General features: G+C 57.9%; 47 protein-coding genes (2 of these 47 cut by a window edge). 33 read left to right on the forward strand and 14 right to left on the reverse strand.

The genetic code is table 11. The annotated features are described in order from the left end of the window. Positions 1 to 177: the 5' portion of a DUF1840 domain-containing protein gene (locus M2Q46_RS17055; RefSeq protein ID WP_009463576.1), read on the reverse strand. It extends 171 nt beyond the left edge of the window; 177 of the gene's 348 nt are visible here — the first part of the coding sequence; the start codon lies at positions 175 to 177; the stop codon falls past the left edge of the window. Positions 178 to 274: 97 nt separating this feature from the next. Between M2Q46_RS17055 and M2Q46_RS17060 the strand changes: the two genes are divergently transcribed. The 4 genes from M2Q46_RS17060 to M2Q46_RS17075 all read left to right on the forward strand — a co-directional run bounded on the left by M2Q46_RS17060 (position 275) and on the right by M2Q46_RS17075 (position 7,320). Next, positions 275 to 4,024 (forward strand): DUF2235 domain-containing protein, encoded by a 3,750-nt coding sequence (locus M2Q46_RS17060; RefSeq protein WP_302357687.1) that lies wholly within the window; start codon positions 275 to 277, stop codon positions 4,022 to 4,024. A 121-nt stretch (positions 4,025 to 4,145) separates the two neighbouring features. Then, positions 4,146 to 5,831: an arginine--tRNA ligase gene (gene argS / locus M2Q46_RS17065; protein WP_026483856.1), complete on the forward strand. Its 1,686-nt coding sequence runs from the start codon at positions 4,146 to 4,148 to the stop codon at positions 5,829 to 5,831. Between the two features lie 14 nt (positions 5,832 to 5,845). Then, positions 5,846 to 6,589, forward strand: coding sequence for an SPOR domain-containing protein (locus tag M2Q46_RS17070; RefSeq protein ID WP_021447119.1), 744 nt, complete (start codon positions 5,846 to 5,848; stop codon positions 6,587 to 6,589). An 89-nt stretch (positions 6,590 to 6,678) separates the two neighbouring features. Continuing rightward, positions 6,679 to 7,320, forward strand: coding sequence for a thiol:disulfide interchange protein DsbA/DsbL (locus M2Q46_RS17075; protein ID WP_009463582.1), 642 nt, complete (start codon positions 6,679 to 6,681; stop codon positions 7,318 to 7,320). A gap of 226 nt (positions 7,321 to 7,546) precedes the next feature. On the opposite strand, the gene metC is transcribed toward M2Q46_RS17075, so the two are convergent. Continuing rightward, positions 7,547 to 8,743, reverse strand: coding sequence for a cystathionine beta-lyase (gene metC / locus M2Q46_RS17080; protein WP_060186559.1), 1,197 nt, complete (start codon positions 8,741 to 8,743; stop codon positions 7,547 to 7,549). Positions 8,744 to 8,856: 113 nt separating this feature from the next. Continuing rightward, positions 8,857 to 9,933, reverse strand: coding sequence for an MBL fold metallo-hydrolase (locus M2Q46_RS17085; RefSeq protein ID WP_035269270.1), 1,077 nt, complete (start codon positions 9,931 to 9,933; stop codon positions 8,857 to 8,859). Between the two features lie 115 nt (positions 9,934 to 10,048). Between M2Q46_RS17085 and M2Q46_RS17090 the strand changes: the two genes are divergently transcribed. The 9 genes from M2Q46_RS17090 (at position 10,049) to M2Q46_RS17130 (ending at position 20,354) form a co-directional block, all read left to right on the forward strand. Then, positions 10,049 to 10,441, forward strand: a complete 393-nt coding sequence (locus M2Q46_RS17090) for a MerR family DNA-binding transcriptional regulator (RefSeq protein ID WP_009463587.1) — start codon at positions 10,049 to 10,051, stop codon at positions 10,439 to 10,441. Between the two features lie 81 nt (positions 10,442 to 10,522). Next, positions 10,523 to 11,701 carry an isovaleryl-CoA dehydrogenase gene (locus M2Q46_RS17095; protein ID WP_302357689.1) on the forward strand — a complete coding sequence of 393 codons (1,179 nt, stop codon included), beginning with the start codon at positions 10,523 to 10,525 and terminating at the stop codon, positions 11,699 to 11,701. Between the two features lie 69 nt (positions 11,702 to 11,770). Beyond that, positions 11,771 to 13,582, forward strand: a complete 1,812-nt coding sequence (aceK, locus tag M2Q46_RS17100; protein ID WP_238399759.1) for a bifunctional isocitrate dehydrogenase kinase/phosphatase — start codon at positions 11,771 to 11,773, stop codon at positions 13,580 to 13,582. Next, positions 13,575 to 14,756 carry an acetyl-CoA C-acyltransferase gene (locus tag M2Q46_RS17105; protein ID WP_035269274.1) on the forward strand — a complete coding sequence of 394 codons (1,182 nt, stop codon included), beginning with the start codon at positions 13,575 to 13,577 and terminating at the stop codon, positions 14,754 to 14,756. Before aceK ends, M2Q46_RS17105 begins: the two co-directional genes overlap by 8 nt. A gap of 72 nt (positions 14,757 to 14,828) precedes the next feature. Then, positions 14,829 to 16,436, forward strand: a complete 1,608-nt coding sequence (locus M2Q46_RS17110) for a carboxyl transferase domain-containing protein (protein ID WP_042484787.1) — start codon at positions 14,829 to 14,831, stop codon at positions 16,434 to 16,436. Positions 16,437 to 16,450: 14 nt separating this feature from the next. Beyond that, positions 16,451 to 18,463 carry an acetyl/propionyl/methylcrotonyl-CoA carboxylase subunit alpha gene (locus M2Q46_RS17115; RefSeq protein ID WP_302357692.1) on the forward strand — a complete coding sequence of 671 codons (2,013 nt, stop codon included), beginning with the start codon at positions 16,451 to 16,453 and terminating at the stop codon, positions 18,461 to 18,463. A 110-nt stretch (positions 18,464 to 18,573) separates the two neighbouring features. Then, entirely contained in the window at positions 18,574 to 19,482 is a 909-nt protein-coding gene (gene gluQRS / locus M2Q46_RS17120; protein ID WP_302357694.1) for a tRNA glutamyl-Q(34) synthetase GluQRS, read from the forward strand. Continuing rightward, positions 19,434 to 19,613, forward strand: coding sequence for a hypothetical protein (locus M2Q46_RS17125; RefSeq protein WP_302357695.1), 180 nt, complete (start codon positions 19,434 to 19,436; stop codon positions 19,611 to 19,613). Before gluQRS ends, M2Q46_RS17125 begins: the two co-directional genes overlap by 49 nt. 282 nt (positions 19,614 to 19,895) lie before the next feature. Next, the gene (locus tag M2Q46_RS17130; protein ID WP_009463598.1) at positions 19,896 to 20,354 is read left to right on the forward strand and encodes a DUF494 family protein; all 459 of its coding nucleotides are present in this window, start codon (positions 19,896 to 19,898) and stop codon (positions 20,352 to 20,354) included. Between the two features lie 245 nt (positions 20,355 to 20,599). Here M2Q46_RS17130 and M2Q46_RS17135 read toward each other — a convergent pair whose 3' ends face one another. Next, complete coding sequence (locus tag M2Q46_RS17135; protein WP_302357697.1) at positions 20,600 to 23,107, reverse strand: GDYXXLXY domain-containing protein; 2,508 nt, start codon at positions 23,105 to 23,107, stop codon at positions 20,600 to 20,602. Positions 23,108 to 23,220: 113 nt separating this feature from the next. Between M2Q46_RS17135 and M2Q46_RS17140 the strand changes: the two genes are divergently transcribed. The 5 genes from M2Q46_RS17140 to M2Q46_RS17160 all read left to right on the forward strand — a co-directional run bounded on the left by M2Q46_RS17140 (position 23,221) and on the right by M2Q46_RS17160 (position 31,201). Further along, a complete protein-coding gene (locus tag M2Q46_RS17140; RefSeq protein WP_060186565.1) occupies positions 23,221 to 25,815 on the forward strand; it encodes a DNA topoisomerase III in 2,595 nt (864 codons plus the stop codon). 229 nt (positions 25,816 to 26,044) lie between these two features. Next, on the forward strand, positions 26,045 to 26,575 hold the full coding sequence (locus M2Q46_RS17145) for an RNA polymerase sigma factor (RefSeq protein WP_115634773.1): 531 nt from the start codon (positions 26,045 to 26,047) through the stop codon (positions 26,573 to 26,575). Next, positions 26,576 to 27,463, forward strand: a complete 888-nt coding sequence (locus M2Q46_RS17150; RefSeq protein WP_239054968.1) for a FecR family protein — start codon at positions 26,576 to 26,578, stop codon at positions 27,461 to 27,463. It begins immediately after the preceding gene. A 79-nt stretch (positions 27,464 to 27,542) separates the two neighbouring features. Beyond that, positions 27,543 to 30,053 (forward strand): TonB-dependent receptor, encoded by a 2,511-nt coding sequence (locus M2Q46_RS17155; RefSeq protein ID WP_302357700.1) that lies wholly within the window; start codon positions 27,543 to 27,545, stop codon positions 30,051 to 30,053. 11 nt (positions 30,054 to 30,064) lie between these two features. Then, a complete protein-coding gene (locus tag M2Q46_RS17160; protein ID WP_115634767.1) occupies positions 30,065 to 31,201 on the forward strand; it encodes a YncE family protein in 1,137 nt (378 codons plus the stop codon). On the opposite strand, the gene M2Q46_RS17165 is transcribed toward M2Q46_RS17160, so the two are convergent. From M2Q46_RS17165 to ilvB, 5 genes are all read right to left on the reverse strand, one after another. After that, on the reverse strand, positions 31,186 to 31,620 hold the full coding sequence (locus M2Q46_RS17165) for a CopD family copper resistance protein (protein WP_115634765.1): 435 nt from the start codon (positions 31,618 to 31,620) through the stop codon (positions 31,186 to 31,188). The two genes, M2Q46_RS17160 and M2Q46_RS17165, sit on opposite strands and share 16 nt — an antisense overlap. A 29-nt stretch (positions 31,621 to 31,649) precedes the next feature. Further along, positions 31,650 to 32,927 (reverse strand): TRAP transporter large permease, encoded by a 1,278-nt coding sequence (locus M2Q46_RS17170; RefSeq protein ID WP_083055207.1) that lies wholly within the window; start codon positions 32,925 to 32,927, stop codon positions 31,650 to 31,652. Positions 32,928 to 33,009: 82 nt separating this feature from the next. After that, on the reverse strand, positions 33,010 to 33,507 hold the full coding sequence (locus M2Q46_RS17175; protein ID WP_009463607.1) for a TRAP transporter small permease: 498 nt from the start codon (positions 33,505 to 33,507) through the stop codon (positions 33,010 to 33,012). Positions 33,508 to 33,519: 12 nt separating this feature from the next. Further along, positions 33,520 to 34,485 (reverse strand): TRAP transporter substrate-binding protein, encoded by a 966-nt coding sequence (locus tag M2Q46_RS17180; RefSeq protein WP_035269947.1) that lies wholly within the window; start codon positions 34,483 to 34,485, stop codon positions 33,520 to 33,522. Between the two features lie 110 nt (positions 34,486 to 34,595). Beyond that, complete coding sequence (gene ilvB / locus M2Q46_RS17185) at positions 34,596 to 36,365, reverse strand: biosynthetic-type acetolactate synthase large subunit (protein WP_060186572.1); 1,770 nt, start codon at positions 36,363 to 36,365, stop codon at positions 34,596 to 34,598. A gap of 56 nt (positions 36,366 to 36,421) precedes the next feature. Here ilvB and M2Q46_RS17190 point away from each other — a divergent pair, with 56 nt between their 5' ends. The 4 genes from M2Q46_RS17190 to M2Q46_RS17205 all read left to right on the forward strand — a co-directional run bounded on the left by M2Q46_RS17190 (position 36,422) and on the right by M2Q46_RS17205 (position 40,441). After that, entirely contained in the window at positions 36,422 to 37,222 is an 801-nt protein-coding gene (locus M2Q46_RS17190) for an SET domain-containing protein (protein WP_035269291.1), read from the forward strand. A 328-nt stretch (positions 37,223 to 37,550) separates the two neighbouring features. Continuing rightward, positions 37,551 to 38,072: a TRAP transporter small permease gene (locus tag M2Q46_RS17195; protein ID WP_060186573.1), complete on the forward strand. Its 522-nt coding sequence runs from the start codon at positions 37,551 to 37,553 to the stop codon at positions 38,070 to 38,072. Then, positions 38,069 to 39,370, forward strand: coding sequence for a TRAP transporter large permease (locus M2Q46_RS17200; RefSeq protein ID WP_251197081.1), 1,302 nt, complete (start codon positions 38,069 to 38,071; stop codon positions 39,368 to 39,370). The genes M2Q46_RS17195 and M2Q46_RS17200 overlap by 4 nt, the downstream gene beginning before the upstream one ends. Positions 39,371 to 39,415: 45 nt before the next feature. Continuing rightward, entirely contained in the window at positions 39,416 to 40,441 is a 1,026-nt protein-coding gene (locus tag M2Q46_RS17205; protein ID WP_035269299.1) for a DctP family TRAP transporter solute-binding subunit, read from the forward strand. Between the two features lie 291 nt (positions 40,442 to 40,732). Here the strand turns inward: M2Q46_RS17205 and M2Q46_RS17210 are convergent, their stop codons facing one another. Continuing rightward, positions 40,733 to 41,191 carry a PaaI family thioesterase gene (locus tag M2Q46_RS17210; RefSeq protein ID WP_203145230.1) on the reverse strand — a complete coding sequence of 153 codons (459 nt, stop codon included), beginning with the start codon at positions 41,189 to 41,191 and terminating at the stop codon, positions 40,733 to 40,735. Between the two features lie 146 nt (positions 41,192 to 41,337). Further along, complete coding sequence (locus M2Q46_RS17215) at positions 41,338 to 42,840, reverse strand: AMP nucleosidase (RefSeq protein ID WP_026483878.1); 1,503 nt, start codon at positions 42,838 to 42,840, stop codon at positions 41,338 to 41,340. Positions 42,841 to 43,841: 1,001 nt separating this feature from the next. Here M2Q46_RS17215 and M2Q46_RS17220 point away from each other — a divergent pair. The 5 genes from M2Q46_RS17220 (at position 43,842) to modD (ending at position 49,696) form a co-directional block, all read left to right on the forward strand. Continuing rightward, positions 43,842 to 46,007, forward strand: coding sequence for a malate synthase G (locus M2Q46_RS17220; RefSeq protein WP_088451552.1), 2,166 nt, complete (start codon positions 43,842 to 43,844; stop codon positions 46,005 to 46,007). 207 nt (positions 46,008 to 46,214) lie between these two features. Next, positions 46,215 to 47,135: a polysaccharide deacetylase family protein gene (locus M2Q46_RS17225; RefSeq protein WP_060186575.1), complete on the forward strand. Its 921-nt coding sequence runs from the start codon at positions 46,215 to 46,217 to the stop codon at positions 47,133 to 47,135. Between the two features lie 286 nt (positions 47,136 to 47,421). Further along, a complete protein-coding gene (gene modA / locus M2Q46_RS17230) occupies positions 47,422 to 48,132 on the forward strand; it encodes a molybdate ABC transporter substrate-binding protein (protein ID WP_302357702.1) in 711 nt (236 codons plus the stop codon). A gap of 11 nt (positions 48,133 to 48,143) precedes the next feature. Continuing rightward, a complete protein-coding gene (gene modB / locus M2Q46_RS17235) occupies positions 48,144 to 48,797 on the forward strand; it encodes a molybdate ABC transporter permease subunit (RefSeq protein WP_060186636.1) in 654 nt (217 codons plus the stop codon). After that, positions 48,794 to 49,696 (forward strand): ModD protein, encoded by a 903-nt coding sequence (gene modD, locus M2Q46_RS17240; protein WP_302357704.1) that lies wholly within the window; start codon positions 48,794 to 48,796, stop codon positions 49,694 to 49,696. Before modB ends, modD begins: the two co-directional genes overlap by 4 nt. Positions 49,697 to 49,943: 247 nt before the next feature. Here the strand turns inward: modD and M2Q46_RS17245 are convergent, their stop codons facing one another. Beyond that, positions 49,944 to 50,837 (reverse strand): LysR family transcriptional regulator, encoded by an 894-nt coding sequence (locus tag M2Q46_RS17245; protein ID WP_115634755.1) that lies wholly within the window; start codon positions 50,835 to 50,837, stop codon positions 49,944 to 49,946. A gap of 89 nt (positions 50,838 to 50,926) precedes the next feature. Between M2Q46_RS17245 and M2Q46_RS17250 the strand changes: the two genes are divergently transcribed. From M2Q46_RS17250 to M2Q46_RS17260, 3 genes are all read left to right on the forward strand, one after another. After that, positions 50,927 to 51,673, forward strand: coding sequence for a sulfite exporter TauE/SafE family protein (locus M2Q46_RS17250; RefSeq protein WP_115634753.1), 747 nt, complete (start codon positions 50,927 to 50,929; stop codon positions 51,671 to 51,673). Between the two features lie 170 nt (positions 51,674 to 51,843). Next, a complete protein-coding gene (locus M2Q46_RS17255; RefSeq protein ID WP_115634751.1) occupies positions 51,844 to 52,329 on the forward strand; it encodes a PaaI family thioesterase in 486 nt (161 codons plus the stop codon). A gap of 225 nt (positions 52,330 to 52,554) precedes the next feature. Beyond that, complete coding sequence (locus tag M2Q46_RS17260; protein WP_060186580.1) at positions 52,555 to 53,562, forward strand: AraC family transcriptional regulator; 1,008 nt, start codon at positions 52,555 to 52,557, stop codon at positions 53,560 to 53,562. Here M2Q46_RS17260 and M2Q46_RS17265 read toward each other — a convergent pair. Next, the gene (locus M2Q46_RS17265) at positions 53,559 to 54,071 is read right to left on the reverse strand and encodes a 2,4'-dihydroxyacetophenone dioxygenase family protein (RefSeq protein ID WP_009461189.1); all 513 of its coding nucleotides are present in this window, start codon (positions 54,069 to 54,071) and stop codon (positions 53,559 to 53,561) included. The two genes, M2Q46_RS17260 and M2Q46_RS17265, sit on opposite strands and share 4 nt — an antisense overlap. A gap of 432 nt (positions 54,072 to 54,503) precedes the next feature. On the opposite strand from M2Q46_RS17265, the gene msuE reads away from it, so the two are divergent. The 3 genes from msuE to M2Q46_RS17280 are packed head-to-tail and all read left to right on the forward strand — an operon-like array spanning position 54,504 to position 57,102. Further along, positions 54,504 to 55,091, forward strand: a complete 588-nt coding sequence (msuE, locus tag M2Q46_RS17270) for an FMN reductase (protein WP_239054960.1) — start codon at positions 54,504 to 54,506, stop codon at positions 55,089 to 55,091. Then, on the forward strand, positions 55,088 to 56,248 hold the full coding sequence (gene ssuD / locus M2Q46_RS17275; RefSeq protein ID WP_021447128.1) for an FMNH2-dependent alkanesulfonate monooxygenase: 1,161 nt from the start codon (positions 55,088 to 55,090) through the stop codon (positions 56,246 to 56,248). Before msuE ends, ssuD begins: the two co-directional genes overlap by 4 nt. Further along, positions 56,245 to 57,102 carry an amidohydrolase family protein gene (locus tag M2Q46_RS17280; RefSeq protein ID WP_268378617.1) on the forward strand — a complete coding sequence of 286 codons (858 nt, stop codon included), beginning with the start codon at positions 56,245 to 56,247 and terminating at the stop codon, positions 57,100 to 57,102. Before ssuD ends, M2Q46_RS17280 begins: the two co-directional genes overlap by 4 nt. Positions 57,103 to 57,372: 270 nt before the next feature. On the opposite strand, the gene M2Q46_RS17285 is transcribed toward M2Q46_RS17280, so the two are convergent. Beyond that, positions 57,373 to 57,671, reverse strand: the 3' portion of a protein-coding gene (locus M2Q46_RS17285) for an acyl-CoA dehydrogenase family protein (protein WP_302357708.1). It continues 1,000 nt past the right edge of the window; only the last 299 of its 1,299 coding nucleotides appear in the window; its start codon lies beyond the right edge, outside the window; its stop codon occupies positions 57,373 to 57,375.

The raw sequence follows: 57,671 nt of genomic DNA on the forward strand, positions 1-57,671 counted from the left end.
CTGCCCGATCGCTCGCTCAATATTGCCAATAGCTTCGGACAGTTGCTCTGCCGTGAACACGCCACGCTCGGGCAAACCATCAGGATAGGAACGCCCCGCGGCCCGGAGAATAGGCATGGCATGTTCAGAGAACATCAGAACATCGGCGGCGGCTTTGCTTTTAAAGACGACTAGCATACGGTTTCTCCTTATGGATCTTTGTGTTTCCGATTCGACTTTCAGGATACACACCCCTGCAAGATAGCAGGATTTTCCCCGTCTTGGAGAGTCCTTCATGCCTGCCGCGTTTCTGCCATGGTTAATCTTGCTCTTGACCACCTTGCCGTCCCTGGTCTGGTCACAAAGCTCGCTTGAATGCCCATTGCCTCCATCTTCCACCCGCTGCGCACCAGCGGCCGCCTTGGGAGAACAGGCCGAGCCCGCAACGGATATGGGTTTGCTCAATCCAGTGGATTTGCTCAGCGGACAAAAATACCAAAGCGATACAGACCTGCCGCTAAGCCAGGCCTGGCCTTTGCTGCAATTGCAGCGTCATTGGAATGGGCAGGGGCGAAACCCCACACCGACACTTGGGCAAACTGGCTGGGCCTTGAATTACGACCTGCAATTGCGGCAGCAAGGCCATGCCTTGTTCATGCCGGATGGAAGACAAACGCGCTTGTACCCACCTGCACAGCGGCAAAGTTCGGGCTGGTTCTGGCAAGGGCCGAATGGTTTGATTCTGCGGTTTGATGAGCAGGGCTGGTTAATCCATGTGCGTATATCTACTCAGCAGTGGCTGGATATAGAACGTTTTGCAGGTACGCATCCACAGGCGTATGCGGTTAACACTGTGCGTAATCATTTGGGCCAAGCGCTGGTGTTTGACTGGGAAAGCCAAACGCAGGAGTCGGTGTCGCTACCAGGGCCGGAGCAGAGTCAAGAACCAGGACAAAACCAAACTCAAGTTCAGGCATCAGGACAGGTTCTATCCCAAACTAAAACCAGTTCCCTGACCCATGTCACAAGGGCGGTAAGGGCAGCGGGAACGGCCGCAGTAGCAGCAGCGACGACGGAGGCAACTACGGCTACGGCTACGGCTACGGCTACGGCTACGGCTACGGCTATCAATATTAAAACCCCGGCCGGGCCGTTTCGCTTGCTTCTGGAACAGCAGGATCAACAAATCTGGCTGGCCAGCGTCAGCCGTCCGGACGGCATGCAACGCCTCTATCATCCAGCCCCCGCACCTTGGTCGCACCGTTTGGGTGGCAACAGCCTGCAAGCACCGGGGCAAGCCCCTCAGCCAGTCCAACAATGGGAGTACGACGCCCAAGGCCGAGTCAATAGGTTGATCTCCCACGCCTTCAAGCAAGACTGGACGGCACGCTATGAGCCAGGTCTGAGCGAATGGTCCATAGGTACGGAGCGACATCGCTTCCATTACCGAGACTATCAAGGCCAGCAGCGGCTACAAAAACTGGAAAGCCGCTTGTGTAGGGACTGTCCGGCCCACAGCACGGAATGGCACTATGACCCGCAAGGGCGCTGGTTGCAGGCCGGACCTTGGACAGCGCAACGCCGGGCAAATGGAACGCTCTCTCGACTGGAGAAAAGGCAGGGCGGCTGGGGAGCATTACGTTTGGAGCTGGATGAAAAAGGGCGCTTGCAAAGCTGGGCAACCAGCCAGCATGGAAGCGAAACACGGCGCTGGAACCCGAATGGCAAACTGACGTACCTCGAATATGCCGAAGGAGGCGCGCTCCAAATTCAATACGACCAACAGGGACGCCTGAGCAGTCTTGAACATCAGCAAGGTCAGGACACTGAACGCAGTGAGCTGGACTGGCTTGGGCCTGGCGCGCTGCGTATTCGTCATCCCACAGAAACGCAATGGCTCAAATTGCGGGCCGGTTTACTACAAGAGCGCCGTTTGGAACGCCGCCATAGTCCCGGCCAACGCTGGACCGAGCGCTTTGAGTACGACGAGCAGCGCAAGCTGACGCGGCACACCCTGCCGGAAGGTGGCCAGCTACGCTATCACTGGGACAAAAGCGGACGATTGCTGTCTCTGGAGTGGATCAAGCAGACCGGGCAAAGCCAGACCGTGATCCACGCACAAGAGGTGGGCTATGCCTGGGGTAATGGCCTTCAACTGATCAGCCATGCGAACAGCACCGGGCAAGCGGTGGATTTGATGCTTTTGCAGCCGGATGGCAAACCTGCCTGGACACAAGCCCGCCGTCTGGATGCCCAAGGCAGGGTGCTGGAGGATCGTCATGAATACCCGCTGCTACAGCAAACCCGTCATTGGCTCTTGCACTACGACGCCCAAAGCCGGCTCATCGCTTTCCGCCAGGACCAGACAGAACCCGAACAGTGGCTGGCCTGGAGCCACAACGGTGGCCTTGCTGCACGCCACCCGAAGCCAGCCGCCTCCATTCAGCGTTCTCCCTCCGGCACGGCGAAAGCCGTCGGAAACCTGAATCTGGACTACGGCCCCAACCGTCGCTTGAAGCGTGTGCAAACAGCAAGCTCCACACTGGTCGAATACCGGCACGATGCCTTTGGCCAACGTATCTGGCGCCAGCAAGGCAATCAGGAGCGTGCCTTCTTCTTTCACGGCCAGCAATTAATGGCTGAGCTGGATTTACCAGCTACACCCGGCCAGCTCATTTCCCGGCGCTATCTGTATGCCGGGCTGACACCAATAGGCATGATTGTTTATCAGCCAGACGGACAAGGGCAGCTGTATTACCTGCATAGTGATTTGATGGGAGCTGTGCGGCTGATTAGCGATCAGCAAACCCAGCCGGTTTGGGCTGCCGACCTGAACCCTTTAGGACGGGCCGAGCCTTTGCTTGAAACCCTGGAATTCAACCTACGCCTGCCGGGGCAGTACGCGGAATCGGCTACCGGCTGGCACGACAATCTCTTGCGTACCTATCTACCCGATCACGGGCAGTATCTGGAAGCGGACCCGTTGGGGCCCTGGCCACAAACCCAGGCCGTGGGTTACGCACAGCAACAGCCTTTGCGTCATATTGATCCCACCGGCCTGCTCCTGTTCGCCTTTGATGGCACACGACAGGCTCCTATTACCAATAGCAATGTGTGGAAACTGTCGCAGTTGTATCAGGATGGAGCGGTGCATTACACCGAAGGGCCGGGGGATCCAGTCACCCTGAACTGGGATGCACTGACTGCTTGGCGAGCGGGGCAGATTCTGGAGTCGCAATGGAACAATTTTCTGAATCGCATGCAGGAACAAGGCCCGGCTCCTAGCGCTGTACCCGTGGACTTGCTGGGTTTTTCTCGGGGAGCGGCACTGGCACGAGACTTTTCCAATCGAATTCTGGATCACGTGCAGCAGGGCTGGTTTGTGCTGAATGATCCGCAGCGCGGCGCCATCCGTGCCTGCATCACGCCCCGCTTTTTAGGGCTGTTCGACACCGTGGCCCAGTTCGGGCTGGGAGGCGGCAGCAACTCCCAATACCGCTTGGGCGTCTCCGACGCCTGGAGCTGGGTTGCGCATGCCGTCGCCATGCATGAACACCGTGCCTACTTCCCCTTAAGCGCCCTGACAGAGGCCATGAACACGGTGGAAATGCCTTTTATCGGCGCGCACAGCCAGATTGGCGGCGGCGTGCTGCCGGATGAAAACGAAGAAACCATCAGCGATCTGGATAAGGTAGCGCTGGCCTGGATGCATTGGCAGGCCAGGGCGACGGGCCTGACGCTGGCGGAACTGGCGCACACAGACCTTAGCGTCCTTCACCCTGTATTACTGGACATGCGCCTGCCTGGGCTGCGACTGACGAAAGGCAGTTTGCGGGGTGTGGACTATCACGGAGCGGGTCGAAACCTGATGTATCAGGACCTGCATCCACGTCTGGGGCAGGCTACCCAACAATCCATGGAAACCGTGATCAAACGCCATAACAGCTGGCGCATCCGTCCCGGAAATCAAGTGGGTTGGGTAGACATGGACGCTTACGATACGTGGTTACATAACCACCTGGGATGGGAGCGCCAGGCTTCTTGAAAAGAATTTGGCGTCAAATCACGCTATCATGTGGGGCTATCCGGCGGGCCAATGTCGCGCCTTCCATCTGGGGCGTGTTCCACACGCCGCAGTTGTCTTTCTACCAATCCAGACCTTTCCTATGCTTGCTGAGCAACAATCTCAATTAATCGCCTGCCTCCAGGCTGCCGTCCGTGCCATCTTGCCCCAGGCTGAACCCAACATCACGCTGGAGCGCCCCAAAGTGGCTGCGCACGGTGATGCTGCCTGCAATATTGCCATGCAACTGGCCAAACCAGCCGGTCGCAACCCGCGCGAGCTGGCTCAGCAAATCGTCGATACCCTCCTGGCCGATCCGAACGCCGCCGCTTTGCTGGCAGGCGCGGAAATTGCCGGTCCGGGCTTTATCAACTTTCGTCTGTCCACCGCCACGCACCAGGCTGTCCTGAAGACTATTGCTGAACAGGGCGATAACTTCGGTCACCTTGCTCCTACCCAGGAAAAACTGATGGTGGAGTTTGTGTCGGCCAACCCGACCGGCCCCTTGCACGTGGGCCACGCCCGTCAGGCTGCGCTGGGCGACTCGCTGTGCCGCGTATTCAGCTCCCAAGGGTACGACGTAACCCGCGAGTTCTACTACAACGACGCCGGTAACCAGATCGACAACCTGACCACCAGCGTACATGCCCGTGCCCGTGGCATCGAGCCCGACAGCGAGCAATTCCCCGCTGACGGCTACAAGGGCGACTACATTCTGGATATCGCCCGCGACTACCAGGCCGGTGCAACGGTTCAGGCTGCCGATGGCGCCTCCGTCACCGCCAGTGGTGATCTGGACAATTTGGAAGACATCCGCCGCTTTGCCGTGGCCTACCTGCGCCGCGAGCAGGATCTGGACTTGCAGGCTTTCGGCCTGAAGTTCGACAACTTCTACCTGGAAAGCTCGCTGTACACCTCCGGCAAGGTTGAAAAAACCGTGCAGGCCCTGATCGACGCCGGTCACACCTACGAGCTGGACGGCGCGCTGTGGCTGCGCACCACCGAACTGGGCACAGGCGACGACAAAGACCGCGTGATGCGCAAATCCGAAGGCGGCTACACCTACTTCGTGCCGGACGTGGCCTACCACGTGGCCAAGTGGGAACGCGGTTTCCACCACGCCATCAATATTCAAGGCTCCGACCACCACGGCACCATCGCCCGTGTACGCGCTGGCCTGCAAGGCCTGGGTCTGGGCATTCCCAAGGAATTTCCGGCCTACATCTTGCACAAGATGGTCAAAGTCATGCGCAATGGCCAGGAAGTGAAAATCTCCAAGCGTGCAGGCAGCTACGTCACCTTGCGTGACCTGATCGAATGGGTAGGCCAGGACGCCGTGCGCTTTTTCCTGATCCAGCGCCGTGCCGACTCCGAATTCGTATTCGATATCGATCTGGCCCTGTCCAAGAGCGAAGAAAACCCGGTTTACTACATCCAGTACGCCCATGCCCGTATCAACTCCGTGTTGAACCAGTCGGCAGAACTGCTGGATCAGGTTCCTCAGGCCGACATCACGCCTTTGACCGCCCCCACCGAAATCGCCCTGCTGCAACGCCTGTCCGAATATCCCAATGTGCTGGCCCAATCCGCTCGCGAATTGGCTCCTCACCACATTGCCTTCTGGCTGCGCGACTGCGCGGCGGACTTCCACTCCTGGTACAACGCCGAGCGCGTGTCGGTAGACGACACCACCTTGCGTCTGGCCCGTCTGCGTCTGGCCCAGGCCTGCGCCCAAGTCATTCGCAATGGTCTGAACCTGCTGGGTGTGTCCGCACCCGAACGTATGTAAACCCATAGGCAGATATGGCAAGAGCACGTAAAAAATCCAGTAGTTCCGGCGGTACGTATACCGGCATTCTGATTGGCCTGATTCTGGGTCTGGGCGCGGCGGTCGCCGTTGCCCTGTTTGTCACCAAAGTGCCCATGCCCTTTGTGGACAAGGCCAGCCGGGACAAACCTACCGTTGCCTTGCCTGAAGGGCGAGACTTACTGGACCCGAACCGGGACCTGTATGGCAGCTCCAGTGGACAAACTCCTCCGCCGGGCGACACCATTCCCGGTTTGACCTTGCCCCCCGTGAATTTGCCCAGCATCCCGTCCAAGCCTGCTGCACCGGACGCCTTGGGTGATCTGATCGCCACCTTGCCCGCCATGGGCACGGAACCAGCTCGCCAGCCAGAGACCCGCAATACCGCTCCTGCGGTAACGCCTCCGGCCACAACGCCTGCCGCTCCAAGCACCCCGGCACCGGCCACCAGCAAACCCGCCACACCAGCTCCGGCTGCGCCCCCGGCGGCGACCAAGCCAGCCACCACCTCCACCCCCTACTACCTGCAAGCAGGCGCATTTCGCAACAATGCGGACGCCGAAGCCATGAAGGCCCGCTTGTTGATGCTAGGCTTTGACGCTTCAGTGCAAAGTGCACAGGTCAATGGCAGCACGGTGAACCGGGTACGCATGGGCCCCTTCAAGGGCATAGACGAAATGAACCGGGCACGCAGCCGTCTGGCCGAGGAAAAAATTGATACTTCGGTGGTCCGGCCCTAAGCAATTTGTGCCAAAGGCAGCCCCAAGGTGAACTTTTCCGCCATTGCACAGGTCATAGACCTCATCTTCCCCATTAAGGAAATTGATTCATGAAGCTGAACGCATTGTTTGTACGATCCCTGGTCGGTGCCAGTCTCTTGGCTGGAGCGACCTTGTTGCCCGCCACCAGCGCGCTGGCTCAACAAGCCGACCAAGGCTACGTTACCCTGCCTGCGGCTCAGCCCTCGGACAGCGTCGGTAAAACCGAAGTGCTGGAGTTCTTCTCCTACAGCTGCCCACACTGCGCCATCCTGGAACCCAAGGTCGAAGCCTGGTCCAAGACCCTGCCAGACAACGTCGTACTGCGCCGTGTGCCTGTTGCCTTCAATGCCGGCATGACTGATCTGCAAAAGCTGTACTACACCCTGGAAGCCATGGACCGTCTGGACCTGCATCCCAAGGTGTTTGAAGCCATCCACCAGAAACGTGAGCGCATTTTTGATGCCAAGACCATCACGGCCTGGGCAGCCGCACAAGGCGTAGACAAGGCTCGCTTCGAGCAAACCTTCAACTCCTTTGGTGTGCAAACCAAGGCCAATAAAGCCAACGAACTGTCCAACACCTACCAGATTCAGGGCACACCTAGTCTGGCAGTAGGCGGCAAGTTTGTGACTTCACCTGCACTGGCCAATGGTTACGACGAAAGCATCACCAAAGCTCAAGAGCTGGTGAAGATGGTCACTAATCGCTAATTAGCGATCTGGCTGAGCCATACCGCCAAGGGCCCTCAAGACTGGATTCGTTCCGGTTTTGAGGGCCCTTGGCGTTTCTATATCTGTGATCTATTAGCTGCCGGTAACTCGTAAGTAATTCGATAACAGCGGCTTACAAGAAGGTACGGGATTCCAACGTCATTGCAAGTCTGGGCCATTTATTAAAGCCAGGGTGCGTCCCTGGCTGGAGCAGTCAGTGAAAGGCCTAAGCCTGCGCCGCCGTCTCAAAAGCCTGCGTCAGGTCAGCGCACAAGTCTTTGGTCGATTCCAAACCGATATGCAGGCGCACCAGACTGTCCTGGCTGTCCTGCCAGTAGCTATGACCACTTAGAAACGCCGTATCCACCAACTGCACCAGGCTTTCAAAACCACCCCAGGAAAAGCCGATACCAAACAGGGTCAGGGCATCTACGAATGCGCGTGCCTGCGCATTGTTCAGTCGTAGCTGCACCGACAACATGCCGTTAGAGCCGGTGCAGTCACGTTGCCACAAGGCATGGCCAGGATCTTGTGGCCAAGCGGGATGATAGATACGGGTAACTTCAGGGCGACTATCCAGAAATTGGCACACAGCCAGCGCATTGGCGGCGCTTTCACGCATACGAATAGGCAGGGTACGCACACCGCGTAATGCCAACCAGGCGTCATCGGCACTGATGGAAAAACCCAGCGCATAGTGGTTGTCGTGCAGGCGTTTATTGATGGCTGGATCTGCGGACATGACTGCACCCAACATCAAATCGGAGTGGCCTGCCACATACTTGGTCCCAGCCACGATAGACACGTCAAAACCCAATTCCAAGGGACGGTAGATATAGCCCGAGCCCCAGGTGTTGTCAGTAACCAGCAGCAAATCGTGCTTGCGGCCAAACTCCGCCAAGGCGGGCATATCCAGCATTTGCATCAACAAGGAGCCGGGTGACTCCACGTACACCATGCGGGTATTGTCCTGCAGATGACGGGCCATTTCCTCGGGGGTCGGTGCACAGAACGTGGCCTGTATACCCATCCGGCGCAACACAGTCTTTTCCAGATAACGCACCGGACCATAAGCGCTGTCAGCAATCAGCACGTGATCGCCAGAATCCAGCAGTGCCAGCAAACCCAAGGTAATCGCTGCCATGCCGGACGGTGCCAGCAAAGCCTGGGTGGCAGATTCCAGCTGACAGAACACCTGCTCCAGTGCAGCGTGAGTATCCATGCCCGAGCGCCCGTAGGTAACCGAGCGTTTTTCAGGATCTGCCTTGTCCGCCTGGGCTCGATCCAGAGCGTCCAGATTGCGAAAGCGCACCGTACTGGTGCGCATGATGGGCACGGCCACCGGCGCCGCATCGGTATGCGGATCGAACGGGGCCAGACCCGTATGTTGCAAGGCGGTGTCCAGGGCGAGATCAGAGCTCATAGTGTTGGCAGGCGGTAGCAAGAAAAGCTCTACGCTACCACAGGCGAGCGGGCCCAGTCGCCTCTGCCAACAGTCGCTATATTGCCCCCTCTTATTAAGAGGCGCCCCAGTGTTTAAATGCGCTGGAAACGGTAAACCCCATCCTCGCCCATCTCACGACGCAAACGATCATCAAAATACAAGGCGTGCAGGTGAGCAATGGCCTCGCCCATGGCAAAGGTCATCTGATGCGAGTCCAGCTTGCGATGAAACAGCACAGGCAGAATATCGGCGGCGGTACAGGGCTGGGCACAGGCTTCCAACACTTCTTCCAGACGCTCGGCGTGATGCTCCTGCTGCTGACGAATGCGCTCGTGCATGCCACGGAAAGGCTTGCCATGCGAAGGCAACACCAAAGTATCCGGGGCCAGATCCTGATAGGACAGCAGGGAGTTCAGGTACAAAGGCAAGGGATTCGCAAAGGGCTCGGTATCGAACACGCTGATATTGGTGGAGATACGCGGCAAGAGCATATCACCGGAGATCAGCACCTTCAGTTCTTCACAATACAGGGACATATGCTCGGGAGCATGGCCGTAGCCCACGATCAAACGCCAGGGGCGACCGGCAATCACCACACGCTGACCATCCATCAAGCGCACAAAACGCTCGGGCACCGAAGGCACCATCGAAGGGTAGTAATCCCCACGGCTGCGAATCTGTTCACGGGCTTTCTCATCTTGCAGGCCGTGACGGACAAAATGCGCTTCTGCCGCCACACCATTCGGGCCACCGGCCTCCGCGCCAGTCTGGCGTCCACCTGTCCCCGACCACAGCCTGGCGGTCGCGTAGTCCGTCATGCTGATCCACAAAGGTGCATTCCAGCGCTGGCACAACCAGTCCGCCAAACCGACATGATCCGGGTGCATGTGAGTAACGATCACGCGCAGCACGGGCAAGCCTTCCAGCTCGCTCTGGAAGACCTGTTCCCACAGTTCGCGCACTTCGGGACGGGCGACGCCACAATCCACAATGGTCCAGCCCTCGCGCCCCTCGATTTGGTCGCGCAATAGCCACAAATTGATGTGATCCAGCGCAAAAGGCAAAGGCATACGCAGCCAACGCACCCCCGGCGCGACTTCCAGGCTGCCACCCGCTGGGGGCAGGGTATCTGCCCAGGGATAATTCAATTTTTGTTCGTTAGGATTCATGCTCGCTCCAATGAATGGCTCTTGTAGGGCGTAAGGGCTGTCCATACTAAAAGGCCCTAGTTCCCTCTCTAGCTCTATGGCATGATAGTTTACGTTTACGTAAATCACACTAAAAATGACAACGACAACCTGGACAATATCGGATCTGGCGCACGAGTTTGGCATCACGCCTCGTACCCTGCGCTTCTATGAAGACCAAGGGATCTTGAGCCCGCTGCGCCAAGGTACACAGCGCATTTATCAGCCCCGCGATCGTGCCCGCCTGAAGCTGGCCCTGCGTGGCAAGCGCCTGGGGCTGCAGTTATCGGAGATTCTGCGGCTGATCAATATGTATGAATCCCCGATGGACACGGCTTCCCAGCTTAAGCACTATCAGGAGGTATTGAACGAGCATCGCCTGCGCCTGGAGCGCCAGCGGCAGGACCTGGATCAGACCTTGCAGGAAATTCAGGACCAGCTCGACATCTGTCACACCATGAGCGAACAGTTGAAGTTGGAGTCCCGATAAGGGAAAACCCATATATATGACGTTTACGTAAACGTAATATAAATACAATTCCACAACCCATTTATTTCCACGGAGTGTCTCATGAGCCTGCCCGGCCTGAATTTCGATCTTGGCTCCGACCTGGACATGCTGCGCGACGCTGTCGCCGACTTCTCCCAGGCCGAAATTGCCCCCTTAGCGGCCCAACTGGATCATGATGACCAGTTCCCCATGCACTTGTGGAAGAAGTTCGGTGAGATGGGTTTGCTGGGCATGACCGTTAGCGAAGAATACGGTGGTGCGAACCTGGGCTATCTGGCTCACATGATCGCGATGGAAGAAATCTCCCGTGCCAGCGCCTCGGTGGCTCTGTCCTACGGTGCGCACTCCAACCTCTGTGTGAACCAGATCAACCGTAACGGGACGGAAGCCCAGAAGCAAAAATACTTGCCCAAGCTGATCAGCGGTGAGCATATCGGTGCCTTGGCCATGAGTGAGCCTGGTGCTGGTTCGGACGTGGTCAGCATGAAGCTGCGCGCCGAAAAGAAGGGCGATCGCTATGTGCTGAACGGCTCCAAAATGTGGATTACCAACGGCCCGGACGCTGACACCCTGGTGGTGTACGCCAAGACGGACCCACAAGCCGGTGCACGCGGCATTACCGCCTTCCTGATCGAAAAGGATTTTGCCGGTTTCTCCGTTGCCCAAAAGCTGGACAAGCTGGGTATGCGCGGCAGCCACACAGGCGAGCTGGTGTTCCAGGATTGTGAAGTCCCTGAAGAAAACGTGCTGGGCCAACTCAATGGTGGCGTCAAAGTGCTGATGTCCGGCCTGGACTACGAACGCGCCGTGCTGGCGGGTGGTCCGCTGGGCATCATGCAAGCCGTCATGGACGTGGTGATTCCTTACATCCACGACCGCAAGCAGTTCGGCCAGGCCATTGGCGAATTCCAGCTGATTCAAGGCAAGGTGGCCGATATGTACACCAACCTGCAAGCCAGCCGCGCCCTGTGCTATGCCGTGGGCAAGAATCTGGACCGTCTGGGTGCAGGCCATGTACGTTCCGTGCGTAAAGACTGCGCGGCCGCCATCCTGTACAGCGCCGAAAAAGCCACCTGGATGGCCGGTGAAGGCATCCAGATTCTGGGCGGCAACGGCTACATCAACGAATTCCCCACAGGCCGCCTGTGGCGCGATGCCAAGCTGTACGAGATCGGCGCGGGCACCAGTGAAATTCGCCGCATGCTGATCGGCCGCGAACTGTTCGCTGAAACCGCCTAAAAAGGCAAAGGCATGTCCAACCCTGATTTTGGCGAAACCACCGTCATTACCCCAGTTCAAAAACCGGGGATGACGGCTATCCAGGTGGCCCAGGCCATGCTGGATGGGTTCAATCGCCACTATGCGCTGTTTCGCTACAGCGCCCAGCGCGCCAAGTCTTTGTACGAATCGGGCGACTGGCATGGTATTCAGCAGCTCTCGCGCGAACGTATCGAGTACTACGCGACACGGGTGCGCGAATGCGCGGCCATGCTTAGCCAGAATCTGCGTTTGCATCAGCCCACGCCTTCCGATCCGGCGCATCTGGACGAGGCCCAGCAGCAATTGTGGCTGCAAGCCAAGGCTGAATTTGTGCGTTTGCTGTCGGGCCACCGTCAGCCGGAATGTGCCGAGACCTTCTTCAACTCCGTCTCCTGCCGCGTGCTGCATCGGCACTACTTCCGCAACGAATTCATTTTCGTGCGCCCAGCCGTTGCCACGGATTATCTGGACGGCGCGCTGCCTTCGTATCGGGTTTATTACCCCACCGAAGAAGGTCTGGAAGCCAGTCTGACCAGTATGCTGGCCGACTTCGGTCTGGCCGCCCCCTTTGCCGACCTGCCGCGCGATGTGCGCACGCTGGCTCGCATGGCCGTGCGCCAATTGTGCCGCCGCCTGCCACGTGGCTACGGCTCGCGCATTGGCTCGGATTGCCAGATTCAGGTGCTGAACTCCCTGTTCTTCCGCAACAAGGGTGCCTATGTAGTGGGCCGCCTGATCAATCAGGGTGAAGTGCTGCCCTTTTCGATTGCCATTTTGCATCGCCCCTCGGGACACTTGTATATAGACGCCTTGCTGCACACCACGGACGACCTGTCCACGCTGTTCAGCTTTACCCGCGCCTATTTCCTGGTCGATATGGAAGCCCCGTCGGCCTATGTGGACTTCCTGTCCAGCCTGCTGCCACGCAAGCCCAAGGCCGAGCTGTACACCGCCATCGGTCTGCAAAAGCAGGGCAAGACGCTGTTCTACCGCGACTTTCTGCACCACCTGTCGCACTCGCACGATCACTTTGATCTGGCTCCCGGTATTGCCGGTATGGTGATGACGGTATTTACCTTGCCGTCCTACCCCTATGTGTTCAAGCTAATCCGCGACCGAATTCAAAAGCAGGGCATGGACCACGCCACGGTGCGCAGCAAATACCAGCTGGTTAAAAAACATGATCGTGTCGGGCGCATGGCCGACACCTGGGACTACGCTCAGGTTGCCTTGCCCAAGGCACGCTTTTCCGAAGCCTTGCTGGAAGAACTTCGCCGCGAAGTGCCCAGCCTGCTGGAAGAGTCCGAGGACACCATCCTGCTGCGCCACGTCTACATTGAACGGCGCATGACCCCGCTGAACCTGTATTTGAACAAAGCCAGCGACCCCGCCCTGAATGCCGCAGTGGAGCAATACGGCAAGGCAATCCGGGAACTGGCCGCCGCCGACATCTTCCCCGGCGATATGTTGTTCAAGAACTTTGGTGTGACCCGTCTGGGCCGCGTCGTCTTCTATGACTACGACGAAATCCAGCACATGCGCGAGATGAACTTTCGCGCCATTCCGCCTGCACCAAATGAAGAAGCCGAAATGGCCAGCGAACCCTGGTATCCCATCGGCCCGAACGATGTATTTCCCGAAGAATTCGGCTACTTTCTATTGACCGACCCTCGTATTCGCAAAGCCTTCATGGCCCACCATGCAGAACTGCTGGAGCCTGAATGGTGGACTCAGTGCCGCTTGCGAGTGACGCAAGGTCGGATCGAAAATATTTTTCCGTATAACAAAGATCGGCAGCTGCACGAGTTTGCCAAACGCGCGCCGGTCTCCTCTTTGCAACCAGGAGTCTTTCATGACTAATTCCGTTGTCATCGTCTCGATCGCCCGCACCCCTATGGGCGGCATGATGGGTAGCCTGTCCGATCTGGCCGCCCACGAACTGGGCGCCGTCGCCATCAAGGCGGCCATGGAGCGCTCGGGCATTCAGGCCGACAAGGTCGACGAAGTGATCATGGGTAACGTGCTGCAAGCCGGTCAGGGCCAGGCTCCTGCACGCCAGGCTGCCTTGGGCGCCGGTCTGCCCCAGGGTGTAGCTTGCACCACCATTCACAAGGTTTGCGGTTCCGGTCTGAAAGCCGCCATGTTTGCCCACGACCTGCTCAAGGCAGGCAGCGTGGACGTGGTGGTGGCCGGCGGTCAGGAAAGCATGAGCAATGCTCCCTACCTGCTGCTGAAAGGCCGCGAAGGCTACCGCTACGGTCACTCCACCGTGTATGACCACATGGCCATGGACGGCCTGGAAGATGCCTACAGCCGTGGCACCGCCATGGGTGTATTTGCCGAAGATTGCGCCAGCAAATACGAGTTCAGCCGCGAAGAGCAAGATGCTTACGCGCTGGAGTCGCTGCGCCGCGCTCGCCAAGCCAGCGATGACGGCAGCTTTGAATGGGAAATTGCGCCAGTCACCATCGCTGGCCGCAAGGGTGATGTCGTTGTGGCCAAGGATGAAGCCCCCACCAAAGCCATGCCCGAGAAGATCCCCACGCTGCGTCCCGCTTTCAAGAAAGACGGCACGATTACCGCTGCCAACGCCTCGTCCATTTCGGACGGTGCCGCCGCCATGGTGATCACCACCGAAGAGAAAGCCAAGGAACTGGGCGCAACTCCACTGGCCCGCATTGTGGCTCACACCCAGCACGCGCAAGAACCGGCCTGGTTCACGACCGCTCCAGTCGCTGCTATCCAAAAACTGCTGGATAAAACCGGTTGGAGCGTGGCTGACGTTGACCTGTTCGAGATCAACGAAGCCTTCGCCGTGGTCACCATGGCCGCCATGAAAGAGCTGAACATCCCGCACGACAAGGTCAATATCCATGGTGGCGCAACTGCCCTGGGTCACCCCATCGGTGCATCGGGTGCTCGCCTTCTCGCAACCTTGATCGGCGCACTGCGCAAGACCGGTGGCAAGCGCGGTATTGCCTCGCTGTGCATTGGCGGTGGCGAAGCTGTCGCCCTGGCCGTCGAGCTGGTCTAAAGCAAGCTCATCAGCCGGGCTGCGGCCCGGCTGATTTTATGGGCTTTTCTCTGTTCTCTTTCCAGGCACGCCATGTCAGTTATTGAATCCCGCATCAATCCGCGTTCCCAAGACTTTCAGGACAACGCCTCGATCATGCAGGCCCTGATCCTTGATCTGCGCCAAAAGCTACAGAAAACCGCCTTGGGTGGGTCCGAATCCTCCCGGCAACGCCATGTGGGTCGCGGCAAGCTGCTGCCCCGCGAGCGCGTCGAACGTCTGCTTGATCCCGGCACCCCTTTCCTGGAGCTTTCGCCTTTGGCTGCCCAGGATGTCTATAACAACGAATCCCCGGGCGCAGGCATCATCACCGGCATTGGCCGCATTGCAGGCATTGAATGCGTGGTGGTCTGCAACGACGCGACGGTCAAAGGCGGTACTTACTATCCGCTAACGGTGAAGAAGCATTTGCGTGCCCAGGAAATTGCACAACAGAACAATCTGCCCTGCGTGTACCTGGTGGACTCGGGCGGGGCCAACCTGCCCAACCAGGAAGACGTATTCCCGGACCGGGACCACTTTGGCCGCATCTTCTACAACCAGGCCAATATGTCGGCCCAGGGGATTGCACAGATCGCCGTGGTGATGGGTTCGTGTACCGCTGGCGGTGCCTACGTTCCGGCCATGAGCGATGAGTCCATCATCGTGCGCGATCAGGGCACCATCTTCCTGGGTGGCCCGCCACTGGTGAAAGCTGCAACTGGTGAAGAAGTCAGCGCAGAAGACCTGGGCGGTGGCGATGTGCACACCCGTCTGTCCGGCGTGGCTGACCATCTGGCCGAGAACGATCTGCATGCGCTGGAACTGGCACGCCGCTGCGTCGGCCGCCTGAACCGCGAGAAAAAACTGCCCTGGCCGCTGAAAGAAGTGCGCGAGCCACGTTACGACCCGCAAGAGCTGAACGGCATCATCCCTGCCGACACCCGCAAGCCCTACGATGTGCGCGAAGTCATCGCCCGCATTGTGGACGATTCGGATTTTGATGAATTCAAGGCCCGCTTTGGCACCACGCTGGTGACCGGCTTTGCCCATATCCACGGCATGCCTGTAGGCATCATTGCCAACAACGGCATTCTGTTCTCCGAAGCGGCCCAGAAGGGTGCCCACTTCATCGAACTGTGCTGCCAGCGCAAGACGCCTCTGGTGTTCCTGCAGAACATCACCGGCTTCATGGTGGGCCGCAAGTACGAAAACGAAGGGATCGCCCGCCACGGTGCCAAGCTGGTCACCGCCGTTTCTACCGCAGCCGTGCCCAAATTCACCGTGATTCTGGGCGGCTCCTTTGGTGCCGGTAACTACGGTATGTGTGGCCGCGCCTTCAGCCCGCGCCTGCTGTTCCTCTGGCCCAATGCCCGCATCTCGGTCATGGGTGGTGAGCAGGCAGCCAGCGTGCTGGCTACCGTGCGCCGTGATGGCCTGGAAGCTCGTGGCCAAAGCTGGAGCGCCGAGGAAGAAGAAGCCTTCAAGGCCCCCATCCGCGAACAATACGAACATGAAGGCCACCCCTACTACGCCACTGCGCGTCTGTGGGATGACGGCATCATCCAGCCTTCGGACACCCGGCGCGTTCTGGCCCTGGGCCTGTCCGCCGCCTTGAACGCCCCTATTGAAGACACCCGCTTTGGCGTGTTCCGCATGTAAGACAAGGAGACACTGTGTTTCAGACCCTGCTGATAGCCAATCGCGGTGAAATTGCCTGCCGGGTGGCCGCTACTGCCCGCAGCCTGGGGCTGCGTACCGTTGCGGTTTACTCCGACGCGGACGCCGACGCCCAGCACGTACGTGCTTGTGATCAAGCCGTGCGCATCGGTGGCCCCGAGCCACGCGACAGTTATTTGAAGATCGACGCCATTCTGGAAGCCGCCCGTGCCACTGGCGCGAATGCCATCCACCCTGGCTATGGTTTTCTGTCCGAGAACGAGCACTTTGCTCGCGCTTGTGAAGAAGCCGGCATTATTTTTGTAGGCCCGCCCGCTCAAGCCATTGCGGCCATGGGCAGCAAATCCGCCGCCAAATCCCTGATGGAAAAAGCCGGCGTACCTTTGGTGCCCGGTTACCACGGCGACAATCAGGACCCCGACTTTCTGCACCAGCAAGCCGACCAAATCGGCTACCCCGTGCTGATCAAGGCCAGTGCCGGTGGTGGCGGCAAGGGCATGCGCATTGTGGAAGAGTCCGGCGCGTTCCTGGAGGCCTTGCGCTCTTGCCAGCGCGAAGCTGCCAGCAGCTTTAGTGACGACCGCGTGCTGATCGAGCGCTACATCACCAAGCCACGCCACATCGAAATCCAGGTCTTTGGTGACCAGCACGGTGGGTACGTGTACTTGTTCGAACGCGATTGTTCGGTACAGCGCCGTCACCAGAAAGTGATTGAAGAAGCTCCCGCCCCCGGCATGACGCCCGAGCGTCGCCAGGCCATGGGTGAAGCGGCCATTGCAGCGGCACGCGCCGTGAACTATGTGGGTGCAGGCACGGTGGAGTTCATTGCCGAGCAGGACGGGCGTTTCTACTTCATGGAAATGAATACCCGCCTGCAAGTGGAGCACCCCGTCACCGAGCTGATTACGGGCCACGATCTGGTGGAATGGCAGCTGCGTGTGGCCGATGGCCAGCCTTTGCCTGCCAAGCAGGAAGAGCTGAGCATCAATGGTCACGCCATTGAGGTTCGCATTTACGCAGAAAACCCCGATAAGGACTTCCTGCCCTCCATCGGTACACTGCGCAGCTTGCAGTACCCCGCCCATGCGTCCTTCACCTCCGGTGATGTGCGTATCGACAGCGGCGTGCGTGAAGGCAGCGTCATCAGTCCCTTCTACGATCCCATGATTGCCAAGGTCATCACCCATGGTGCTGATCGTGAACAGGCCCGTCGTCGCCTGATTCGCACGCTGGCCGATACTCAAGTGGCCGGTGTACACACCAACAAGACCTTCCTGCAACGTCTGCTGGGCGATGAAGCCTTTGCCCAGGCCGATCTGGATACGGGTCTGATCCCACGTCGTCACGATGCGCTGTTCCCCAGCAATCAGGACGTTCCAGCTTCTGTGCTGGCCTTCGCCGCCTGCGCCGTGCTGACTCATCAGGGTATGAGTGGGCAAGCCCCCAACTCCGACCCCTGGGCGGTACATGACGCCTGGCGTTTGAGCGGGGACTACGATCAGAAAGTGGCCTTGCAACTGGGTGAAGAAGCCCACGAAGTGCTGCTGCAACGTCGTGACAACCAGTGGCAGATCACGCTGGGCGAAACCCAACACGCGCTGCGCTGGCAAGCCGAGGCAAGGGCTGGTCTGGCCAACACCCTGACCTTGCGTCTGTGGCTGGATCAGGTCGAGTACCGCGCCCAGGTGCTGCAAGATGGCGACCATCTGCAAGTTGCCCAGGCTGGTTCAGACTGGACCCTGGCCGTGGTCAACACCTTGGCCAGTGCCGGCACCAACAGCCAGGAAGCCCACGGAGGCCGCCTGACCGCTCCCATGCCGGGCAAGGTCATTGCCTTGAATGTGGGCGCAGGTGACAGCGTCAAACAGGGCGATGTGCTGCTGGTCATGGAAGCCATGAAGATGGAACACTCCATTCAGGCACCGGCTGATGGCACCGTGGCCGAGCTGTTCTTTGCCGTGGGAGATCAAGTGCCCGAGGGCGCTGAACTAGTCACCATGGAGAGCTAAAACTCCTCCCTTCCAGCCCGTGTAAAACGCATTGCCGGGCTGGAAAAATAGGCGTAAAGTCGCACTAACAAGAGCCCCCGTCCAGGGGCTCTTGCCGTTAAGAACGACTCATGACCGCCCAGCCTCTTACCCCCTACTGTGGTCGCTTTGCGCCTAGTCCCAGTGGTCCCTTGCACGAGGGTTCACTGGTGGCCGCTATGGCCAGCTACCTGGATGCACGCGCCCAGAACGGGCGCTGGTTACTGCGCATTGAAGATATAGACACGCCACGCGTGGTCGCAGGGGCTGACCAGATCATCATGCAGCAGCTGCAAGGCCTGGGCATGCATTGGGATGGCGAGGTGATTTGGCAAAGCCAGCGGCTGGCACGCTACCAGGAAGTGTTTGATGGCCTGCGCGAGCGAGATCTGGTCTACGGCTGCGCCTGCACCCGTCAGGAAATTCTGGCGGCTTCCATGCCGGTTGCCCCGGATTCGCATGAATATCCCTATGCAGGCACCTGCCGCCACGGCATCCCGGCAGACCGTGCCATCCGTGCTTGGCGGCTGCGTGTCCCGGAAGGAGTGGAACACTTCACGGATCGTTGGGCCGGACCGCAACAGCAGGACGTAGCCAAAGAAGTCGGGGACTACATTCTTAAACGCGCCGACAAGCTCTGGGCTTACCAGTTTGTCGTGGTCATTGATGATGCGGACAGCCAGATCACTGATGTTGTACGCGGCGCAGACTTGCTCAGCTCCACAGCCCGCCAGCGCGTACTGCAAAAAGTCCTGGGCCTGCCTGTCCCGCGCACGTTGCACGTGCCGCTGGCCTGTGATGAGCAAGGCCGCAAGCTCTCCAAACAGAATCATGCCCCGGCCTTTGACCTGGACCATCCTCTGGAGACGCTACAACGGGTCTGGGCCTTTCTGGGTTTTGCTCCCGTGGCTGCGAACACCCTGGACGGGTTCTGGAGCCAGGCCATCAGTGCGTGGGCGCAGCGCTTCCCGCTGCCTGCGAAGCCAAGCCCGAACAACTGAGCCACGAGCCGAGGCTAGATGCGGATGCGGATGCGGATGCGGATGCGGATGCGGATGCGGATGCGGATGCGGATGCGGATGCGGATGCGGATGCGGATGCGGATGCGGATGCGGATGCGGATGCCAGCTAGTTTAGTGGCCTTTCAACCGCTGCGGTCCCACTTGCAGGGTTTCAAATAAACGACAGTTTCTGCCCCAGCAATCGATTTATGTTTCAATCATAAAGACGCCCTGCCGCAAAGGGCGTCTGCCAGAGCAGACCCAGGCAAAAAGCAGTCTGGATGCGCAAGGCAAGACCCATCCATCCCCTGAACACCCCATTTGCCCCCTACCGCAAATCAGCGTAAAGTTTGGTCACTGGTTACCGAAATCACGCAGTTTTTTTAATCACTTAGGACGGCAACCTTATACCCATGTTTGATATCCTGGTTTATCTATTCGAGACGTATTACAACCCCCAGTCCTGTCCCAAGGCGGAGGTTCTGGCCCACAAGCTGGCGGCTATTGGCTTTGAAGACGAGGACATCAACGACGCACTGGGCTGGTTACATGCACTGGGCGAGACCTCGCAGCAGTGCCAGCCTACGGCTCAACTCAGTCCCAACAGTCAGCGTATTTTTTCTGAGCACGAACAACATGTGCTGGGCGCTGATGCCATGGGTTTCATCACCTTTTTGCAAAATTCCGGCGCTCTTACCGCCCACCTGCGCGAAATCCTGATTGAAAGCGCCATGACGGTGGACGAAAGCCCGGTCTCGTTGGACAAAATAAAAATTGTCGCCCTGATGGTTTTGTGGAGCCACGAAGCCGAAATCGATCACCTGATCTTTGAAGAGCTGCTCAGCGACGACTCCACCCGTCAGTCCCACTAAGCTGATACACAGGAACCTATTTTTTGTTCAAGAAACGGCCCCGATAAAGAGGGTCCTTCAACACAAAAAGCCAAGGCCCGAATCCGACGCTACATCGGACTCGGGCCTTTTTGATTGGGCTTGCTGCTGACTGGCTCTGGCTTGGCTGCCTCTAGCGAAACAAACCCCAGACACAAAAAAGCCGGATTGTCTTTATTAGAGGCAATCCGGCTCCAGGCTATTGAGCGCAGTTGTTCAGCTCAGGCTTACTTGATTTCCTTTCTGTCCTTGTCCAGCATCGCGCGCAGCAGGCTTTGACCACCCTCGACCACCGCAAACTCGCCATAACGGGCGGCATCGAAGCGATCTGCCGAGCCTTCAGCGAAGAACCAGGCATCTGTTCCAGGCGTCCAGTTACTGCGGTGACGACGCATGCGCAAGCGCATCACATCGGAAGGTTCAGCCACAGGGCCTCCTTCGCTCCACAGACGCTCCTGGCCGTCCTGCTCCAGATAAACACCCTTGAGCTGCGCCACCTTGTTCTCATCCAGCTGCACCGCCACAACCACCCACTGCTGAGCGTCCATCTGGGCAAGCGCGTCCTTGGGCAAGCCCCAGGACAGGGCAGACAGGTTCTGCGACAGGGCAAAGTTCAAGGACATATAGTCGCCCTGCATCAGCGAACGGGGGTCCACCGGAGCCAGCTCCAGCAAGACCGTCTGACCATCGCTCAAGATACGTTCTTTTTGCACGATGGCCACGTTGGCCACACCCAGCACAAGCACGGTCCCCAGCAGAACGCTGGCAATAATACCCTTGGGTGCCTCCTGCGGCTCTGCTACCACCCCTTTCTTCTTGCGGCTCAACTGACCCAAATAGGCAAAGACCAGACATCCCACTCCGGTTGCCAGCAACAGTTCGGCCTTGTCCAGCAAGCTGATATTCAGGATGTAATACAGACGCCAGAGGCAGAACAGGCCCATTGCCACGGCCACCGCCAACAAGCTGAGATAACGCCAGGCATAAGCCACCAGAATCCAGCTCAAGGCCAGGGCCACTGGCGGATAGGGTGTCCAGACCGCGCACAAAGCGGCCATCCCCAGCAAGGCAATGCCATAAACCAGGGGCTGGTCACGCCAGCCACGCCAATAAAACGCCAGTATCGCCAAAGGAGCCATGGCCAGCAGAAAGCCAGCTACGGTCAGGTACGGCCGCGACTCGTCCCAGAAGGGCATGGAATAAAACAGCGTGCCCGCCGAAACAAGATGAATCTGGGAAGCGAGCAGCAAGGACCAGAACAAGGGCAGCCAGAAATGCGGCTTGCGCTCACCACGCAGATAAAAATGCCCCAGCAACAAGGCGGCAAAAAACATGAATGCCGCGGGCATTTCCAGCACCCAATAAGGCATCATGGTCCAGCGATCAAACAAGCGCTCGATCACCAGAAACTCGATCGCGGCCAGTGCCCAAATCACCAGCAACATGCGCAATACGAACTGGCCTTTGGCAAGTCTGTACAGCAAGGTGCTGATCACGACGGCTATCATGGCGCTGGCCTCAGGTGGCCAGGGGTAGCGCATGTCCACAAGCGGCGCGCTCAGCAAGAGCAGCGCACACGCAACCCAGCCGCCGACCAGATCCCGGCTGGGTACTGTGTGAGCCTTGCCAAACAGCACGGGGGACACCAGAGCCATGATGCCGCCCAGTACACCTAGCGCTTCCAGACTCAAATCCAGAGAAACAGCCAGGTACAGCAGAATAATCAGCGGTAACAGCAGGTAGAGGAACAGCTTGATCACGCGCAGATACCAGGGGTGATGCTCGTCACTATCCTGAGCGTCAGCTTGAACACTAGCCTGTGCGTGGGCCAGGGTCTCTGCTGTTGAGGCGGCAGGACTTGTTGCCATTGCTGCGTTCACTGGTGCTTGAGTTGCGGCCGCTTCGCCACCATGAGTCCGTCGCCAATGGACGACCTGTTGCTGCAGGAAGCGCAGCAAGCCCAGGCCCAGGCCCACAATCACCACCACGATCAGCAGAAACGCATCGCTTGCATACTCAATAATCAGCATGCTCAAGGAGCCATACGCACCGAACGAGGCCAAGGACATGATCAGCAAATCCGGGCGGCGGTAGTGATAAATACCGTACAGCACCAGGAACAGGACCAGTCCCAGCAGGAAGTTGCCTTCCATGACCTGGGCACCGATGAAAAAACCCACCGCAATTGCTGCCACACGCGGCACGATGCGCCACGGGTCATGACGCGCACGCCAGATGGTTTCGGCGGCCAGCAACAACAGCGCATTGACTGCCAAAGCTAGCAAGGTCTGCGAGGTGTAACTGCGCCCGAACCAGCCTAAGCGGGCAACATCAATCCACAAGTACAAGGCGGTATTGATCAGTACCAGCCACAGCACCGACAGAAAGACACTGCGCACTGTGAATACCCAAGGTATGATCAGCACAGTCCACAATGCGAAAAGCTGCCAAGGGTCTGCGCCAGTCTGATAAGTCTGGCCAATCAGCGCCAGCAAACCGCCCGTGGCCACGGCGGCCAGGCCGGTCAAAGCAGCAGGCACTCCCAGGTCATGACCCCAGCCACCGGAACGTCGGCGAAACAGCAAGGCCAGCCCTGCAGAAACCAGCACGGCGCCTTGAGCCAGGGCAAATTTGGCTACGTGCCCCCAGTTTTCCCAATTGGCCGCAATCCAGGTCACCAGACCACTAGCGAGCAGCAAAACGGCCAAACCCCAGGCCAGTTTTGTCAGAAACACTCGCCAGTCTGTGGGCCATACGTTAGTCTTGTCAGGTCTCATAACTTGCATAGAGGGATAAGCACCTCGTATCATTTCGCGCATTGCAGCGCAGTTGCTGTCACTGGAATCATATGGATAAAACACTAATCATTGCCGAGAAACCTTCAGTCGCCGTAGATATCTCGCGGGCATTGGGCGGTTTCACTCGAGAAGGTGATTATTTCGAAAGCGATCGCTATGTGCTGGCCTCCAGCATCGGCCATCTGCTGGGCCTGGTGGCCCCTAATGATCCGGTCCGCGGCAAGTGGAGCTTCACACATCTACCTGTTATTCCCCCTCAGTTTGAGCTCAACCCGACTGACAAGAAATCGACTGAGCGCTTGAAACTGCTGGTCAAGCTGATCAAACGAAAAGATGTCACCGCTGTGATTAATGCCTGTGACGCGGGGCGCGAGGGTGAGCTGATTTTTCGCTACATTATGCAGTACGCTGGAGCGAAAAAACCGGTGCAAAGGCTTTGGTTACGTTCGATGACACAATCGGCGATCCGTGAAGCATTTGAAAACCTGCGCGACGATGAAGACATGAAACCGCTGGAAGCGGCGGCCCGTTCGCGCGCTGAAGCGGACTGGCTGGTGGGCATTAATGGCACGCGTGCCATGACGGCTTTCAATAGCAAGGATGGCGGTTTTTTCAAGACCCCCGTGGGCCGTGTGCAAACCCCCACGCTGGCTATCGTGAACGAGCGCGAGAACCGCATTCGCCAGTTCGTGTCGCGCGATTACTGGGAAGTACATGCGGACTTTATTGCCGCTGCAGGCCTGTACACCGGCCGCTGGTTCGATCCCAAGTTCGTCAAAGACGAGCATGACCCCGAGAAAAAAGACTCGCGTCTGTGGTCCCTGACGGCGGCCCAAACCATTGTGGCCGCGTGCCGCGAGCAACCCGGCGTAGTCACCGAGGAATCCAAGCCCAGCACGCAGATGTCGCCCGCCTTGTTTGATTTGACCTCGCTGCAACGCGAAGCCAACTCGCGCTTCGGCTTCTCTGCCAAGACCACCTTGTCCTTGGCGCAGACGCTATACGAACGCCACAAGGCGCTGACTTACCCCCGTACCGATTCGCGCTATCTGCCTGAAGACTATATAAGTACGGTGCAAGAAACCATGCGTGCGCTGGCTGACAGCGGTACGCCTGCCAGCGCTTCGGTACAGCCGTTTGCGCAGGAAGTGGTCGAGCAGAAATGGGTCAAGCCCAACCGTCGGATTTTCGACAATAAAAAGGTTTCGGATCACTTTGCCATCATCCCCACCTTGCAGGTGCCTCGGGAGCTGAGTGATGCCGAACACAAAATTTACGAGCTGATCAGCCGTCGCTTCCTGGCCGTGTTCTTCCCGGCCGCGGAGTTCCGCGTCACCACGCGTATTACGCAGGTGTCCGGTCACCACTTCAAGACGGAAGGCAAAGTGCTGGTCAAACCGGGCTGGCTGGCTATTTATGGCCGCGATGCCCAAGGTGAAGATGCCTCCCTGGTGCCGGTTGCGGACGGCGAGAAGGTTCGCACTGAAGACGTGAACACCAAGGCCCTGGCTACCAAGCCACCTGCACGCTTTACGGAAGCGACCCTGCTGTCGGCCATGGAAAGCGCCGGCAAACTGGTAGATGACGAAGCCTTGCGCGAAGCCATGTCCGAGCGCGGTCTGGGTACGCCAGCCACTCGTGCTGCCATTATTGAAGGTCTGCTGAACGAAGCCTACTTGCGTCGTGAAGGCCGCGAACTGGTGCCTAGCGCCAAGGCACGTCAACTGATGACTTTATTGTCCGGTCTGGGCGTGAGCGAACTGACTTCGCCCGAACTGACTGGCGAGTGGGAGCACCAGCTCAAGCAGATCGAGCAACGTCAGCTGGATCGGGACGTGTTCATGCGTGAAATCGCGCAGATGACGCAAGTTATCGTCAAGCGCGCGAAAGAATATGAGCGCGACACGGTTCCGGGTGATTACGCGACCTTGCAGACGCCATGCCCTAAATGTGGTGGCGTGGTCAAAGAAAATTACCGTCGTTATGCCTGCACGGCTTGCGATTTCTCTATCGGCAAGCACCCCGGTGGTCGCACCTTTGAGCTGCCTGAAGTTGAAGAGCTGTTGGCCAAGAAAGAACTGGGCCCACTGCCTGGTTTCATCAGCAAGATGGGTCGTCCCTTTGCGGCACTTTTACGCATTACCGACGAGTACAAGCTGGAGTTCGACTTCGGCCAGAACGACGACGATGATGACGAAGCCCTGGATTTCAGCGGCCAGACCCCGGTCGGCCCCTGCCCCAAGTGCCAGTCTCCCGTCTTTGAGCACGGTTTGCGCTATTTGTGTGAAAAGTCCGTTGGCCCTTCCAAGAGCTGCGACTTCCGTAGCGGCAAGGTGATCTTGCAGCAAGAGATCACCCGCGAGCAGATGGCCAAGTTGCTGGGTGAGGGCAAGACAGACTTGCTGGATGGTTTCGTGTCCTCGCGCACCAACCGCAAGTTCAAAGCCTTCCTGGTGCGTCAGGCAGACGGCAAGATCGGCTTTGAGTTCGAGCCTCGTCCAGAGAAGCCAGGTCGCAAGTCGGCCGCCAAGAAAACGGCGACCAAAGCGGTGGCTAAAAAGACGGCCGTGAAGAAAACAGCGGCTAAGAAGACGAGCGCTAAAAAATCGGCCACCAAAAAAACGGCCGCTAAAACCGCACAATAATCTGCCGGCCCACTACATCGATCGCAACAAGGCCCGCGCCATCAACTGCACCCCAAAAGTTGGATATTGATCCAACCTTTGGGGTGTTTTTTATGCCCCACCACGTGACACCTCGCTAGCCGACCCACCCGCATTTTCTCTGTCAGCCGACTTATATTAAAATAAGAATCGTTTTTATTTACCTTGCCGATTCTGCTCCTATTTTTGCCTCGCAGGCAGCTTCCCACCCATGCCGACAGAACCCCGTGCTTCATCCCGCCACCGGCGCAATTCGCTGGTCGACGCCTTATGCGAACACTACGATGATCTGCTGGCTCAATTACGCCGCCGCTTTGGTGCTCATCATTTTGCACAGGATGTGCTGCACGACGCCTGCCTGCGTTTGCTGGAACGCCCCCAGCGCCCTGAACCCCGCTCCCCCCTGGCCCTGCTACGGCGCATCTTGCACCATCTGGCGATTGATCGCTACCGCCATGACCAGCGCCGATGCAAGCACGACGAGGGTCACTTCTGGCCCGAAGACCAGGTATGCCCGGCGGCCACTCCTGAACAGCATGCGTGTACCCGTCAAGCATTGGACCACCTGATGCAAGCGATTCAGACGTTGCCTCCCCGCTGCCAGGAGGTATTCATCTTGCATAAGATTCACCATATCAGCCAGGCAGACGTCGCTCGCCTGCAAGCTATCTCGGTCAAAACCGTAGAAAAACATATACGGCTGGGCATGGCGCATTGTCGCCGTCATATGGAGCGTTATTAAATGAGTTCCACTCCTGGCCCCATCCCGCCCGCTCAAGATCCAGCTACTGAATCCCAACTGGACGAACTGCTCAATCAAAATCAGGGAACACTGCGTGAGCAATTTCCTTTGCCAGACCTAGAACAACTGGCTCGCCAGGCCAACGAACGTAAACGCAAACGAGAACGGCGACGCGCTAGCTCCGGCTTGCTGGTTCTCGCAATCGCGGCAACAGGACTGTGGTACGGGAACCCGGCTTGGCAACACGAATCGATTAGCAGCATGGCTCACGCTCAGCAACGCGTTACGCTATCCGATGGTTCGATCGCCGTCCTGGACCGTGATACCCGGCTATCGGTCACCTGGCGGCTACGTAGCCGGGACATACAGATGGCGCAGGGCCGGGCATATTTCGATGTCAGCCACTCGGCCTGGCGTCCATTCCAGGTGCAGGCCGGCACGGTACAAGTCCGCGTCCTGGGCACACGTTTTGCGGTTGAACACAAGCCCGATACCGTTGCCGTGATCGTAGAGCAAGGACGGGTGCAGGTCCGCGACCAGGCACATCACCCGGACATCCTCCGTGTCTTGCAGGCTGATCAACGGCTGCTAGTCGATGCTGCCGGGATGGGACAAATTGAAACTGTGCAGGCCGACACGCTGCTGGCCTGGCAACGCGGTCAACTGCTGATCAATGATTTACCCCTGGAGCAAGCATTGCATCAACTACAAGCTTATCTGCCGCAAACCCTGCGGGTGTTGGACCCTGCCTTGGCCCAACGCAGAGTCAGCGCCGTTTTTCAGCTTACGGCTTTGGACCAACTGCCAGCCTTGCTACCCCAGGTCTGGTCAATCGAGCTTCAGCCACAGGCTGATGGCAGCCTACTGGTCCTCCCCCTTAAAAAGTAATTCTTTGTAAGCGAGGTAGGGAAGCCGGTCTTCTGAATCGGCTTAGCTATATCAGTCCTCCTTTCAAGGTACTTTGTCCATGCGCCTGACGCTCTCTACTCCCTTGGCTGTCCTGGCTCTGGCCAGCATTGGCACCGCTGTTCATGCCCAGACCCTAAGTTTCAATCTACCCGCCCAGCCTTTGGGCACCGCGTTAACCCAGATTGCCAGTCAAGCAGGCATACAAGTCTTTTTCACTCAGGATCTGGTCGAGCATCGCCTGTCTCCCCCCTTGCAAGGCAGCTACACCGCTGCTCAAGCCTTGCACGCCGTACTGAACGGCTCGGGGCTGGCCCCTCGGCAGGTCGGGGCCGACTCCTACACCTTGCAGACCGTCCCTTCGCAGGCCCAGGACGCCCCTATCCGACAAGGTGAGACACTGGCCGCCGTTACCGTTGTGGCCTCACGGACCCCAAAATCCATTGACGAAACCGCCAACACGGTCTGGGTCATTGACTCAAAACAAATTGCCGAGCAAACCGGTGCAGGCGCCTCCCTGAAGCAAATGCTGGGACAACTGATTCCCGGACTGGATCTGGGAGGGCAATCCCGCACCAATGCAGGCCAATACCTGCGAGGCCGTCCCACTCAAGTCATGATCGACGGCATTTCTCTGAACGGCTCGCGTCAGTTAAGCCGACAGTTTGATTCCATTGATCCTTTCAATATCGAACGCATTGAAGTCCTGTCAGGGGCCACCGCTATCCACGGAGGCAACGCCACAGGCGGGATCATCAATATCATTACCAAACGCGCCGAACCCGGTCCGGCTCGGTTTGTCTCCGAGCTGGGGGTACGAAGCGGCTTGCAAGCGGGCGATGACCTGAACACCACCCTGTCGCAATCCGTAGAAGGCGGCAACGACACCCTCCAAGGGCGACTGGCCTTGTCACTGACCCGTAATGGCGGCGCCTATGACAGTCAAGGTGAACGCGTCCTGCCCGACATTACACAAACAGACTTGCAATGGAACCGGTCCCTGGATCTGATGGGCTCTTTGAATGTGGATCTGCAAGAGGCGGGCGAGTTGCGTCTACTGGCGCAATACTACGATTCCGGCTTTAAACCGGGCAAAGCCCTGTGGCTACGTCCCGGTCCCAATGACAATATTCTCAACCCGTCGGAACTGGATATACGCAGCGGTTTTGACTCGGACTATAAGCCCCGCACCGAACGCCAGATTCTGGCGGCGGACTACTTCAAGGGTGATGTGCTCGGTGGCCAGGACCTGTATCTGAAGGCCTACTATCGCAATGAATCCATGCGTTTTTATCCCTACCCGGATTCAGACGCCAACCCGCTTGTTCCAGGCAAACGCATCTACAACTGGAGTGTTTCAACTCAGGAAACCCAGACGTACGGGCTGAAAGCCATGCTCAACAAGGACTGGGACCGCTTCAGCTTGAACTACGGTGTGGACTACGATCACGAAACCTTCAAAGCCACCCAAACCATGTTCGACATCAACAAAGCGATGGACAGTGGGGGCCTGGAGTTTGACAAGGTGGCCAGCCTGCCGCGCTACCCCGGTTTTCGCAATCACATATTGGGGGCCTTCGCACAGGCTGACCTGCATCTAACTGACAAACTAAGCCTGAGCGCTGGAGTGCGCAAGCAACACGTCCGTGTGCAGGTGAATGACTTTGTTCAGGGGATACAGCAACGCCTGGTTCTATCGGGCTACGGCCAGTCTGCCGATTCCATTCCAGGCGGGCGCAACAGCTATGGGACGACCTTGTTCAATGCCGGCTTGATCTACAAGCTCAGCCCGGCACAGCAAGTATGGGCGAATTACTCCGAGGGTTTTGAACTGGCCGATCCTGCTAAATACTATGGAACAGGCGCCAGCTATTCACTGATCGACAATCACTGGACACTGGGTCGCCACATCAGCGTGACAGACTCCTCCATGGCGGCCATCAAAACCCGCTCGACCGAAGTGGGCTGGCGCTACAACGACGGCCCACTCTCTGCCCAGGTCGCCTTGTTCCATTCGCAATCGGACAAGTCGATCGCCCTGAACCGCAGCACGTTAAATATCTCACTGGTGGACTCCAAAGTACGTAACTACGGTCTGGAAGGACAAGTAGACCTGCGCCTGAACGATGGCTGGAGCACGGGAGCCAGCTTGCTCTTGATTCGCAATGAAGAGCTGAAAGACGGCCGCTGGCAGCGACGCGGTATTTACTACTCCAGCCCGTCCAAAGCCACCGCCTATATTGGCAAGCAAAGCAATAACTGGGCCGTACGCGCTCAGGTGGCCCATTCGATGAAACTGCGCAGCGACATCCCCAGCGTGAGCGGCGGTCAGCAACAAGAATCCTTGCCCAGCCTGACACTGGTCGACCTTCTGGGACGCTACCAGTTCGATCACAGCGCACAAGTCAAAGGCACGCTGTCACTGGGGATTCAGAACCTGTTCAATAAATCCTACGAAACTCGATGGGGTCAGCAGGCCAAGCTGATCTACAGCGGCATTATCTCCCCCAGCGTGCTGGATTTTCGGGGCCAAGGGCGCACCTACGCGCTGACCTACACCCTGCAATACTAAGGAGCTTTCCCATGCGAACCCGTTGGATAGTTGCCCTGCTGGCCACCAGTGGCGCACTGGCCTTGCCAGTACAGGCGCAACGTATGTGCAGCCCCACCGCCAGCAACTTACAAACAGCCGTGGGGCCGGGCGTTTACGAGTTGGCCTACAGCCCCAGCCAGCAAGCCGTCTATGCGGCAGTGGCCGGTGGCTTCAAAGACGATGCACCACCTAGCAGCCTGGTGCAGCTCGATGCCGCCAACTTGCAGGAAAAAAGCCGCCTGCTCTTGCCTTATCGCGCCTTTGGTCTGGCCTTGGACGATCAGGCCAAGCGCCTGTACGTAGGCCACTCCCTGCAAGGGCGCATCAGCGTAATCGATACACAGCGCAATCGCAGGCTGCACACCGTACAACTGAGCCAGCCCCGCCCAGATGGCAAGCGCTACGAGCACGACTTGCGTGGCCTTATTCTGGACAAAACTCAAGGCCTGCTATTTGTACCCGGCCTGTCGGCCGGCGAAAGCGTACTCTTTGTGCTGGATAGCCAGAACCTTGCCCTTAAGGCCCGTATCCCCGACCTGGGCTTTTATCCCACCGGCTTGGCCCTGGATGAACAAGGCGGGAGATTGTATGTCTCCACGATGGCGGCGGAAATCGTGGTAATCGACACCCGAGCCTTGCGCATCCAGGAACGCTGGACTCTGCCCGGCGTGCATCAACCCATCAATCTGGCCTACCACCAGGATCACCTTTATGTGACTGACCAGGGGCTCGATTCCATTACTCCCTGGCAACAGCGGCTTTTGCCCCAACGCGACTGGAGTGGATCACGCCAGCAAGTGCTGATGCTCGATGCCACAAATGGGCGGATTCTCGCGGCACAGCCTGCTCAGGGCAATCCACTGGCAATCAGCGTTGACCCCGCGGCGAACCTGGCCTACGTGTCCGAGCGTAGCGACCGACGTGTTGCCGCCTACACACTGGATACCTTGCGCCCGGTAGCCGCAGCCACCACCGACAAGCTGACCAACAGCCTGGCGCTGGATACCGGCAGCGGACGCGTCTATGTGTCCTTAAAAAACCCCGCTAAAGGAGAGGAACTGACGCAGGAGTCTGTGGGCCTGCTCTGCTTTGAACCCTGGTCGGGCACGCCTCAAAGCGGCCAGTAAAACAGGGCCTTGGCCAGCACCACTATCAAGAGAACGTGGGCGAAAACACTCAGGTGAATGATCCGGGACCGGCGCGCCGTCATGGTTTTGCGCCGGCTCATCACCATAACGGATAGAAAGTGTCCAAATACGCTTAGCGCTAGAGTGATCTTTACGCCCAGTATCCAGGCCCTGGCCCCGCCGACCTCAAACAAGGCCCGATGCTGCCAGGCCAGACTCAAGCCCGCAGCGTAGAGCAACAACAACACCCAAGGCATGATGCGGCGCGCCCGCCGCCCCAGGGCATGCTCGAACTCCCGCATCGATGGACGGGAAACCTGACGCGCCAAAGGCGACAACATCAGCACCTCGAAAAACACAGTGCCGATAAAAAAAATCGCAGCCAGAAGGTGAACCAACAACAGGAGGAAATAGCTCATGAACAGCGCTCAGGAAAGCAGACGATTCATCAACGGTACACCAGGTCTCGCGCCCACAAACTGACTTCTGGCACATAGCTGATCAGCATCAAGCAAGCCAGGATGACGACTACAAAAGGCAGCAGTGGACGTATCAGTTTTTCCAAAGAAATCCCGGCCACTGAACAGGCGGCAAACAGATTCACGCCAAAGGGCGGTGTCACCATTCCCAGCGCCAGATTGACCACCATGATGATGCCAAAGTGCGCCGGATCAATGCCAAACTGCATGGCTACCGGCAGCAAGAGCGGAGCCAACACCACAATCGAGGCCGAGGTTTCGACAAACATCCCCACCACAAACAAGGCCGCGTTCACACCCAGCAAAAACATCATGGGGCTACTAAACAATTCCCCCAACCAGATCCCCATGGCAGCCGGAATGCCGGTGCGATTGAGCAGGAAACCAAACACACCCGCATTGGCGATGATGAACATGATGACCGCCGTGGACACCACGGAACGATGCAGCACCTTGGACAGGTCGCCCCATTTAACGCTGCGGTAGACAAACATGCTCACGATCAAGGCATAGACTACCGCCACCGCCGAAGCCTCGGTAGGCGTGAAAATACCCCCGTAAATCCCGCCGAGAATAATCACCGGCATCAACAAGGCCAGCCACGCCTGACGGAATGCCGTCCAGACACCCAAACGACCCACGCCGTCCTGCAAACCCAGACCATGGCGACGTGCATACAACCACACATAAAGCATCAAGGCGCCGCCGATCAACAAGCCAGGGCCAATACCCGCAACGAACAGCTCGCCTACCGACGTGTCCGTGGATACGGCAAACAAAATCATGGGAATGGACGGCGGGATGATCACCCCCAACTCCGCCGCTGAGGCCTGCAAGGATGCCGCGAACGGTGCCGGGTAGCCATGCCGGACCATGGCAGGGATAAGAATTGCCCCGACCGCAAAAGTGGTTGCCACACTGGAACCGGCCACCGCCGCAAAAATCATGCAGGTCAGCACACAGCTGCAAGCCAGACCACCCTGCACACCACCCACCAGGCTTTTGGCAAACTCCACCATACGGTTGGACATGCCGCCCGACTCCATCAGGTTGCCTGCCAGAATAAAGAAGGGCACAGCAACCAGAGGATACTTGTCCAGAGCTGCATACAACTGCTGGGCGATGACCAGAAAAGTCATGCGCCCCTCCCAGGCTACCCCCGCCATATTGGCCAGCCCCACGGCAATCGCCACGGGCACCGTCAATACAAAAAACAGCAGCATGGACACAAGCATGATCTGGGACACGATACGGTCTCCGGTCTAAACAGATGCCCGTAGGGCATCGAGAGTTCGGTGGTGCTTTACAGGCACGGAATCAGGTCTTGAATTAGAGCTGCGTGTTATCGACCACAGCAGGCGCAGGTTTCTCCAGCCAACGGGCCAACAGGCCCAAAATGGCCAGCACGGCACCAATCGGGATCGCGATATACACCCAGGAAATGGACCACTCCAGACTAGGCATGGTCTGAAACCGCACCCGCCAGGTCATTTGAATGCCGACCCAGGTCAACAGGCCGAAGAAAGCCAGACACGTAATCAGCACGGCCACATCCAGCCAATGCTGCGTCCGCTTTCCGACCCAGAGCCGCAGCACATCCACGCTTAGCATGGCACCCTGACGCAAGGCCAGACACAGACCCAGCATGACTGTCCAGATCAGAGCGGCACGTGACCAGGCCTCGCTCCAGTCGGCGGGCGACTGGAGCACGAAACGAGCGATCACTTGATAGAACGCAGCCGCCACTGCCGAGAGCAGCAGCAACTGCGTCACCCAGGACACCAGACGAAACAGGCCCTTATCCAGAACGGACAACAGAGCTTTCATGATGAATGCCGTTTACTGAGTCTGACGGATAGATTCGACCAGTTCCTGGCCGAACTGTTTGTAGTACTGGGGATAGACAGGCTCTACCGCTTTGGCAAACGCGGCATGGTCAACGGTATTGACCTGCATGCCTTCGGCCTTGACGGCATCCACGCCGGTTTTCTCGATATCGTCCACGTAGTCACGCATGGCCTGGGCAGCCGTTACGCCGGCATCTTTCATCAACTGCTTGTCCTGATCGGACAGGCCGTCATACACCGCCGGAGACATCAGCACCAAGGCCGGGCCATACACGTGAGCCGTCAGCGACAGGTACTTTTGCAGCTGAGGCAGCTTGGCCGACACAATCACGGACAAGGGATTTTCCTGGCCGTCGATGGTGCCTTGTTGCAGGGCGGTCGCCACTTCCGGCCAGGCCATAGGCGTAGCCAGAATGCCGATTTCACGGAAAGCGGCAATATGAATGGGGTTCTCTGTGGTGCGTATCTTCAGGCCCTTGGCATCAGCTGGGGTGGTGACAGGACGCACATTATTGGTCAGGTGACGGAAACCTTGCTCGCCCCAGGCCAGCGCCACAATTCCGCGTTTGGGAAATTCAGCCAGCATGTCCTGACCGATCTTGCCATCAAGCACATGACGGGCATGTTGCAGGTCGCGGAACAGGAAAGGAATATCGAACACGCCAGTCTTGGGCACAAAGTTCAGGGTTGCGCCGGTAGACACAATGGCCAGATCAATCGTGCCCAATTGCAAGCCTTCAATAACTTCACGCTCGCCGCCCAAGGCGCTGTTGGGAAAGGCCTCGATGGTGTAGTTGCCGTCCTTTTCCAAGGCACTGGCAAAGGCTTTTGCACCCGCACCATAGTGAGAGCTGGTGGACAAAGCGTAAGCCAGCTTCAAGGAAGTCTGGGCCGTGGCCGCTCCCGCCGCCAGGCCCAAGCCCAGCATCAAACCTGCGGCCAAAAGACGGTTCTTCATGTGACGGTACATCATGCATGCCCCTCCTGTCTGAATGGATCAGTGTATTTAATGCGTAGTGCTCGGGCTGGGACATAGGGGTTTTTACGCCTGTGTCCCAGCCGGGCACCTTATTCTTCTACGTACCAGTTATCTTCGGACAACATGACCTGTTGATGGCCATAGCCCGCTGGCATCATGGGGAAACAGTTTTCCAGCGCCAGCACTTCCACGTTAAGGAAGAACGGACCATCGTGGGCCAGACAACGCTCCAGCGCCGCATCCAGCTGATCGGGATGCTCCACGCGTTCGGCTTCCCAACCAAAGGCGCGCGACAAGGCCACAAAATCCGGCATGGCTTCGTTATAGCTGTGGCTGTAACGACCATCGTGAATCAGCTCTTGCCACTGGCGCACCATGCCCATGTGGCGGTTATTGCACAGAATCACCTTGATCGGCGTGCGATGCTGCACAGCGCTGGCCAGTTCCTGAATATTCATCAGTACCGACGCGTCACCACTGACACACACCACCAGCTTGTCCGGATGCGCAATCTGCGCCCCAAACGCAGCAGGTACGCCGTAACCCATGGTGCCGGCTCCACCCGAAGTCAGCCAACGGCGAGGACGATCAAACTTGATGTACTGCGCAGCCCACATCTGGTGCTGGCCCACATCGGTAGAGACGATGGCATCACGGCCTTCCAGATGCGCGTCCAGACGTTGCAGCAAGTGCTGCGGCAAGATGGCGTCGCTATGAGGCGTCACTTTCAAGCACTCTTGAGCACGCCACACGCCAATGCGCTGCCACCAATCATTCAAGCGACCTTCAGGCAATTCGTGATGCGACAGCTCTTTGCGCAAGGCACGCAGCAGGGGATAACAGTCGCCCACCAAAGCCACATCCGCACGCACCACCTTGTCGATGGAACCGGGGTCGATATCAATATGGATCTTGCTGGCATGCGGGCAGAAATCGGACAGACGGCCGGTAATGCGGTCGTCGAAGCGAGCGCCCACACAGATAATCAGATCCGCATGGTGCATGGCCAAGTTGGCTTCCAGCGTGCCGTGCATGCCCAACATGCCCACGAACTGCTCATCACGTGCAGGGTAGGCACCCAGGCCCATCAAGGTCAGTGTGCAAGGTGCGCCAGTTTCCTGAACCAGGCTGGTGAAGGCGTGGCTGGCATCGGCCCCGGAGTTGATCAGGCCACCACCACCGTAAAACACGGGGCGGCGAGCGTGCGCAATCATGGCGGCGGCGCGTTTAATCGCCGCTTCCTGGGCAGAGGCCGGAGCGGCAGGAGCCAAGAGGCTGTCAGCCTCGTCCTGGGCCGGCGCGTCGCTGCTGGCAGCGGGCAGGGTGGCGATCTGAATATCTTTGGGGAAGTCCAGCAGCACCGGACCGGGGCGGCCCTGGGTACACAGGCGCAAGGCCTTGGCCGTCAAGGAGGCCACGTCTTCAATACGACGAACCTGGGCATTCCACTTGGTCACAGGGCGGGAAATACCAATCGCATCGCACTCCTGGAAAGCGGCGGTACCAATTGCGGTGGTCGCTACTTGACCACTAATACACAGGACAGGAATAGAATCACACAAGGCATCGAGCAAACCGGAGGTGGTATTGGCCATACCGGGGCCTGATGTCACCAGCACCACGCCAGGTTTGCCGGTGCTGCGGGCATAGCCTTCGGCCGCATGTACGGCAGCTTGCTCGTGACGAACCAAAATATGACGAATTCGCGGTTGGGCATGAAGAGCATCATAGAGCGGTAACACCGCTCCGCCAGGATAACCAAAAATGGTATCTACACCCTGAGCGATCAAGGTTTCGAGCAAGATTTGCGCGCCGTTGTGGGCGGTCGTTTCAAGTGACATGGTTGCGTAGCCCTGCATGTTTTGTAAGATAGAGATCGCCGTCCAGTTTATCCCCTTTTACAGGCTGATTCCCCATGGTCACTCAACGCCAACCCTGGCACGTCGTCAAACCATCCAAACTGCATGGCAACGGCGTCTTTGCGCTACGCGATATTCCAGCCGGAACGCGCATCCTGCAATATGCTGGCAAGCGGCTTACGCCGGAACAGGCCGATGCCTTGTTCCCCGTCAATCCGGATGAGCCTTTCCACACTTTTTTCTTTGCACTGAGCAATGGCAAAATCGTGGACGGTGGTCAGGGAGGCAATGATTCACGCTGGATCAACCACTCTTGCGCCCCCAACTGTGAAGGTCACGAGAACGCCGATGGCTCGCGCGTCTTTATTGTGGCCATGCGCGATATTCCTGCCGGGGAAGAGCTTTTGTATGACTACTCGCTGGTCATCGACGATGAAATTACCGAGGAGCTCAAGCAGAACTACCGCTGCCTGTGTGGCGCTCCCCAGTGCCGTGGCACCATGATTGCCCTGCAATCAGATCGCTCTCAGGCTGTTGCCGACGAGCTACGCGAAGTGGCCGCAGAATTGGATGCGGAAATGGAACAGGCCCGCAAAACGCCGGTTTCATCCAAACAAAAAGCCGCTGATCTGAAGGCCACTGCCATTAAGCAAGCAGAAAAGGGCGAGTCCGATCAGGATAAAGATGAGGACGCGGATAGCGATAAAGAATCCTCAAGCGAGAAAGGCAAAAAGGATAAGAAGAGCAAAAAGAAGAAAAAAGAAAAAGCCAAAAACAAGGATAAAAATAAAGACAAAAAGCCTTCCAAAAAGGACAAAGAAGGCAAAAAAGGGAAAAAGGACCGTAAAAAAGAGTAAGCTGTCCCCCAGCTTGCATTAGCCCAGGCTGCCTCACCGGCAGCCTGCACCCTTGCTAATCACCCGCACAGCAAGCCCGGCAACACCCCTGTCGGGCCTCTCAGAGCGCCACACACAGGCCCATCTGTCGTGCCGGGCCAGGTTTCAGACCTCATCAGCTAGGCGAAGCACCAACCCCCATATTGCGTGTGCCCTCGCCCCCATCCCTATCGTCTCTCCCCAGGCCAATGATGGCCCGCGGGTGCTATTGCACCGGGGGAAATTACTCACTGCCAGCCCCGTCTTTGACCGCTAGCATGTAGCTTTATTGCCAAATCTGACAGACCTCATGGATTCAAGTTCTACAGATACACCTGATAATCACGCCGCCTCGCCCGCCGAATCCGGCCTGCGTATTCCTTTGCAAATAGAGGACTGGGCTTCGGTCCTGATCATGGCGGCCCTGGCTTTAATTACCTTTGCCAACGTGTTTGTGCGCTATCTGACCGATAGCTCCTTTGCCTGGACCGAGGAAATCTCCATCTTCCTGCTGGTGGTCCTGACCATGAATGCCGGTGCCAGCGCCTGTGTGCGCCACTTGCACATTCGTATTGAAGTCTTTGCCGATGCGGGCACGGTGCGTCGTCAACGCCGCCTGGCCCTGTTTGGCATTGGCATGAGCCTGCTGTTCTTTGTCGGCATGGCCATTCTGTCCGGCCGCATGGCCCTGGACGAGTTCGAGTGGGGCGATACCTCGCCCTCCATTGGTGTCCCAACCTGGTGGTACAGCATGTGGCTGCCCATCCTGTCTACTACCCTGAGCCTGCGTTTGCTGGGCATGTGGGTGCGTCGTTGGCAGGCTAAATCATGATTGCAACCTTGCTGTTTGTCATCTTCATCAGCCTGATGCTGGTGGGCGTGCCGGTGGGCGTGTCCCTGGGTATAGGTGGTGCCTTTGCGATTTTGATGTCCAACCTGGATACGCACTGGTTTGGCCTGATGGCCGTGCCGCAAAGCTTTTATGCCGGTCTGGCCAAATACCCTTTGCTGGCCATTCCCATGTTCGTGTTGGTGGGTTCCATTTTTGACCGATCGGGCGTAGCCAGCCGTCTGGTGAACTTTGCGGTCGCGCTGGTTGGCCGCGGCCCTGGTATGCTGCCCGTCGTTGCCATCGGCGTGGCCATGTTCCTGGGTGGCATTTCCGGTTCCGGCCCGGCCTGCGCGGCCGCCGTGGGCGCGGTCATGATCGGCGCGATGAAACGTGCGGGCTATCCCGGTCCTTTTGCGGCCAGTATTGTGGGAGCGGGTGCAGCCACCGACATTCTGATTCCCCCCTCCATCGCCTTCATTATTTACTCGGTGCTGGTGCCCGAGGCCTCCGTACCTGCGCTGTTTGCGGCCGGTATGTTCCCCGGCATTCTGGCGGGGATTGGCCTGATTATTCCGGCCATCTGGCTATCGCGCCGTCACAAGCTGGGATTGGCCGAGGCCGAGCTGCCACGTCCACCATTCTGGCGCAGCCTGCGAGAAGCCGCCTGGGGCCTGATTGCGCCTGTCATCATTCTGGGTGGTATGCGCCTGGGCCTGTTCACCCCTACTGAGGCCGCTGTAGTGGCTGTGTTCTACGGCCTGTTCGTGGGCATGGTCATCCATCGCACCATCAAGTTCCGCGATCTTTTCTTGATCCTGCGGGAAGCCGCCGAATTATCAGCCGTCATCATGATGGTTGTGGCACTGGCCGGTATTTTTGCCTGGGCGCTGTCCACCCTGAGCATTATTGACCCCGTCACCAATGCCATCATCAATTCCGGTCTGGGCGAGTACGGCATTCTGGCGCTGATGATTGTCATGCTGATTGTGCTGGGCATGTTCCTGGATGGCATTTCGATCTTCCTGATCTTCGTGCCGCTATTCATGCCGATTGCCTACAACTTTGGCTGGCACCCCGTCTGGTTCGGGGTCCTGCTGACCTTGAACGTGGCTCTGGGCCAGTTCACTCCGCCAGTCGCCGTCAACCTGATGGTCGCCTGCCGTATCGCGGGCGTCCCCATGGAAAGCACCCTGCGTTGGGTAGGCTGGCTGCTGCTGGGCATGGGCTCGACCATGCTGCTCGTTATCGCAGAACCCGAGATTGCCCTGTGGCTGCCACGCTACCTGGGCTTTAACTAAAACCACAAGACTGAAACACAACTCATAGAAAGGGAGACCTGACCCATGAAATTACGTCACATTCTGGCCACTCTGGCATGTACAGCCGCCACCCTGGCCGTGGTTCCCGCTGCCCAAGCCGCCTACAAATCCGAGTACAAGCTGTCCATCGTGGTGGGTACCACTTTCCCTTGGGGCCAAGGGGCGGTGATCTGGTCCGACCTGGTGCGCGAGCGTACCGATGGCCGCATCAATATCAAGATCTACCCCGGCACCTCGCTGGTACAAGGTGACCAGACACGCGAGTTCACCGCCATTCGCCAAGGCATGATTGATATGGCCGTGGGCTCGACCATCAACTGGTCCCCCCAGATCAAGCAGCTGAACCTGTTCTCCCTGCCATTCCTGCAACCGGATGCCAAAGCCACCGACGCTTTGATCAACGGCGAAGTGGGCAAGGACCTGTTTGGCTACATCGAGAAAGCCGGTGTGGTGCCTCTGGCCTGGGGTGAAAACGGTTTCCGTCAGCTCAGCAACTCCAAGCACGAAGTGACCAAGCCTGAAGACATGAAGGGCCTGAAACTGCGCGTGGTCGGTTCGCCGCTGTACATGGACACCTTCAGCGCCCTGGGTGCCAACCCCACGCAAATGAGCTGGGCAGATGCACAACCCGCACTGGCTAATAAGGCTGTAGACGGCCAGGAAAACCCCCTGTCCATTTACGCCGGTGCCAAGCTGTACGACGTGCAGCAGCAGTACCTGACCCTGTGGAACTACGTGTCTGACCCACTGGTATTTGTGGTGAACCGCGACGTGTGGAAATCCTGGAGTGAGGAAGACCAGAAGATCGTGCGTGAAGCCGCTATTGAAGCTGGTAAGCGTGAAATCGTGATTGCCCGTACCGGCATCACGGCGGAAGATCCTACCTTGCTCAAAGAGATCGAAAGCCACGGTGTGAAGGTCACCAGCCTGACGCCTGAGCAGCACGCTGCCTTTGCCAAGGCAACCGAAGGCGTGGTCGAGAAATGGACCAAGACCATCGGTGAAGACCTGGTAAAGAAGGCACGCGACGCGATTGCTGCCAGCCGCTAATTAGCTGGGTTTGAAAGACTGAAAGCCGGGCCTGAATGGGCCCGGCTTTTTATTGTCTGGCTGCCCCGCACAAAACAAACCTCATGAAAGCAGCAGCCTACGAGCGCAGCGTGGGGATACTTTCAACCTCCGGGTTACCCTCGAAGAAAGAAATGCCATAAATCGGCGGCACAACCTGAGGGCATTCTTTACAGCCTACACATATCAAAAACCAGCTTCCTTCTGAGCGATCAGCAAGTCCAAGACACCGTGTCAAAGCACGTTGACCGCTGAGCCCCAAAAAAATCCCGCTTATTCCTTGAAGCGTATCGCCAGCATTTCACCCGTCGCACAAACTTCGCCATTCGCGCTAAGCGACAGGTCCACCCAGACCTTGCGTCCATCCAGCTCACGCAGCTTGCCTTGTACCGTCAGCTCTGTCCCCATTGGAGTGGGACGCCGAAACTCCACTTTCAGGGAGGCTGTCACGCAACGGATCGGCTCCTCGCTGGTGCCCATCTCGATATTCAGATCCCTATAGATGAAGGCTGCCGCAGAAGCAGTACCGTGGCAGTCCAACAAGGAAGCAATCAAGCCGCCGTATACATGGTTGGGCACGCCACCGCTGTAAATCGGCTTGGGGGTGTAGCGGGCCACGGTATCGTCGCCGTCCCAGTAGCTCTTAAGCTGATGCCCGTCGGGATTATGTTTGCCACAACCGTAGCAATGGCTGAAGTTGTCGGCATAAAAATCTTGAAACGCTTTAACCATATGAGTATCTGCTGTCCTCAAAGAAACCAAGAGGCCGTGCTCCACTTGGTAGCCCGGCCTGCTCTCAAACCACTAAAAATGGTAAGTCAGTGCTAAGAGCCAACAGCTCACCCAGGCGCAGAGGCACTGACAAGGCCTGCAATATCTTATTGAAACGCCGTTTCCAGGAAGCTGCGCAGCTTACGCGAGTGCAGCCTTTCTTTGGGCATCTCGCGCAGCAGTTCCAGCGCCCGGATGCCAATATGCAGATGCTGGCCAACCTGACGCGCATAGAATTCGCTGGCCATACCCGGCAGTTTCAGCTCGCCATGCAAAGGCTTGTCCGACACGCACAGCAAGGTGCCATACGGGACACGGAAGCGGAAACCATTGGCAGCAATGGTGGCGGACTCCATGTCCAGCGCAATCGCCCGCGACTGCGACAAGCGCCGCACCGGCTCGTGGTGGTCTCGCAATTCCCAATTACGGTTATCAATAGACGCCACCGTACCCGTGCGCATGATGCGCTTCAGCTCCCAACCTGACAGCCCGGCCACCTCGGCCACGGCTTGCTCCAGGGCAACCTGAATTTCCGCCAGAGGAGGGATGGGCACCCAAGTAGGCAAATCCTCGTCCAGCACGTGATCCTGACGTACATAGCCATGTGCCAGTACGTAATCACCCAGGCGCTGAGTAGTACGCAAACCGGCGCAATGGCCCAGCATCAGCCAGGCAGCAGGGCGCAGAACGGCAACGTGGTCGGTAATGGTCTTGGCATTGGATGGCCCCACGCCGATATTGATCAGGGTGATGCCGGAATGATCGGCACGGCGCAAGTGATACGAGGGCATTTGCGGCGCGCGAGCCAAAGGCGAACCGGTTGTCGATGCATTCGCACCCGCCGGAGTGATGATATTGCCCGGCTCCACCAGATCTATATAGCCTTGATCATCCGCCTGCAGCACTTCACGCGCCCACTGGCAGAACTCGTCCACATAAAACTGATAATTAGTGAACAACACAAAGTTCTGGAAGTACTCGGGACGAGTAGCGCTGTAGTGCTGCAAACGATGCAAGGAGTAATCGATACGCGGCGCAGTAAAAGGCGCCAGCGGCAAGGGTTCGTTATGCACGCGCTCCCACGTACCGTTGACGATGGCATCGTCCATATACGCCAGATCCGGTACATCGAAGTGATCGCGCAAGGTGTCACCGGGTGATTCAGGCACGGTTGTCACCGTGGACTGCACACCATTATTCAGGGCGAAATGCAGCGGGATAGGCACGGAGGATTCCCCCACTTCCACCTGCACACCGTGATTGCGCAGCAGCAGTTCCAGTTGCTCCAGCAAGTAATCGTGATAGAGGCCAGGAGCGGTAATGGTGGTCATGTACACGCCGGGCTCGACTACATGCCCATAAGACAGGCGGCTATCCACTTCCTGATAGGTATCGACGCGCAAACGCACTGCAGGGTAGCAGGCTCTGAAGCGCTGCCCGCGTGGAAATCCAGTTTCCAGACACTGGGCAAAAGAGTCGCGCAAAAAAGCGGTGTTGCGGTCGTAAATATGGCGCAGCTGCTCCAAAGCCTGGCCGGCATCCTGATAGCCATTGAATGGAATCAGCTCCGGCGTGGACGTGATACGAGAAAAACCGCTGGGATCAGACATAACAAGTATTCCAAGGGGAAACAAAGACAAGCAGATCTGCAAGCATCATAAGCTGTTTATTGTTCCGCCTCCTACACGACTCCATGACAAATTCAGCCGCCTGATCCTGACGCTCATGTACCAGCCGAACAGACAGGCCTGACCGTCTGCCGCTTTCGCGAACCATCGCTCCCCAATACAGACGTTCGGCTATCGGTTTCGCCTGCGCTTAAAGCCATCACCCATATACCTTTGCAATGGCTCGCCTAGCGCCCCAGTGTCTTGCCGTATCCGAGCAAGGCAGCCCAGCCCCAGTCCCACCCAAAGCAAATGTCGTTACTGGTTTTTGACTGAATCACAAACCCCACTGTCCACACAATGGACACGACTATCGTTGGTTTTGAGACTGAATTTACTCACAGGCCCCATTTAAACAAGCAGCTTTACCCCGGTTTTAGGCAAATTCCATTTTTCCGGAATCAGGCAGGTAGAGCCCTGGCGCAAGCCCTTGACCCAAGACCCTGTTTTTATGCTAATGGCGCTAGACAAGCGGCTTGGCGGGCATATCAGGTATTTCAAGCGGGACCAGATGAGGCAGCTTATGATGGCAAGTGGAAGTCAGGCACGTCTTCTACCTCATATATAAGACTTGCCCAAATCCAGTAAATACATTAAGTATGTAGTCTTAATACTTTTAGTATTAAATCCAGCTAGCGTCAGTCCTTCATAATTTAAGTTATCCAACCTGGCAGTGTGCTCGGCATGCGTGTGAGACATAGCTCGTCATCGCGCAAATTAGCTTGCATTTAGGCTAATTTACAATGGGTTAGCGTATTTTAATGATTTTCGCTTCAAGCATTTGCTCGCCCTCTGATGTCATTTGTGTCCTGGCGCCGCGTGGGTCTTGTCACCCGCGATTTCAGCAAGATCTGAACGTGCTCTTGACCAGGTAATTGCAGTTAGCAAGGCCGTTTTGGCCTGCCGCTGTACCGAATCACTTTTAACTATCAGCAAGGGTACACATGACCACTCGAATCTCCTGCCAGCGACTGCAAGTCGCCGAGGTGCTTCATCAGTTCATCGAACAAGAAGCCCTGCCCGGCACAGGTATCTCCTCCGAAGCCTTCTGGGCTGGTTTCGATAAGCTGGTCCATGATCTGGCACCTAAAAACCGCGCCTTGCTGGCCGAACGCGACCGCTTGCAAGTCGAACTGGACAAGTGGCACACGGCCAACCCAGGCCCCATCACCGATATGCCTGCCTACAAGAGCTTCCTGAGCTCCATCGGCTATCTGAAAGAAGCGCCTGCCGACGTCAAGGTCAACACGACCAACGTCGACACCGAAATCACCGAACAAGGTGGTCCTCAGCTGGTTGTGCCCATCATGAACGCACGTTACGCGCTGAACGCCGTAAACGCACGCTGGGGCAGCCTGTACGACGCGCTGTACGGCACCAACGCCATCCCTGACACTGACGGTGCTCAGCGTGGCGGTGGCTACAACGCCGTGCGCGGTGCCAAGGTTATCGCCTTTGGCCGTCAGTTCCTGAACGACACCATTCCTCTGGCTCAAGGCAGCCACGATCAGGCTACCTCCTACACCATCGCTGACGGCGCTTTGCGCGTCACCCTGGAAAACGGCGGCACCACCGGTCTGAAAGACGCCTCGACCCTGCTGGGTTACCGCGGTCAGCCCGATGCGCCTGAAGCCATCGTGTTCCTGCACAACGGCCTGCACTTTGAACTGCAGATCGACCCCAACAGCCCCATTGGCAAGACCGACCCGGCTGGCGTGAAAGACATCGTTCTGGAAGCCGCACTGACCACCATCATGGACTGCGAAGACTCCGTGGCTGCCGTGGACGCCGACGACAAGGTCCTGGCATACCGCAACTGGCTGGGTCTGGTCACCGGTTCGCTGACCGAAGAAATCAAGAAAGACGGCAAGGTCTTTACGCGCCGCCTGGCTGACGATCGCCAGTACACCGACCTGAAAGGCGCTACCCAGACTCTGGCTGGTCGCTCCCTGATGTTCGTGCGTAACGTCGGTCACCTGATGAGCAACCCTGCCATCATTGACGGCGAAGGTCGCGAAATCCCTGAAGGCATTCTGGACGCCGTGATCACCACTCTGATCGGCATGCGCGATCTGGAACTGAAGAAGAACTCGCGCAGCGGCTCGCTGTACATCGTCAAACCCAAAATGCACGGTCCTGACGAAGTGGCGTTTGCCAGCGAGATCTTTGACCGTGTGGAAAGCCTGCTGGGTCTGGCTCCCAACACCGTCAAGCTGGGCATCATGGACGAAGAGCGCCGCACCAGCGTGAACCTGAAAGCAGCTATTGCCCAGGCCACCGAGCGTGTCGTGTTCATCAACACCGGCTTCCTGGACCGCACGGGCGACGAAATCCACACTTGCATGCAAGCGGGTGCCGTGGTGCGCAAGGCCGACATGAAACAAGCTGACTGGCAGCCTGCCTACGAGCGCAACAACGTTCAGATCGGCCTGCAGTGCGGCCTGCGTGGTCGCGCTCAGATCGGTAAAGGTATGTGGGCCATGCCTGACCTGATGGCTGAAATGCTGGAACAGAAGATTGGTCACGTGAAGGCCGGTGGCAACACCGCCTGGGTGCCATCGCCTACCGCTGCCACGCTGCACGCCTTGCACTACCACCAAGTCAACGTGGTCGACGTCCAGAAGGGCCTGGAAGGCGACACCAACGACTACCTGGACAGCATCCTGACCATTCCTGTGGCCACAGACACCAGCTGGTCTGCCAAGGAAATCCAGGAAGAACTGGACAACAACGCTCAGGGCATCCTGGGTTACGTGGTGCGCTGGATTGACCAGGGCGTGGGCTGCTCCAAAGTACCGGACATCCACGACGTGGGCCTGATGGAAGACCGCGCTACCCTGCGTATCTCCAGCCAGCACATCGCCAACTGGCTGCTGCACGGCATCGTCACCCACGAACAAGTGGTTGAAACTCTGCAGCGCATGGCTGCTGTGGTTGACCAGCAAAATGCAGGCGACCCAGCCTACCAGAACATGGCCGGCAACTTCGAAGGCTCCTTTGCCTTCCGCGCTGCTCAGGATCTGGTTCTGAAGGGTCTGGAACAGCCTAACGGCTACACCGAGCCTTTGCTGCACCAATGGCGTCTGGCATTCAAAGCCGCTCAAGCCTGAAGCACACGATGTCGCCCGGAGCCTGACTCCGGGTAACAGTGTCCCAAAATCCCCATCTTGCTGGTTCAGGATGGGGATTTTTTTCGCCTGCTGACTTGCCCCTTGCGATAACTACGAACTTGCACCGCCGCTTGCAGTCCTGCATGCTGACAAGGCCTGGGCAAGCTTGCCTGTTTCCGTCACTCTTTTCACCCTCTCCGTTTTCGCATGGCTTTCCGTATTTCTCCCCTGCACTTCCTGGCTACGGCTGTTCTGGCTCTCTGCACTACTTGGGCGACGTCCCAGACCCTGGCCCTCAGCTTTGATGACGGCTTCAACCCCAGCACGCAGCCACAGGCCAATCAGTGGAATGAGCAAATATTGACCAGCTTGCGGGACCACCAGATCAAGGCCACTCTGTTCCCATCGCTAGCCCGTATGGGCGGGGAAGAGGGGCTGGGTCTTGTGCAGGCCTGGTCTAGGGAAGGACATCGTATCGGCAACCATACCGCCAGCCACAAAAGCCTGGCCGACCCGGCGCTCAGTCTGGAGGACTTCATTACAGATGTGCAGCTTGCCGATGCCGCGTTCAAAAGCCTGCCCACCTTCACACCCATGCTGCGCTTCCCTTACCTGAAAGAAGGGGACACCATCGCCAAGCGCGACGGTTTCCGTCAGTGGATGGCGGCGCATGATTACAAGAGCGCGCCCGTATCCATTGATGCCAGCGACTGGTATTACAGCCGGGTCTTTGCAGATCATGTGCAAGCAGGCGATAGTGCCAAGGCAGAGCGCGTGAAAGAGCAATACATCCTTCACCTGCTGGACCGTGCCAGCTATTACGATCAGTTGGCGCAAGAGGTTCTGGGACGCAGTCCGGCTCATGTAATCCTCTTGCATACCAACCAGATCAATGCGGCTGCATTGCCGGATGTGCTCGCGGCATTTACCGCCAAGGGTTGGACCATCACATCAACAGAGGCAGCATTTCAGGACCCCTTGTACGCACAAGCCCCCGATACATTGCCTGCTGGGGAGAGCATCATCTGGGCCTTGGCCAAGGCCAAAAACATGCCAAACCTGCGCTATCCCGCTGAAGACTCCGTTTATGAGGAGCCTTTGCTGAAAGAGGCGGGATTGTTGCCGTGAACTCTGGTGGGCTATGGGCTATGGACCATGAGCCGTAAGCCGTAAGCCGTAAGCCAGCTCATGAAAACATCATGTTCACACGGCGACACTGCCTCCTTGTCATGCCCTCCATCACATCTGCTTAATCGCGGTTTGCCGTCCTCTCCACACCTCTCAACCCTGCGGTCGAGCCACAGCGTCTGATACCACTTTCAAACCCACGGCCTAAAATCCCCCTGGTGGTCCCTGTCTGCTTCTTCTCGTTATAAACTCAAACTCATAACGAATTTTACTGACAGGAAACCCTATGAAATCTCTGCTGCTTTCTGCCGCCAGCCTGCTGGCACTGTCCACCACCGCTCAGGCCTCCGACCTGCTAATTGCTACTGGCGCAGGCTACCGCAAACCCGTCACGGAATTGATGGAAGCCTTCAATAAAGAAACAGGCCTGACGGTAGAGAGCAGCTTTGGCAATATGCAGCAGGTCCGCGCCCAGAGCGAGCAAAATCCAGACATTGCTGCCATTATTGGCGACCGCTTTTTTCTGGAACCCATGGGCATTGCCCAGCAGTTTGTGAACATCAGCCAGGGTGCCCTGATGCTGGCCGTGCCCAAAGGCAAGACCATTGATTCCATCCAGGACTTGCAGCAGCCCAGCTATGCCCGCATTGCTATAGGCGATGCCAAGAAAACCGTCTACGGTCGCGCCGCCACCACCTGCATGGAACGTGAAAAAATCCAGGCCGAGGGTCGCAGCATTGAAGTCGCCATGCTGCCGCAGGTATCCACCTACCTGCTCAATGGCGAGGTGGACGCCGGTTTCATCAACCGCAGCGAAGCGCTGGCCCACAAGGACAAGCTGGGCACCACCCTGCCCATGCCAGCCCAATGTCACGACCCGATTGATCTGAGCCTGGCCGTGCTCAAGGACCGTCCTGCAAGCCCTGCCTTGCAATCCTGGACCCAGTTCCTGGGCTCGGACAAGGCCAAGTCCATTCTTGAGCGTCACGGCCTGTGATGTCCGCCTGGATGAGCTGCTCCAGTAGCTCGCTGGGCCTGAGTGTATATGTGCTGGCCGCCACCTTGGTGGCCCAATTGGTTCTGGGGGTAACCCTGGCCTGGGTACTGGCCAGAAAGCGCTTCCCAGGCCACGGATTACTCGATTCACTGGTGAGCCTGCCGCTGGTTTTCCCACCGATTGTTATCGGTTACTTGCTGCTGCTTGCCCTGGGCAGGCAGGGCTGGTTGGCCAGTGCCACCGGCTGGTCACCCAATATTGTTTTTCAGCCCGCGGCCTTGCTGATCGCCGCCTTTATCGCCGGGCTGCCATTGATGGTCAAACCCGTGCAAAACAGCATGAACAGCCTGTCGCCACGGCTGCGTGAAGCGGCAGCCACACTGGGCCACGGCACCTGGTCCTACTTCTTCCGGGTGGAATTGCCCTTGCTGCGCTCTGCCTTGGCCACCGGACTGATTCTGTCTGGCGGACGGGCCATGGGAGAAGTGGGCATTTCGCTGATGTTGGGTGGCAATATCGCAGGTCGTACCGAAACCCTGTCTTTATCTATCTACAACGCCGTCCTGGATGGCGACACAGACTGTGCCAATGCGCTGTCCTGCTTGCTGGGGCTGACGGCATTAGCCTGCTTTTGGGCGCTGCGGCGCTACGGGAATCAAAAATGACGGTTTTTTTTGAACAAAGCCAAATCGACCAATGGATTGGCGAGGATGCCTCCTACCTGGATCTGACCAGCCACATGCTGGGACTGCACAACCAGAACACCACACTGCGTTACGTCGTGCGTGACCATATCCGCGTGGCGGGCACTGAGGAGGTGGCCGAGATTGTGCGCTCTTGCGGCGGCCAGACCCAGCACTACACCCCCAGCGGCGTGGCGGCCATGCCCGGTCAGACCATCTTGCTGGCACAAGGCCCCGCCAAAGCCTTGCTGCGCGCCTGGAAGGTCGGCCAGAACCTGCTGGAGTTTGCCTGCGGCATCGCCACCCTGACACATCAAGTCGTGCAAGCCGTGCAAACGGTAGATGCCTCGGTGGCTGTGCTGACCACTCGCAAACATGCGCCTGGGGTACGCAAGCTGGCCTTGAAAGCCACACTATCGGGCGGAGCCATGCCGCATCGGCTGGGACTGGGCGAAACCATTTTGATCTTCCCCCAGCACCGCGCGCTGATGGGTGGCTGGGAGGAGGTGGGCCGGGCGATTGCCCGTCACAAATACGCCTTGTGCGAGAAGAAAATCGTGATTGAAGCGGCGGATCTGGACGAAGCCTACAGCGCGGCTCAGGCGGGTGCGGACGTGGTGCAGTTCGACAAAGTCCCGCCCGAGACCCTGGCACAAATTGTGCCTGCGCTGCGCAAAGCGCATCCCAACGTCACCATTCTGGCAGCGGGCGGGATTCATGCAGGTAACGCAGCCGCCTATGCCGCAACAGGTGTCAATGCCTTGGTGACCAGCAGCCTGCACTACGCGAAACCGGCCGATATTGGAGTGAAGATCAACTTGGCAGAGCCAGCAGAATCGCAAGAGCCGCTTGTTGCCAGCAAACTGGAAGGGCTGGAATAAAATCACCGGCCGCTCACTATTTGTCAGCCTGACCCACTAAGGTGTTAAGCGAAAACAAGGAAGGTGAGCTCCGGCATTAGAGCCAGTCATCAAACGACAGAGCTGCAAAGCACCACCAATAGAAAAACAGATCGCTGAATCCGACAAAAAATGCGGAAATCAGCATGAACCTTACGCCTGGCATCTGCCCCCTGGCGGCTTGGAAAGCATGCAGCTCCGTGAACACGTTTTCACAAAAAAAGTGGGCTCAGACAGTCTCCTTAGACCCCAAATGCTGCAACAAGCGCTGCATGGGTTTGGATAGGGCGCCCCAGTCCTGATAACACAGGCACAAGGAGCGCTTGGCCCAGGCGTCACTCAAAGGCCGCGCCACAAAGCCATGGCGACGCTTGTAGCGGCTGGCTACGCCTTGCGGCACAATCCCCAGGCCCACACCGTGGGCCACCATCTGGCACAGCCCTTCGAAGGTTTTCATACGGATGCGCTGCACCCAAGCATGGCCTGCTGCGCGAGCATGTTCGTCCAGATGGTCTTGCAGGGCATTACCCGGCATCAGGCCCACGAAGGGCTCATGCAGAACATCCTGCAAGCTCAATTTGCTGTGTGCCGCCAAGGGGTGAGCCGCAGCCATAATCAGCACCAGATGATCCTTGGCCACCGGCTCCAGCACCAGCCCCGGTGCCTGCACTGCATCCGACACCACACCGGCCTGGGCCAAACCGGCGGCAACCGTACGCACAATATCTGCGCTGGTACGCTCTTTCAGCTCGATATGCAGATTCGGCCGTTGTGCCAGCCAGGGAGCCAGACGGGATGGCAGAAAGTCGGTTAAGGCCGCCGTATTCGCATACAGGTGCAAAGTCCCCCGCGCTCCAACAGCGAAATCCTGCAACTCACCTTTCAACAGATCATGCTGGCGCAGCATCAAACGGGCATGGTGGGCCAGCGCCTCGCCTGCCTCTGTGGTGACGACTCCCCGTGGCAGGCGCTCCAGCAAAGCAACGCCGGCATCGTCCTCGATACGGCGCAAACGCTCGCTGGCCGAAGCCAGAGCCAGATTCGCGCGTACCGCTCCCTGTGTGATGCTGCCTGCATCCACAATGCTCAAGAACAAATGCAGATCGGCCAGACCCAGTCGCATCACCACTCCTGAAAACCCTTCGGATAAACCGAAGGATAGCGCCTTAAATCCACATTGTGTGCACTTGCCTGCCACGCTTCAATACAGGCATGCACGAATCTCTCTCTTTCCTTCTTCTGCTCAGTGCCATCTTCCTGATAGCGGGCATGGTCAAGGGCGTTACCGGCATGGGCCTGCCAACGGTAGCCATGAGCTTGCTGGGCCTGATGATGTCACCGGCCTCGGCTGCCGCCTTGCTGGTGCTGCCTTCTTTCATCACCAATGTCTGGCAATGCTTTGTCGGGCCGTCCATGCTGGCTTTGCTGCGCAGGCTCTGGTCCATGATGCTGACCATTGTGCTGGGCACGCTCTGGGGCTCAACGCTGCTGGCCAGTACCTCACCACAGCTATCGGGCATGGCCTTGGGTATCGCGCTGCTGGTGTATGCAAGCTATGCGCTTATCGCCCCCGCCCTGACCGTGTCGCCCCGCTTCGAGCCCTGGCTGTCACCCTTGATTGGTCTGGTGACCGGCGTGGTGACCGGCATTACCGGCGTTTTTGTGATGCCAGCCGTCCCTTATCTGCAGGCCCTGAATCTGGATAAAGACGAGCTGGTGCAAGCCTTGGGGCTGTCCTTCACAATCTCCACCATCGCGCTGGCTGGCGGTCTGTTCATGCACGATGTGTTCAAGCTGAACCAGCTGGGCATGTCTACCTTGGTGATTGTTCCGGCTTTGCTGGGTATGTGGCTGGGACAAAAGATCCGCGTGCGCATCAGCCCGCGCCGCTTCAAGCAATGCTTGCTGCTGTTTCTGGCGGCCCTGGGTCTACAACTGATTATTCGACCTTTTATTTAAGGCTGACCGCAACATGACCCTCTCCGTTTGCGACGTGAATCCGCCGGTGCAAGCGCTTTTAAGCTAAGCCACCACACCGACAGCGTCATTCACTATGTATTGATCCGCCAAGAGCCACCCTCACGGCCAGCACCACATTCTCAAATCGCCTAGCAACGACTGGAGCCACCATGCCAAGCTCATCTCGCCACTTACCCGTACTGGAATATCTGCAACGCCAACTGAATGGCACACTGGCCGAAGGCGAGCACACGCATATGCGTTACCCCACCGCGATTTCCCGGCTACTGAACTTTCGTATTACCGCTATAGATGAAGCCAGCGCCACGCTGGAACTGGACGCAGACGCTGCCTTGCATGGCAACCAGCAGGGCACGGTCCATGGCGGCCTCTTGTGCGAACTGGCCGATGCCGCCATCGGCACGGCCCATTCCACCTTGATGCAGGAAGGCGAGAGCTTTACCAGCATTGATCTGAAAGCCACCTTTCTGCGGCCAGTCTGGCAAGAGCGGCTGCAAGCCCATGCCTGGGCCACGCATCGCGGGCGCAGCATCAGCCATTACCGCTGTGAAATCCAGCGAGAAGACGGCAAGATGATTGCGACAGTGGAAAGCGCCGTCATGACCTTGAAAGGGGATCGGGCCCAGGGGCGTTAAAACTCCTGCTGCCGACTTCTTCAAGCCTCAACCACAGCACCAAGAAGCAGACAGCTTCTTTTAAACTTAAATAAAATAGAAAACTGGCTATCTATCTGTAAATAAATAATATTCTGAAACCGACCAGCCCCGATCAGGGATAGCCCCCATGCCCACCCAGCCGCTCAACTTTTACACTAGGCGCTGGTCACGCGCATCCTTATGCTCTGGAACAAGGGGTTCCCAATGTCGGCAGAAAATGGCTTGGATCTGTCGGTGTTGTACCGCCATCCAATCTTTCATTCGCACAGCGCCGAGCTGTCTCATCAGCCGCTTAGCCGGGCCATTTCCCGGCATGCCCTGCATTGGGGTCGCGGGCGCATCAACACCAGCCTGTACCGTCGCGATATTGATCAGATCAGCCTGATGCGACTGGGCTACGGTGCCGAAGTGGAAATCCAGGCCGATGCCTTCGGGGACTTCTGTCTGGTGCAAATGCCTTTGCAGGGTACGGCCGAATTCATCAGCGATGGTCATCACAAACTAACGGCCTATCCCGGCGATATTGCGGTGGTATCCCCTCGCCACCATGTGCGCACCTTGTGGCAAGCCGGTTGCGAACAGCTGATCGTGAAAATCCCCTACAGCCTATTTGACGGTGTGGGCCATCAGACTCTGGCACAAGAGGGCATGACCCGAGGCTGCGTCTACAAGCTGGACCCCTGTATGGGCCCACAATGGGCCAACCTCATCCAGCATCTGCTTCTGCTACCGACGCAACATAGCGACCGTCCAGCCAACTGGACACAGCATATTGAAAGCAGCCTGGCCTTGTTCCTGCTGTGTCATCCTGCCGATGAACAAGCCGTGCAGACTCTGGTGGATGAGTCCATGGGAGCGGCGGCCCGAGCAGGGCAGATGCGTCTGCTCCAAGCTAAAAACTATGTATTGGCGCATTTGCACAGCAACATCTCACTGGATGATCTGGCGCAGGCAGCGGGTGTGAGTCCCCGCTTCCTGCATCTGCTGTGCCGTCGTCACTACAAACAGTCCCCCATGAGCTGGGTACGCAATCTGCGTCTGGACGCCGCCCATCAGGTGCTGCAAAGCCGACCCCGCCCCAACGTCACCGAGGTGGCACTGGCGCATGGTTTTGGGCATCTGGGGCGGTTTTCTGCCTACTACCAGCAACGCTTCAAGGAACTGCCCCATCAAACGGGGCAGACACGGCACACAAGCATCAAACAGTCCTAGATGAACATGGACTTGTTGATGGGCAGATTGTGCTTCTTACAGTAGCTGGTGTAGTGGTCGATCATCCAGAACACATCAATGATTTCCAGGATGTTGTCGTTCTCGTCCAGGAACTCGATAGGCGTGCCCAGGTGGAACAGGGTCTCCATGCCTTCGTCGGACACCAGGGTGTGCGTGCGGCCGGGACTCTCGTGAATGTAATGACCGGCGCGGGCCACCCAATCGTATTCCTCATAGCGCAGGCTGCCGGACAGAATGTAGCCGGTCACCACAGCGCGGTGGCGATGACGCCCCAAAGAACCACCTTTGTCAGCGCGCATGATGTGCACCGAGGTGTTGTTGCGAATATCAAAGCTCAGGTGACGCAGCCAGATATTGGGGCCGAAAGGAATCCAGGGGGAGGTTTCCTCGGACGTATCGAAGTGGCCTTCAACCAGCGCGTATTCGTCGCGTACCTTGTCGATGCGTTTTTCAATGTCGATATAGGGTGGGGTGCTGTTTTGAGTCATGACTTGTCTCTCTCATAGAAATAAAAGCCGCTGTGTTTCCCACACAGTCGGATGCCAATCCCCCCGGATTGACCTGGTTTCATTCTATGAAGCCATTTGGCGCCGAACTATCCAGCTTTGGCACAACGTAGCGGCGCACTATCCAGTTCTGGCACTCCCGTTCCGATCGCTTTATTTGACCCCGAAAAAGACCGGCGACGAACTCCTGACACAGTTCATGCTCATGCCATTTGGCAGCTCATTTTTTCACATTCAACAATACTGATTTTCATAAGCAAATCAAAAGAGTAAGGACGCTTATCGACCATAAACACATGAGCGAATTGTCTTTCGTGGCCGCGACGATCAGGCATGTAATACAAGACATTGACTCGCACAGGTGCCCCCGTTTTCTGGCGGCACCTTGTTCTGATTTCACTGCAAGGAATTGCCATGAGCCGTCCTCTGAAAACCGTTATTGTGAATGGGAGCCTGCACCGTCCCTCCCGCACGCAAGTGCTGCTGGATGCGCTACGCGACACACTGAACGACCAACTGGCACTGGACGTGCAAAACATCGAGCTGGTCAGCCTGCTGCCCGAGCTGGGCGCGGCCCTGTCCACCGATGCCTTGCCCGCCCAAGCGCATCAGGCCATCACCGCCATTGAGCAGGCAGACTTTCTGATCGTGGGCTCGCCCATCTTTCGCGCGGGCATTCCGGGCCTGCTCAAGCACCTGTTCGATCTGGTCGACATGAATGCCCTGAATGGCACCCCCGTATTGCTGGCCGCCACTGGCGGCAGCCAACGCCATGCCCTGGTCATCGAACATCAGCTACGGCCCCTGTTCAGCTTCTTCCAGGCGCTGACCCTGCCCATCGGGGTCTATGCCACGCCCGAAGAGATTCAGGACGGCGAAGTCACCAGCGCCGCCCTGCAACAGCACATCCAGCGCACCGTTGATCTGGCCGTGCCGGTACTGCACAGTATTCAAACGCGTTTGCCGCTGCGAAACTCTGTTCTGGAGGCGCAGGCAGCATGAGCCAAATCACCTCCACCACACCCGATATTTTCTGGTTCCTGCCCACCTCGGGCGATACCCGTTATCTGGGCAAATCCGACTTTGGCCGCGCGCCCACCAACGAGTATCTGCGCAGCATTGCCGTCACCAGCGAGAACCTGGGTTATGACGGCTTGCTGATTCCCACCGGCGCCTCCTGCCTGGACCCCTGGGTGGTGGCGGCCAGCCTGGTTCCTGTTACCCAGCGCATCAAGCTGCTGGTGGCGCTGCGTACCTCTTTGGGCGCACCCGTTTCCAGCGCACGTCAGGCAGCGTCCCTGGACCAGGCCCTGCATGGCCGTTTGCTGCTGAATGTGGTGCCCGGCGGCGATGCCACCGAACTGGCCGCCGAAGGCGTGTTTCTGGACCACGATGCCCGTTATGAATACGCCCATGAATACCTGACGATCTGGCGTCAATTGCTCTCTGGCGACACTGTGAATTTTCAGGGCAAGCATTTCAAGGTAGAGAATGGCCGCAACTTTTTCCCGCCTGTGCAAAAACCCTATCCGCCCTTGTACTTTGGCGGCTCCTCAGACGCCGCCCATGAACTGGCTGCCGAGCATGTCGATGCTTACCTGACCTGGGGCGAACCACCGGCTGCTGTGGGCAAGAAATTTGAGGACATCCGCCGCCGTGCCGCCGCCCGTGGTCGCAAATTGAGGCTGGGGGTGCGCTTGCACGTGATCGTACGTGAAACCAATGAAGAAGCCTGGGCCGAGGCGGATCGTCTGATCAGCAAATTGACGGACGAGGACATTGCCAAAGCACAGGCCAACTACGCCAGCATGGACTCGGTAGGCCAGAAACGCATGGCGGCCTTGCATGGTGGCCGTCGCGATCAGCTGGAAGTCTCGCCCAATCTGTGGGCAGGGGTAGGGCTGGTACGGGGCGGGGCAGGCACCGCACTGGTGGGCGACGCCCAAACCGTGGCCCAGCGCTTGCAGGAATACATAGACCTGGGTGCGGACTCCTTTGTGCTCTCGGGCTACCCCCATCTGGAAGAATCCATACGCTTTGCCGAGCTGGTGTTTCCACTTCTGGGCAAACGGGCCGTCACCGTCAGTGATCGCGCCCAGACCGGCGGCGCCTTTGACGCGCGCGGTGTTCAAAACCAGCAACTTTCCTCTGCATCATGAGCCAGAAAATAATTGATCTACGCTGCCGACCTGCCTTTCTGCACAAGTTTTTCGGGGCCGAACCTGGTACGCCAGAACATGCCACCGCGCGCTGGCTAAACCGCCGCGTTGGCACTCGTGGCAGCGATACTCACTTTGAAAAATCACTTAGCCAGGAAGGCTTTCTGGAAGAAGTGCGCCAGGCCGGACTGAGTAAAGCGGTCGTCGTAGGCCGCCACACACCGTCGCAACATTTGCCCAACGACACCATTCATCAGATCGTGCACGGACACGATGAATTGCTGGGCATTGCCGGTATTGATCCGGCTCTGCAAGGCGAGCAGCAAGCCCTGGCCGAGGCAGAACGCGCCATCAAGGAGCTGGGCTTGTCCGGCATTGATATCGAGCCGGGTTTTGGTGTTCCAGCACGTCACCCCGATGACCCTGTTTACTGGCCCGTTTACGAACTGGCGCGCCACCTGAAAGTACCCGTCTTTTTGATGAGTGGCCCCACCACGCCGGACCCGCGCTACAACGACCCGGCCGGGCTGGCCAAAGTGGCCAAAGCCTTCCCGGATCTGCCTTTAGTGGCCTATCACGGCTATTGGCCCAATGTGCAACAGGCCATAGGCCTGGCCTTTCTGCACGAGAACGTGCATCTGGTGCCGGATATGTACATTTTCCAGCCGGGAAACGAGGGCTATGTGCAGGCAGCCAATAGCTTCCTGTCCGAGCAATTGCTGTTTGGCTCGTCCTATACCTTCCGCCCGATTCGCCAGAGTATTGAGGACTTTCAACAGCTGGGCTTCAAGGACAGCATTCTGGACAAGCTGTTTTATGACAATGCAGCCAGGCTGTTTCAGCTGCCCAGGTAACGCTGGCGGCTTTGACTCATCCAGGACAAACGTCAGGCGCAGAGCAAGATGCACACCAGGAGGGGCGAGACCATCGCCCCTTTTTTGACGGTGTCCCTTGGAGCCTATCGACGTCTTCGCCCTAAAAACACCCAAGTGACATTAACGATATCGCCACAGTCTGCTCGCCTGTCATCAATGCATCGGTCTCCGAGCGTACCAAGCAAAAGGGCACGAATGATTCGTGCCCTTTTGCTTCCAAGAGGCGGCCCCGCCTCTACCCGCATCAGCTCAACTCCCCTTGGTCCCCACATGCCAGTAGTACACAGGCTCGGCCTCGTTCAACAAAATATCCCCCACCGAACGAGCCTTGTAGATCACCGGATTATGCGAAGCCAAAGCTCGCGCATTACGCCAATGTCTATCCAGACGACGGGACTCCTCCAGGGCCGTAGAGCCACCCACATCAAACAGGCGCGTGGCCGCCCGCAAGACAGGTTCCACTACAGCCACTTGCGCCTGTGCCGTTCGCAGTTCCAGGGCATCCAGTGTTTCGCGGGAGACCTCCACACCCGCCTGCCGCTGATCCG

The sequence above is a fragment of the Alcaligenes sp. YSL9 genome, from assembly GCF_030515105.1.
Taxonomy (GTDB): domain Bacteria; phylum Pseudomonadota; class Gammaproteobacteria; order Burkholderiales; family Burkholderiaceae_B; genus Alcaligenes; species Alcaligenes phenolicus.

Excerpts from the sequence above, each read along its gene's own strand:
- M2Q46_RS17090 (WP_009463587.1), top strand. The coding sequence starts at position 10,049 with ATGACAACGACAACCTGGACAATATCGGATCTGGCGCACGAGTTTGGC.
- M2Q46_RS17225 (WP_060186575.1), top strand. The coding sequence starts at position 46,215 with ATGGCTTTCCGTATTTCTCCCCTGCACTTCCTGGCTACGGCTGTTCTG.
- gluQRS (WP_302357694.1), top strand. The coding sequence starts at position 18,574 with ATGACCGCCCAGCCTCTTACCCCCTACTGTGGTCGCTTTGCGCCTAGT.
- M2Q46_RS17245 (WP_115634755.1), bottom strand. The coding sequence starts at position 50,837 with ATGCGACTGGGTCTGGCCGATCTGCATTTGTTCTTGAGCATTGTGGAT.
- M2Q46_RS17165 (WP_115634765.1), bottom strand. The coding sequence starts at position 31,620 with ATGAGCTATTTCCTCCTGTTGTTGGTTCACCTTCTGGCTGCGATTTTT.
- M2Q46_RS17175 (WP_009463607.1), bottom strand. The coding sequence starts at position 33,507 with ATGAAAGCTCTGTTGTCCGTTCTGGATAAGGGCCTGTTTCGTCTGGTG.
- M2Q46_RS17130 (WP_009463598.1), top strand. The coding sequence starts at position 19,896 with ATGTTTGATATCCTGGTTTATCTATTCGAGACGTATTACAACCCCCAG.
- aceK (WP_238399759.1), top strand. The coding sequence starts at position 11,771 with ATGACGGCTATCCAGGTGGCCCAGGCCATGCTGGATGGGTTCAATCGC.
- M2Q46_RS17220 (WP_088451552.1), top strand. The coding sequence starts at position 43,842 with ATGACCACTCGAATCTCCTGCCAGCGACTGCAAGTCGCCGAGGTGCTT.
- M2Q46_RS17260 (WP_060186580.1), top strand. The coding sequence starts at position 52,555 with ATGTCGGCAGAAAATGGCTTGGATCTGTCGGTGTTGTACCGCCATCCA.
- argS (WP_026483856.1), top strand. The coding sequence starts at position 4,146 with ATGCTTGCTGAGCAACAATCTCAATTAATCGCCTGCCTCCAGGCTGCC.
- msuE (WP_239054960.1), top strand. The coding sequence starts at position 54,504 with ATGAGCCGTCCTCTGAAAACCGTTATTGTGAATGGGAGCCTGCACCGT.
- M2Q46_RS17070 (WP_021447119.1), top strand. The coding sequence starts at position 5,846 with ATGGCAAGAGCACGTAAAAAATCCAGTAGTTCCGGCGGTACGTATACC.
- M2Q46_RS17155 (WP_302357700.1), top strand. The coding sequence starts at position 27,543 with ATGCGCCTGACGCTCTCTACTCCCTTGGCTGTCCTGGCTCTGGCCAGC.
- M2Q46_RS17205 (WP_035269299.1), top strand. The coding sequence starts at position 39,416 with ATGAAATTACGTCACATTCTGGCCACTCTGGCATGTACAGCCGCCACC.
- M2Q46_RS17145 (WP_115634773.1), top strand. The coding sequence starts at position 26,045 with ATGCCGACAGAACCCCGTGCTTCATCCCGCCACCGGCGCAATTCGCTG.
- M2Q46_RS17280 (WP_268378617.1), top strand. The coding sequence starts at position 56,245 with ATGAGCCAGAAAATAATTGATCTACGCTGCCGACCTGCCTTTCTGCAC.
- M2Q46_RS17085 (WP_035269270.1), bottom strand. The coding sequence starts at position 9,933 with ATGAATCCTAACGAACAAAAATTGAATTATCCCTGGGCAGATACCCTG.
- M2Q46_RS17190 (WP_035269291.1), top strand. The coding sequence starts at position 36,422 with ATGGTCACTCAACGCCAACCCTGGCACGTCGTCAAACCATCCAAACTG.
- M2Q46_RS17075 (WP_009463582.1), top strand. The coding sequence starts at position 6,679 with ATGAAGCTGAACGCATTGTTTGTACGATCCCTGGTCGGTGCCAGTCTC.
- M2Q46_RS17095 (WP_302357689.1), top strand. The coding sequence starts at position 10,523 with ATGAGCCTGCCCGGCCTGAATTTCGATCTTGGCTCCGACCTGGACATG.
- M2Q46_RS17160 (WP_115634767.1), top strand. The coding sequence starts at position 30,065 with ATGCGAACCCGTTGGATAGTTGCCCTGCTGGCCACCAGTGGCGCACTG.
- M2Q46_RS17210 (WP_203145230.1), bottom strand. The coding sequence starts at position 41,191 with ATGGTTAAAGCGTTTCAAGATTTTTATGCCGACAACTTCAGCCATTGC.
- M2Q46_RS17195 (WP_060186573.1), top strand. The coding sequence starts at position 37,551 with ATGGATTCAAGTTCTACAGATACACCTGATAATCACGCCGCCTCGCCC.
- modD (WP_302357704.1), top strand. The coding sequence starts at position 48,794 with ATGACGGTTTTTTTTGAACAAAGCCAAATCGACCAATGGATTGGCGAG.
- metC (WP_060186559.1), bottom strand. The coding sequence starts at position 8,743 with ATGAGCTCTGATCTCGCCCTGGACACCGCCTTGCAACATACGGGTCTG.
- M2Q46_RS17060 (WP_302357687.1), top strand. The coding sequence starts at position 275 with ATGCCTGCCGCGTTTCTGCCATGGTTAATCTTGCTCTTGACCACCTTG.
- ssuD (WP_021447128.1), top strand. The coding sequence starts at position 55,088 with ATGAGCCAAATCACCTCCACCACACCCGATATTTTCTGGTTCCTGCCC.
- M2Q46_RS17200 (WP_251197081.1), top strand. The coding sequence starts at position 38,069 with ATGATTGCAACCTTGCTGTTTGTCATCTTCATCAGCCTGATGCTGGTG.
- M2Q46_RS17180 (WP_035269947.1), bottom strand. The coding sequence starts at position 34,485 with ATGAAGAACCGTCTTTTGGCCGCAGGTTTGATGCTGGGCTTGGGCCTG.
- modA (WP_302357702.1), top strand. The coding sequence starts at position 47,422 with ATGAAATCTCTGCTGCTTTCTGCCGCCAGCCTGCTGGCACTGTCCACC.
- M2Q46_RS17105 (WP_035269274.1), top strand. The coding sequence starts at position 13,575 with ATGACTAATTCCGTTGTCATCGTCTCGATCGCCCGCACCCCTATGGGC.
- M2Q46_RS17110 (WP_042484787.1), top strand. The coding sequence starts at position 14,829 with ATGTCAGTTATTGAATCCCGCATCAATCCGCGTTCCCAAGACTTTCAG.
- M2Q46_RS17150 (WP_239054968.1), top strand. The coding sequence starts at position 26,576 with ATGAGTTCCACTCCTGGCCCCATCCCGCCCGCTCAAGATCCAGCTACT.
- M2Q46_RS17140 (WP_060186565.1), top strand. The coding sequence starts at position 23,221 with ATGGATAAAACACTAATCATTGCCGAGAAACCTTCAGTCGCCGTAGAT.
- M2Q46_RS17255 (WP_115634751.1), top strand. The coding sequence starts at position 51,844 with ATGCCAAGCTCATCTCGCCACTTACCCGTACTGGAATATCTGCAACGC.
- M2Q46_RS17265 (WP_009461189.1), bottom strand. The coding sequence starts at position 54,071 with ATGACTCAAAACAGCACCCCACCCTATATCGACATTGAAAAACGCATC.
- M2Q46_RS17250 (WP_115634753.1), top strand. The coding sequence starts at position 50,927 with ATGCACGAATCTCTCTCTTTCCTTCTTCTGCTCAGTGCCATCTTCCTG.
- M2Q46_RS17215 (WP_026483878.1), bottom strand. The coding sequence starts at position 42,840 with ATGTCTGATCCCAGCGGTTTTTCTCGTATCACGTCCACGCCGGAGCTG.
- ilvB (WP_060186572.1), bottom strand. The coding sequence starts at position 36,365 with ATGCAGGGCTACGCAACCATGTCACTTGAAACGACCGCCCACAACGGC.
- modB (WP_060186636.1), top strand. The coding sequence starts at position 48,144 with ATGAGCTGCTCCAGTAGCTCGCTGGGCCTGAGTGTATATGTGCTGGCC.